Annotated in this window: 61 protein-coding genes (2 of these 61 running past the window's edge); 23 read left to right on the top strand and 38 right to left on the bottom strand. The window is 62.8% G+C overall.

Annotated elements, in window-relative coordinates; translation table 11 throughout:
* From FJ946_RS13035 to FJ946_RS13010, 6 genes are all read right to left on the bottom strand, one after another.
* Positions 1–397, bottom strand: the 5' portion of a protein-coding gene (locus FJ946_RS13035; RefSeq protein WP_140564004.1) for a hypothetical protein. The gene continues 5 nt to the left of window position 1, outside the view; only the first 397 of its 402 coding nucleotides appear in the window; it begins with the start codon at positions 395–397; its stop codon lies beyond the left edge, outside the window.
* Positions 397–684, bottom strand: a complete 288-nt coding sequence (locus FJ946_RS13030; RefSeq protein ID WP_140564003.1) for a hypothetical protein — start codon at positions 682–684, stop codon at positions 397–399. Before FJ946_RS13030 ends, FJ946_RS13035 begins: the two co-directional genes overlap by 1 nt.
* The gene (locus FJ946_RS13025; protein ID WP_140564002.1) at positions 681–1106 is read right to left on the bottom strand and encodes a DUF5681 domain-containing protein; all 426 of its coding nucleotides are present in this window, start codon (positions 1104–1106) and stop codon (positions 681–683) included. The genes FJ946_RS13030 and FJ946_RS13025 overlap by 4 nt, the downstream gene beginning before the upstream one ends.
* Positions 1107–1113: 7 nt before the next feature.
* Positions 1114–1569 (bottom strand): hypothetical protein, encoded by a 456-nt coding sequence (locus tag FJ946_RS13020; protein ID WP_140564001.1) that lies wholly within the window; start codon positions 1567–1569, stop codon positions 1114–1116.
* Between the two features lie 230 nt (positions 1570–1799).
* Positions 1800–2399: a hypothetical protein gene (locus FJ946_RS13015; RefSeq protein WP_140564000.1), complete on the bottom strand. Its 600-nt coding sequence runs from the start codon at positions 2397–2399 to the stop codon at positions 1800–1802.
* Positions 2396–2662 carry a hypothetical protein gene (locus FJ946_RS13010; protein WP_140563999.1) on the bottom strand — a complete coding sequence of 89 codons (267 nt, stop codon included), beginning with the start codon at positions 2660–2662 and terminating at the stop codon, positions 2396–2398. Before FJ946_RS13010 ends, FJ946_RS13015 begins: the two co-directional genes overlap by 4 nt.
* A gap of 110 nt (positions 2663–2772) precedes the next feature.
* Between FJ946_RS13010 and FJ946_RS13005 the strand changes: the two genes are divergently transcribed.
* Positions 2773–3441, top strand: a complete 669-nt coding sequence (locus tag FJ946_RS13005) for an SLATT domain-containing protein (RefSeq protein ID WP_140563998.1) — start codon at positions 2773–2775, stop codon at positions 3439–3441.
* Here FJ946_RS13005 and FJ946_RS13000 read toward each other — a convergent pair.
* From FJ946_RS13000 to FJ946_RS12975, 6 genes are all read right to left on the bottom strand, one after another.
* A complete protein-coding gene (locus FJ946_RS13000) occupies positions 3438–3776 on the bottom strand; it encodes a hypothetical protein (protein WP_140563997.1) in 339 nt (112 codons plus the stop codon). The genes FJ946_RS13005 and FJ946_RS13000 overlap by 4 nt on opposite strands.
* Before the next feature lie 358 nt (positions 3777–4134).
* The gene (locus FJ946_RS12995) at positions 4135–4335 is read right to left on the bottom strand and encodes a hypothetical protein (protein ID WP_140563996.1); all 201 of its coding nucleotides are present in this window, start codon (positions 4333–4335) and stop codon (positions 4135–4137) included.
* Between the two features lie 101 nt (positions 4336–4436).
* On the bottom strand, positions 4437–4727 hold the full coding sequence (locus FJ946_RS12990; RefSeq protein ID WP_140563995.1) for a DUF6074 family protein: 291 nt from the start codon (positions 4725–4727) through the stop codon (positions 4437–4439).
* Complete coding sequence (locus FJ946_RS12985) at positions 4717–5319, bottom strand: hypothetical protein (protein WP_140563994.1); 603 nt, start codon at positions 5317–5319, stop codon at positions 4717–4719. The genes FJ946_RS12990 and FJ946_RS12985 overlap by 11 nt, the downstream gene beginning before the upstream one ends.
* On the bottom strand, positions 5316–5513 hold the full coding sequence (locus tag FJ946_RS12980; protein ID WP_140563993.1) for a hypothetical protein: 198 nt from the start codon (positions 5511–5513) through the stop codon (positions 5316–5318). Before FJ946_RS12980 ends, FJ946_RS12985 begins: the two co-directional genes overlap by 4 nt.
* On the bottom strand, positions 5510–5710 hold the full coding sequence (locus FJ946_RS12975; RefSeq protein ID WP_140563992.1) for a DNA-binding protein: 201 nt from the start codon (positions 5708–5710) through the stop codon (positions 5510–5512). The genes FJ946_RS12980 and FJ946_RS12975 overlap by 4 nt, the downstream gene beginning before the upstream one ends.
* 111 nt (positions 5711–5821) lie before the next feature.
* Here FJ946_RS12975 and FJ946_RS12970 point away from each other — a divergent pair, with 111 nt between their 5' ends.
* Entirely contained in the window at positions 5822–6241 is a 420-nt protein-coding gene (locus FJ946_RS12970) for an Arc family DNA-binding protein (protein ID WP_140563991.1), read from the top strand.
* Positions 6238–7467, top strand: a complete 1230-nt coding sequence (locus tag FJ946_RS12965; protein WP_140563990.1) for a site-specific integrase — start codon at positions 6238–6240, stop codon at positions 7465–7467. The genes FJ946_RS12970 and FJ946_RS12965 overlap by 4 nt, the downstream gene beginning before the upstream one ends.
* Before the next feature lie 456 nt (positions 7468–7923).
* On the opposite strand, the gene FJ946_RS12960 is transcribed toward FJ946_RS12965, so the two are convergent.
* Positions 7924–8736, bottom strand: a complete 813-nt coding sequence (locus tag FJ946_RS12960) for a helix-turn-helix transcriptional regulator (protein WP_140496106.1) — start codon at positions 8734–8736, stop codon at positions 7924–7926.
* Between the two features lie 107 nt (positions 8737–8843).
* Between FJ946_RS12960 and FJ946_RS12955 the strand changes: the two genes are divergently transcribed.
* From FJ946_RS12955 to FJ946_RS12925, 7 genes are all read left to right on the top strand, one after another.
* Positions 8844–10868, top strand: a complete 2025-nt coding sequence (locus tag FJ946_RS12955) for a CocE/NonD family hydrolase (protein WP_140563989.1) — start codon at positions 8844–8846, stop codon at positions 10866–10868.
* A 188-nt stretch (positions 10869–11056) separates the two neighbouring features.
* Positions 11057–12631, top strand: coding sequence for an ABC transporter substrate-binding protein (locus tag FJ946_RS12950; protein ID WP_140496108.1), 1575 nt, complete (start codon positions 11057–11059; stop codon positions 12629–12631).
* Between the two features lie 131 nt (positions 12632–12762).
* Entirely contained in the window at positions 12763–13701 is a 939-nt protein-coding gene (locus FJ946_RS12945; RefSeq protein WP_140522202.1) for an ABC transporter permease, read from the top strand.
* Between the two features lies 1 nt (position 13702).
* On the top strand, positions 13703–14596 hold the full coding sequence (locus FJ946_RS12940; RefSeq protein WP_224655834.1) for an ABC transporter permease: 894 nt from the start codon (positions 13703–13705) through the stop codon (positions 14594–14596).
* Positions 14593–15612, top strand: a complete 1020-nt coding sequence (locus tag FJ946_RS12935; RefSeq protein ID WP_140522204.1) for an ABC transporter ATP-binding protein — start codon at positions 14593–14595, stop codon at positions 15610–15612. The genes FJ946_RS12940 and FJ946_RS12935 overlap by 4 nt, the downstream gene beginning before the upstream one ends.
* Positions 15609–16625: an ABC transporter ATP-binding protein gene (locus FJ946_RS12930; protein ID WP_140522206.1), complete on the top strand. Its 1017-nt coding sequence runs from the start codon at positions 15609–15611 to the stop codon at positions 16623–16625. The genes FJ946_RS12935 and FJ946_RS12930 overlap by 4 nt, the downstream gene beginning before the upstream one ends.
* On the top strand, positions 16615–17751 hold the full coding sequence (locus FJ946_RS12925; protein WP_181167743.1) for a succinylglutamate desuccinylase/aspartoacylase family protein: 1137 nt from the start codon (positions 16615–16617) through the stop codon (positions 17749–17751). Before FJ946_RS12930 ends, FJ946_RS12925 begins: the two co-directional genes overlap by 11 nt.
* A gap of 96 nt (positions 17752–17847) precedes the next feature.
* On the opposite strand, the gene FJ946_RS12920 is transcribed toward FJ946_RS12925, so the two are convergent.
* The 10 genes from FJ946_RS12920 to FJ946_RS12875 all read right to left on the bottom strand — a co-directional run bounded on the left by FJ946_RS12920 (position 17848) and on the right by FJ946_RS12875 (position 28303).
* Positions 17848–18597, bottom strand: coding sequence for an SDR family oxidoreductase (locus FJ946_RS12920; protein ID WP_140556170.1), 750 nt, complete (start codon positions 18595–18597; stop codon positions 17848–17850).
* A 16-nt stretch (positions 18598–18613) separates the two neighbouring features.
* The gene (locus FJ946_RS12915) at positions 18614–19555 is read right to left on the bottom strand and encodes a 3-hydroxyacyl-CoA dehydrogenase (protein ID WP_140563987.1); all 942 of its coding nucleotides are present in this window, start codon (positions 19553–19555) and stop codon (positions 18614–18616) included.
* Positions 19552–20427, bottom strand: a complete 876-nt coding sequence (locus FJ946_RS12910; protein ID WP_140518016.1) for an N-acyl homoserine lactonase family protein — start codon at positions 20425–20427, stop codon at positions 19552–19554. Before FJ946_RS12910 ends, FJ946_RS12915 begins: the two co-directional genes overlap by 4 nt.
* Positions 20399–21016 (bottom strand): hypothetical protein, encoded by a 618-nt coding sequence (locus tag FJ946_RS12905; RefSeq protein ID WP_140547228.1) that lies wholly within the window; start codon positions 21014–21016, stop codon positions 20399–20401. The genes FJ946_RS12910 and FJ946_RS12905 overlap by 29 nt, the downstream gene beginning before the upstream one ends.
* Entirely contained in the window at positions 21009–22052 is a 1044-nt protein-coding gene (locus tag FJ946_RS12900; RefSeq protein ID WP_140563986.1) for a LacI family DNA-binding transcriptional regulator, read from the bottom strand. Before FJ946_RS12900 ends, FJ946_RS12905 begins: the two co-directional genes overlap by 8 nt.
* A 23-nt stretch (positions 22053–22075) precedes the next feature.
* Complete coding sequence (gene hisD / locus FJ946_RS12895; protein WP_140563985.1) at positions 22076–23365, bottom strand: histidinol dehydrogenase; 1290 nt, start codon at positions 23363–23365, stop codon at positions 22076–22078.
* A 65-nt stretch (positions 23366–23430) separates the two neighbouring features.
* Positions 23431–24651: a sugar ABC transporter substrate-binding protein gene (locus FJ946_RS12890; RefSeq protein ID WP_246673106.1), complete on the bottom strand. Its 1221-nt coding sequence runs from the start codon at positions 24649–24651 to the stop codon at positions 23431–23433.
* A 102-nt stretch (positions 24652–24753) separates the two neighbouring features.
* On the bottom strand, positions 24754–25782 hold the full coding sequence (locus tag FJ946_RS12885) for an ABC transporter permease (protein WP_181167742.1): 1029 nt from the start codon (positions 25780–25782) through the stop codon (positions 24754–24756).
* The gene (locus FJ946_RS12880) at positions 25779–26771 is read right to left on the bottom strand and encodes an ABC transporter permease (protein WP_140563983.1); all 993 of its coding nucleotides are present in this window, start codon (positions 26769–26771) and stop codon (positions 25779–25781) included. Before FJ946_RS12880 ends, FJ946_RS12885 begins: the two co-directional genes overlap by 4 nt.
* Complete coding sequence (locus tag FJ946_RS12875; protein WP_140556178.1) at positions 26768–28303, bottom strand: sugar ABC transporter ATP-binding protein; 1536 nt, start codon at positions 28301–28303, stop codon at positions 26768–26770. Before FJ946_RS12875 ends, FJ946_RS12880 begins: the two co-directional genes overlap by 4 nt.
* 641 nt (positions 28304–28944) lie before the next feature.
* Here FJ946_RS12875 and FJ946_RS12865 point away from each other — a divergent pair.
* Positions 28945–29382, top strand: a complete 438-nt coding sequence (locus FJ946_RS12865; protein WP_140556180.1) for a GFA family protein — start codon at positions 28945–28947, stop codon at positions 29380–29382.
* 28 nt (positions 29383–29410) lie between these two features.
* On the opposite strand, the gene FJ946_RS12860 is transcribed toward FJ946_RS12865, so the two are convergent.
* The 12 genes from FJ946_RS12860 to FJ946_RS12805 are packed head-to-tail and all read right to left on the bottom strand — an operon-like array spanning position 29411 to position 41312.
* On the bottom strand, positions 29411–29665 hold the full coding sequence (locus tag FJ946_RS12860; protein WP_140522223.1) for a cytochrome C oxidase subunit IV family protein: 255 nt from the start codon (positions 29663–29665) through the stop codon (positions 29411–29413).
* 5 nt (positions 29666–29670) lie between these two features.
* Positions 29671–30312, bottom strand: coding sequence for a cytochrome c oxidase subunit 3 (locus tag FJ946_RS12855; RefSeq protein WP_140522225.1), 642 nt, complete (start codon positions 30310–30312; stop codon positions 29671–29673).
* Complete coding sequence (gene ctaD, locus FJ946_RS12850; RefSeq protein WP_140518010.1) at positions 30309–31952, bottom strand: cytochrome c oxidase subunit I; 1644 nt, start codon at positions 31950–31952, stop codon at positions 30309–30311. The genes FJ946_RS12855 and ctaD overlap by 4 nt, the downstream gene beginning before the upstream one ends.
* Positions 31949–32908 (bottom strand): cytochrome c oxidase subunit II, encoded by a 960-nt coding sequence (coxB, locus tag FJ946_RS12845; RefSeq protein WP_140563982.1) that lies wholly within the window; start codon positions 32906–32908, stop codon positions 31949–31951. Before coxB ends, ctaD begins: the two co-directional genes overlap by 4 nt.
* Positions 32905–33657, bottom strand: a complete 753-nt coding sequence (locus FJ946_RS12840; RefSeq protein WP_140563981.1) for an SCO family protein — start codon at positions 33655–33657, stop codon at positions 32905–32907. Before FJ946_RS12840 ends, coxB begins: the two co-directional genes overlap by 4 nt.
* On the bottom strand, positions 33654–34154 hold the full coding sequence (locus FJ946_RS12835) for a hypothetical protein (RefSeq protein ID WP_140496129.1): 501 nt from the start codon (positions 34152–34154) through the stop codon (positions 33654–33656). The genes FJ946_RS12840 and FJ946_RS12835 overlap by 4 nt, the downstream gene beginning before the upstream one ends.
* Positions 34147–35277, bottom strand: coding sequence for a hypothetical protein (locus tag FJ946_RS12830; RefSeq protein WP_140563980.1), 1131 nt, complete (start codon positions 35275–35277; stop codon positions 34147–34149). Before FJ946_RS12830 ends, FJ946_RS12835 begins: the two co-directional genes overlap by 8 nt.
* Positions 35274–35810, bottom strand: coding sequence for a cytochrome c (locus tag FJ946_RS12825; protein WP_140563979.1), 537 nt, complete (start codon positions 35808–35810; stop codon positions 35274–35276). Before FJ946_RS12825 ends, FJ946_RS12830 begins: the two co-directional genes overlap by 4 nt.
* Positions 35807–36334, bottom strand: coding sequence for a DUF3341 domain-containing protein (locus tag FJ946_RS12820; protein WP_140518005.1), 528 nt, complete (start codon positions 36332–36334; stop codon positions 35807–35809). Before FJ946_RS12820 ends, FJ946_RS12825 begins: the two co-directional genes overlap by 4 nt.
* Positions 36331–37704, bottom strand: coding sequence for an NrfD/PsrC family molybdoenzyme membrane anchor subunit (gene nrfD / locus FJ946_RS12815; protein ID WP_140563978.1), 1374 nt, complete (start codon positions 37702–37704; stop codon positions 36331–36333). The genes FJ946_RS12820 and nrfD overlap by 4 nt, the downstream gene beginning before the upstream one ends.
* A complete protein-coding gene (locus FJ946_RS12810) occupies positions 37697–40672 on the bottom strand; it encodes a TAT-variant-translocated molybdopterin oxidoreductase (protein WP_140563977.1) in 2976 nt (991 codons plus the stop codon). The genes nrfD and FJ946_RS12810 overlap by 8 nt, the downstream gene beginning before the upstream one ends.
* Positions 40656–41312 carry a cytochrome c3 family protein gene (locus FJ946_RS12805; RefSeq protein WP_140563976.1) on the bottom strand — a complete coding sequence of 219 codons (657 nt, stop codon included), beginning with the start codon at positions 41310–41312 and terminating at the stop codon, positions 40656–40658. Before FJ946_RS12805 ends, FJ946_RS12810 begins: the two co-directional genes overlap by 17 nt.
* Before the next feature lie 195 nt (positions 41313–41507).
* Between FJ946_RS12805 and FJ946_RS12800 the strand changes: the two genes are divergently transcribed.
* From FJ946_RS12800 to FJ946_RS12780, 5 genes are all read left to right on the top strand, one after another.
* Positions 41508–43976 carry a membrane-bound PQQ-dependent dehydrogenase, glucose/quinate/shikimate family gene (locus FJ946_RS12800; protein ID WP_140563975.1) on the top strand — a complete coding sequence of 823 codons (2469 nt, stop codon included), beginning with the start codon at positions 41508–41510 and terminating at the stop codon, positions 43974–43976.
* 420 nt (positions 43977–44396) lie between these two features.
* A complete protein-coding gene (locus FJ946_RS12790) occupies positions 44397–45563 on the top strand; it encodes an HlyD family secretion protein (protein WP_140556194.1) in 1167 nt (388 codons plus the stop codon).
* Positions 45560–47158, top strand: a complete 1599-nt coding sequence (locus FJ946_RS12785; protein WP_140732230.1) for a DHA2 family efflux MFS transporter permease subunit — start codon at positions 45560–45562, stop codon at positions 47156–47158. Before FJ946_RS12790 ends, FJ946_RS12785 begins: the two co-directional genes overlap by 4 nt.
* Positions 47159–47258: 100 nt before the next feature.
* Positions 47259–47423, top strand: a complete 165-nt coding sequence (locus tag FJ946_RS30755) for a hypothetical protein (protein ID WP_181165226.1) — start codon at positions 47259–47261, stop codon at positions 47421–47423.
* 145 nt (positions 47424–47568) lie between these two features.
* Positions 47569–48012: a PPC domain-containing DNA-binding protein gene (locus tag FJ946_RS12780; protein ID WP_140513575.1), complete on the top strand. Its 444-nt coding sequence runs from the start codon at positions 47569–47571 to the stop codon at positions 48010–48012.
* A 19-nt stretch (positions 48013–48031) separates the two neighbouring features.
* On the opposite strand, the gene FJ946_RS12775 is transcribed toward FJ946_RS12780, so the two are convergent.
* Positions 48032–48640, bottom strand: a complete 609-nt coding sequence (locus FJ946_RS12775; RefSeq protein ID WP_140566345.1) for an isochorismatase family cysteine hydrolase — start codon at positions 48638–48640, stop codon at positions 48032–48034.
* Between the two features lie 238 nt (positions 48641–48878).
* Between FJ946_RS12775 and FJ946_RS12770 the strand changes: the two genes are divergently transcribed.
* The 3 genes from FJ946_RS12770 to FJ946_RS12760 are packed head-to-tail and all read left to right on the top strand — an operon-like array spanning position 48879 to position 50733.
* Positions 48879–49295: a GFA family protein gene (locus FJ946_RS12770; protein WP_140566343.1), complete on the top strand. Its 417-nt coding sequence runs from the start codon at positions 48879–48881 to the stop codon at positions 49293–49295.
* Positions 49247–50302 carry an ATP-dependent DNA ligase gene (locus FJ946_RS12765; RefSeq protein WP_140566378.1) on the top strand — a complete coding sequence of 352 codons (1056 nt, stop codon included), beginning with the start codon at positions 49247–49249 and terminating at the stop codon, positions 50300–50302. Before FJ946_RS12770 ends, FJ946_RS12765 begins: the two co-directional genes overlap by 49 nt.
* Before the next feature lie 14 nt (positions 50303–50316).
* On the top strand, positions 50317–50733 hold the full coding sequence (locus tag FJ946_RS12760; protein ID WP_140566376.1) for an HD domain-containing protein: 417 nt from the start codon (positions 50317–50319) through the stop codon (positions 50731–50733).
* A 77-nt stretch (positions 50734–50810) separates the two neighbouring features.
* Here the strand turns inward: FJ946_RS12760 and FJ946_RS12755 are convergent, their stop codons facing one another.
* On the bottom strand, positions 50811–51149 hold the full coding sequence (locus tag FJ946_RS12755) for a DUF427 domain-containing protein (RefSeq protein WP_318012459.1): 339 nt from the start codon (positions 51147–51149) through the stop codon (positions 50811–50813).
* 364 nt (positions 51150–51513) lie between these two features.
* Between FJ946_RS12755 and FJ946_RS12750 the strand changes: the two genes are divergently transcribed.
* Positions 51514–51795, top strand: coding sequence for a hypothetical protein (locus tag FJ946_RS12750; protein ID WP_140496145.1), 282 nt, complete (start codon positions 51514–51516; stop codon positions 51793–51795).
* A 98-nt stretch (positions 51796–51893) separates the two neighbouring features.
* Here FJ946_RS12750 and FJ946_RS12745 read toward each other — a convergent pair whose 3' ends face one another.
* On the bottom strand, positions 51894–52511 hold the full coding sequence (locus FJ946_RS12745) for an NAD(P)H-dependent oxidoreductase (protein WP_140513580.1): 618 nt from the start codon (positions 52509–52511) through the stop codon (positions 51894–51896).
* 149 nt (positions 52512–52660) lie between these two features.
* Between FJ946_RS12745 and FJ946_RS12740 the strand changes: the two genes are divergently transcribed.
* From FJ946_RS12740 to FJ946_RS12730, 3 genes are all read left to right on the top strand, one after another.
* Positions 52661–53374: an MgtC/SapB family protein gene (locus tag FJ946_RS12740; protein WP_348640074.1), complete on the top strand. Its 714-nt coding sequence runs from the start codon at positions 52661–52663 to the stop codon at positions 53372–53374.
* Positions 53375–53536: 162 nt separating this feature from the next.
* Positions 53537–53923 (top strand): hypothetical protein, encoded by a 387-nt coding sequence (locus FJ946_RS12735; RefSeq protein ID WP_140513581.1) that lies wholly within the window; start codon positions 53537–53539, stop codon positions 53921–53923.
* A 77-nt stretch (positions 53924–54000) separates the two neighbouring features.
* Positions 54001–54178 carry the 5' portion of an NADH-quinone oxidoreductase subunit D gene (locus tag FJ946_RS12730; protein WP_140566340.1) on the top strand. The gene runs 1013 nt beyond the window's last position, so the window shows 178 of its 1191 coding nt (coding positions 1–178); it begins with the start codon at positions 54001–54003; its stop codon lies beyond the right edge, outside the window.

Genomic DNA, 54178 nt, shown 5'->3' with positions numbered 1-54178 from the left:
TCGCCCTCGCCGGTTCGTATTGATAATCACGCTTATCGCTCGCCATGCGGTCGGCGAGCACCTGCTCCCATGCGTCGCCATGGACGGCCCGGCAGCGCGCGGCGGCCACTTCCGCCACCTCGTCGACCTTCTCGCGCCAATCGTCGCCGTAGGCGTCCCTGGCAAGCCTGCTATGGGCTTCGTCGGTGAAGCGCGCGGCGCACCACTTCAAGAACTGCGAGGCGCTCGGTAGGCCGAACAGCAAAGCAGCCTGATCGGCATAGGAACCGGTGCCGCGATCGAGAGTTTCGGCGATGAAGCCAGTGAAGCCGGCGACAGCGTGCCCGTCATGCTCGGCCGAAATGACTGGGCGAAGGCGTTCAAGCATGGCTATGCGCCGGCGGAGGTCGGTCGACATCAGCGCAGATCCCTCGCCGCGGCAAAATATGCCTCCGGGTCTGCATCGACCAAGACGATGAGGTCGCGGATGTGGGTGTAGTCGTCGGGGATCAGCACGACGCTACGGCTTTCGTCCTCGTCGATGACGCCAAGATGCAGAAGGATTGCCTCCAGCCGATCAAGCTCGGCATCCGACAGATCCTCCAACTGCTTTGCCAAGATGGTCGAGCGCTCATGCTCGGTCATCGCGTCGGCGCGACCGATGGCCTCCTCGATCCGCTCTATCCTGGCCCGAAGCGCGTTCATCTCTTCCTCGCCTCCATGGCTCTTTCCAGGACGTCCAAACGGCCGCCAAGCTCGTCGGTCTCGATCGCGCGGCGGGCGGCCTCGATCAGCGGCACAACGGCCCCACCTTCCTCTGGAGACATCAGCCCCTCGGCAACGGCTTGCAGGACGGCCAGAGCCGCGCCGCGCACGTCGCCGCTGTTCGCCATCTCAGGCAGGGTAAACCGGATAGGTGAGCCCTTGCGGGGCGGGGCGATGCGATCCATGCACAAGCGCAGCGCCACCGTGTCACCGGTCTTGGCTAGTTCGATAGCCTTCGTGGTGATCGCCTTGGCATCAGCGTCGAGCAGTTTCTCGCAGGCCAGCGTTACGCGTGAACGCGATCCGCTTGGCCGCCCTTTCGGATTGCCGGACTTGCCTGGCTGGAACCGGGTGCTCGACATGAAACGATCAACGTGTCCGGTTATCGTTCACAGGAGCGCGCCACGCGTTCGAGAGTTCGTGGTCTCGCTGTCGCTGAGCTGCGATCGACTGAGCCGCGGCGTCGATGTTTGGGAAGCTTCGTTCGCGGCCGCCGAGGGCGTCATTGCAGGAGGCGCCGTCAACCAGGGCGTAATATTCCTCCGCCGGCCGTCCGCTGGCGATGCTGCCGCGCACTCCGTCATAAATCGGCAGGGCCGCTGCCTGGTGCAAAGGCATGCCTTTGACGCTGTCTTTCATGGTTCGCTTTTCAGCATCGGTCATCATGTCGAAGCTCTTTCTTTGAGGTTGCGAAGAGGCGCTATCCTTCATCATCAAGGGGATGTGGAACGTCCGGTTTCTCTGCATATTGTCATTGACGATCGCCCCGCAGTCGCAATGGCCGGCGAAGCAGGCGGATGTGCACTTTTCACTGATCAGGGTCATTGGCCGTCACCTCCTTGGAGCGGTTTGCGGGAGGGTCGAAAGGATCCAAACTCCCCTCCCGCACTCGCCGAGGGACAGGGAGACCTCGGTGAGGGTTCGCGCAACGCCGTAACTACCGGCGTCGCCATCAAACAGCTCGGAGATAATCTGCCGCGCCGCGAGGCCGCTCAGCTTCTCCGATGTACCGTTCGCGATTGCCTCACCGATCGCGTAAGCGACAGGGAAGGCGTTCATGGTCGAAGCCTCGGCCATACGTACCCACCGGAGCAGCCAACGAATGCCGGGAGGCGCAGATTGGTCAGCAGCCGCGGCATCGACAGAGAATGATTTACCGCGAAGTTATCGGGCGCCTTACGGGCGATTTGCTCGGCGGTCACCACCACGGCGCCGGCAGCCGCTCGGGTGAGGCGGTCACTGTTGGCAGAGAGGCGCGCCAGAAGATCGAGCATCTTGCGTTCAAGCTCGGGCCACTCCCTCGCGAGGTCAGCGGCGAGTGCGTCTCGCTCCACCAATGCCGCCTTCATTTCGGTTTGACGCAGCGCCTCTGCCTCGCTCTTCTGCGTCGTGGCTAGCAGATCATTGAGGCGCGTCGCTGCTGCGCTCATGCGCTCAGACGCGAACGCCGCATCCTCCATCGCCTTTCGTGCCTTGGCGACGTCGGCGGCTGGCGTGGCGGGATCGAGCGCACGTTCCTTGGCCACGGCGTGATCCGCCTTTGCCCTTTTATCGGCGGCACCCACCGCCTGGAGTAGCGTGGCGACATCGGCAGACGTCGGCGATCCGGTGAAGGCCGCGGCGATCCGATCGTCGAGGGAAATGTTCGCGTTCATGCGTGGCGCCTTGCGTCCTGTCCGTGGTTGTCGTTGTGGGCGTTGATGTCGCCGGGGTGGAACACGCCGGGAAACTCATAGCTGCCATCGGCCAGGAGCTTCTCGGCGGCCGCGAGGAGCGCGAAGTCGCTTGGCGTCATGCGAGCCTCGTCTGCGGCCTGGAAAAGGGCGTCGCGAAAAGCTTGAGTGACACGCGCCGAGGTCAGCATCACGTTGACGCGGCGGCCTGTTTCCTTGCCCTGATTGGTAGCGGTAACGGGCATTATCGTTGATCTCCTGCCCCTGTTTTCGGGGAGGAGATTCGCACGTGCGGCGCGGCCATGGTATTCCGCACGTCTAGGCATGTTTGGGCATGTTTTTGACTGGGGGGGCGATGACCAACGATACACAGGCGGATTTAATCCGTCAGGCGAAGGATCAACTTCTGAAGGAAATGAAGCGAGGCAAGGGATCACGCTTCAACGCCTCCAAACGTCTGGAAAAGAGAGACCAGACGCGGACAAACATCGTGGCCTATGCCTCTGTGAGCGTTATCGTACTCACCTTACTTCCAGTTTTCTTCAGTACGGCTCGATGGCTGGAGAGCTTGATCGCTCTTTTGACGGTTGGAATGTCGCTACTCATTCTTGCGTTCTCGTTGTTGCAGGCACAGGCACAAGACCCAGTGAAAGCCGACCAGTTCCACCGCTGCGCAACAGAGATCAATGAACTTAGACGTCGTCTCCGTGCGAAACCGGAAGTAGACTCGGCCGAGCTGGAGTTGTTCGGCCGAGATTATGACGCAATCCTACGTCGATACAGCATCAATCACGACGACGTTGATTACGACCGGTACCGCGTTGAGCATCCTGATGAATTCCCAGGCAGCAACGAAAAACAGCAGGCAGATGCCAAGCGGCATGTGACAAACGTGGATCGACTGATGTCCGGCATAGGCGCGGCAGTGATAACCGCCACTGTCGCCAGCGCGCTTGCTGCATCACTTGCCAGTCCCGAGTTCCTGGATTGGGTAAAGGAGATCGCCACAATCTTGCGTCACTAACCAAGTGGAATGCCTAGACGACGAAAATATCTAACCACATCTGGATGGCGGCGATCATCCTCTCTCAAAAGCTCCAGCGCATGACGATCGCCGTCGAGCACCATTGCCAGACCTGGTGCGCTGATGCGCAACGGTGCGCCGGTCATAGTCTGGTTTGCGAGATGGAACTGCCTCACCAGTCGCCGGAGCGTGTCCTCCGACAGGCGATAGTCCTTGAACACCTCCAGCGCCTGCTTGACCGTTATGGCCTCGGCGCCGGGGATCCAGAGCGGCCGCAGCCGTTCGCCTGTTTCTGGCGCTGTTTTGACAGGAAGGCGGACGACGGCCGATCTCATGCGGCTAACCGGGTGTTAACGCCGTTCGTCAGTGCCGGGCTGTGGTCGGCACCCCAATCCAGTAGAATGGCGTCCTGCAACTGCGGAGGCGCAAATGCTGCTTCGGATATTCCTCGCGTCGGTCCTGATCGGTGTATCCAGCATGCAGGCTCTCGCGGATGACAAGCCAGCGACGCCGAGCGACCAGCCGGTTGCACAGCCTGCCCCTGTGCCGCCGGTGCACTGCGATGGTCAAGATTGCCTTCCGCCTGCCGATAACTCCGTGAAGACGTGCGACGGTCAAGCTTGCACCCTCGCTCCACCGGTTCAGCCGGTGCCGGAGGTTGAGCACGTCGACTGATTGAGAGGAGGGTGGTGCTCATTCGGCACGTCCTTCCGGCCACCGGCGCCACCATTCGCGCTCCAGCACGGCGGCCACCATGTCGACGGCCAGCGAGCGCGGCTCATCATGCGCGGCCTGGTGCTCTACAAGGAAGCGGTCGTCGGACATTCGCTCGACTGCCTCGGCGACGTGCGCCAGCGACTGATCGATCCATGCCGCGGCAGAACGGAACGACATCGCACGCGCGGAGTTGGCGCCAACAGAAGGAAGACGTGGGGCCTGAGGCCCCACACCCCCATTCCGTTCCGCTTCGCGGACGGATATGTTCTCTCCCTCGATCATGCGGCACTATCCGGCGTCGAGCCGTACTGCTTTTGAGAATGAAGAATGCGGCTGATCGCCGTCGCGTAGCGGCTGATCTCGGCGTCGATCTGGCTTGTGGGAATGCCTCGGGCTTCGAGCTTCTTCCGCTCCTGTGCAACATGCAGCGACCAGTACCGCTGACCAGCCTGATATGTTCGTGCATTCAGCGCGGCCGCGATCTTGCGAACCATGTCGGCGCGGCGATGCAATGGGAACGCATAAACGATCGCCGGCGTCCTTTTCGACGCGAACAGATCAAGCTGCATCGGCGTTGCCCCCTCTTATGGTTTCAATGGTGTTGGGACCACTGATGTCCCGATCGCCGGGACCACTGTTGTCCAGATCGACCCCCGACCGATCGGGACCACTGTTGTCCAGATCGAAACCGCCGTCTGGGAGAACAATTCCGGGAGAAAGTTCCTGCGGAATAGAAGGGCGAATGTTCCTTGTTCGAAATATCTGGGTGCCATCTTTGCGCCAGCCCATCTCCACAATCACGATTCCAAGGGCCTCGGCCTGAGCGACGTCGCGAGTAATGGTCTTCTCTGCGCAGCGGCCTGCCCTGGCGGCGAGATCGGCGTTGCTCAGGCATATCGTACCGCTCTGCCAGTGGATCACTTTCTTGGTCACGGCAAGGAAGCGGAAGCTCCCGCCGACCGCGTGAACGATCTGCATCGCGACGTCATGCCAAGCATCAAAAAGCTCAAACCGTTCCTTGGCAGTGGTAGGCCATCGCAACGATGTACACGCCGCCTTTTCTGATGTGATCCGACGGATGCCCGTCGAGCGCGCCGGATGAACGTAGCCAGCAGCCGGATCAAACGCCGTGACCTCAGCCGGCATCGCCTTCGGGATCATGCGGCACGCGCCCTGCGCAGCGTCGTCTCGCGGATCACCACGATGGCCTGGTGCGCAGTCAAGCCGAACCGCTTCTGCAAAGCTGGCACGATCGGCCGCTCGCAGGTGCCGTAGTTCGACGAGTACCAGGCGACGGCCTCGTCGATAACCGCCGAGTGCTCGTGCTCGGGTGCGGTGAGAGCGGCGGCGTTCATGCGATATCCCCGATAGTCTCCAAGAAAAACTTACGAAGCTTTCCTCGATCAGCCACCCATCGGTTTCCAACCTTTCTGGCGGGGAGAAGGCCAGCCTCCAGCATATGGAAGGCCTGCCTCGGCTTCTGCTTGATTTCTTTGCCGATCGCGGCGGCTCCCCAAACGAGGTCGATCGCGTCGGAAGTTGCAACCTTCATTTGACGTCTCCAATCGGTAGCAAATCACAGTGATTTAAATTACCGTGATTTACTTGCTTGTCAATCGGAGAGAAATTACAGTGATGTCACTAATGGGGAATACCGGGGCAAATGGCAGCGAGCAGCAGACCTGGTCGGGGGTCCGATCAATTTCCCCTCAGACTTCCGGATGGTTTGAGAGACCGCATCAAGGCGGGAGCTGAAAGCCGTGGTCGATCGATGAACGCGGAAATCGTTCGCGTTCTTGAGAAGGAATTCCCAGAGCCATGGCCTTTGAACGCACGCATTCAACACCTGATCGATCTTCTCCAGGCAATTCGGAAGGTGAGAGGTTACGAGCAGGCTATTGACGTCTTGACAGATGAGATCCTGGAAACGGCAGAGGGGATCGCCACCGGCCGCGTGCCGGAGTTGGACGAAGAGGCCCGCAGCAAAGTGCGAGAGAGTTTGGAAGACTGGAAACAAGCTCGAGCCGAGGATGAAGAGGAACGCTCGCATTGGCACGAGCGCGACGACGAGGACGGGAAATGAGCATCCGCAAGCGCTCCTGGACCAATGCCAAAGGCGAGGAGAAAACTGCTTGGGTTGTCGACTATGTGGACGGCAAAGGCGTCCGCCGGCTGAAGACCTTCGCGAAGAAGAAGGATGCCGACCAGTTCGCCGCGACAGCCAAGGTCGAGGTAAGAGAGGGCTCGCACGTCGCCGACAGCGCCAGCGTGACGGTAAAGGCCGCGGCGGCATTCTGGATTGCCACCGGCGAGCAGGACGGGCTCGAGCGTTCCTCGATAGACCAGCGAAAGCGCCACCTGAAACTGCACATCGAGCCGTTTATCGGTGCCACGCTGCTATCGCAGCTCACCGTTCCGGCCGTGCGCGAATTCGCCGATAAACTGCGGGAAGGCGGTCGGTCGCAGGTTATGGTCCGAAAGGTGTTGGGCTCGCTCGGCGCCCTACTATCCGATGCACAAGAGCGCGGACTGGCAACGCGAAACCCTGTGAGGGATCTGCGGGGCGGGCGCCGCCGAGGGAAGGAACGCAAAGCGGACAAGCGGCAAAAGGGGAAGCTCAAAGTCGGTATCGACATTCCGACGCGCGAAGAGATTAAGGCAATCGTCGGCGCGGCCACAGGCCGCTGGCGGCCGCTCCTGATAACCGCGGTCTTTACCGGCATGCGATCATCAGAGCTGCGCGGCCTGCGCTGGAGCGACGTCGATCTCGACCGCGGCCAAATCAGAGTGCACCAGCGCGCCGACGACTACGGAGAGATCGGGAGGCCGAAGTCTGAGGCCGGCGAACGAACGATTCCGGTGCCGCCGGCCGTTATTAGCACCTTGAGAGAATGGAAAGTCGCCTGCCCTCGCCGCACGCAGGACGGCGATGGAAAAGACGTCAAGGAACTGCACTATGTGTTTCCGAACGGCAGCGGCAACATTGAGAGCCGGTCGAACATCACAAAGCGCGGCTTCCTTCCGACCCAGGTAACCGCCGGCGTGGCTGTCGCGACCGACGAGCGGGACGCAGACGGCAATGCCATCATGGTTGCCAAGTATGGTGGCATGCACGCCCTACGGCACTTCTACGCCTCGTGGTCGATCAATCGGCCGCAAGACGGCGGCCTTGGTCTTCCCCCGAAGGTCATCCAGGAACGGCTCGGCCATAGCTCTATCACCATGACGCTGGACACATACGGACACCTGTTCCCGCGCGGCGATGACGCCGAGGAATTGGCTGCGGCCGAGCGTTCGCTGCTTGCTTAAGATGGGCGCTGGAAGATGAATACTAAAGGGCCAGTGACAATCAAGGAACGACTGATCGCAATGATCGTATCGACTGTACTGGCTGCCGGAGTCGCATATCTCATTTTTCAAAACAACGCGGGGCACACGGCCTTCATGTCCGTGGCTGTCGGATGGGGCGGAGCTATGTTCTTGGCCATGATCATTCAGCGGCCCAATCCACCCAAATAGCGCACTCCACTCCTGCGCGAAACGCGACATCAGCGCGACATGGAGTCAACTTTCTCAATAAAATCAAAGTCGCGGCCAAGTATCATAATCCTGGGGTCGGGGGTTCAAGTCCCTCTCCCGCTACCACCTCTCACCTGTACGGCCCGGAGACATAGGTAACAGACTGTACCTAAGACATGGGTGACAACCTCGTGCTGAACGGGTTGGACAGGCCCGCGCTGATGCGGGTCGCGTTGGGAGGAACGTCTACACCTCTTCCGTCTCGAGCACGAACGTCCCGGTGGGGATGCGGTTGGTGATCATGGCGCGGATACCGACATCGATGGCGGGGTCAGTTTCGTCGAATAGGCCGCAGGCCTGCAGCGCCTTGCGCTGGTCGACGGAGCGGCCGAGATATTCCAGAAGCACGACCGAGGCTGCGGGTCTCCGCCCTCGTAAAAGGGGCATGCCCGTCTGGATGCCGACCAGATAGGCGACGCTCGTCTGGTAGCTCGGATAGAGGATCACCTGGGTGATGCTGGTCTTGAGCAGGGTTTCGGATTCGAGCGCGAATATGCGATCGCCGAGCAGCAGCAGGGCGGCCGAATATTTCGAGGTCTTTACGCCATATTTGCCGAAATGGACGAGCCTTTCCATGCATTTCCAGAAATAGCGGCCTTCCTTTTCATAGATTACGACCAGGCATTTGATGATCTTGCCGGCATAGCCGAACGAGTAGAAATAGCGGAAATAGTAGCCGACATAGCGCCCGAGATCGCCGGAACGCTGATAGAGCTGCTCCATATGCACCAGCATGTCCGATGGCGCATGGACGCCGAGCGGGCGGCGGCGCAGGCCGACGATCTCGGCAAAGCGCTGCTGGTCCATCAAAAGCTCGCCTTCGCTCACGCCGAAGAAATCGCAGATCTTGCGCATGTTGCGGCGGGACGGCCAGGTCTGGCCGCTCAGATACTTGTTGAACTGCTGGCGGTTGATCTGCAGGCGCCGGCACACGGCGGCAATCGACGGATAATAGCTGCACAGGAAGGCGAGGTTCTGGGGAAGCGGTTCGGTCTGCATGACCTAATGCATACTGACGCCAGAACAGTGTCAAGTCGCGAAGGGTCGCGAAATTGTGCGGCACCGCCGATTTGCCCAAGGTGGCGTTCTCCAACAGAGGCCTCGTCATGCGCACAGTGTCCAACTTCCCCCATCCGATCCGCTCGGTCGACCATTTCGAGATTCCGATGCCGGACGGCTGCCGGCTTGCGGCGCGCATGTGGCTTCCCGAGGGTGCCGAACAAAAGCCGGTGCCGGCGATCCTGGAATACATCCCCTATCGCAAGAACGATCTGACCGCCGCACGCGATGTCGTCATGCACCCCTACGTGGCCGGCCATGGTTACGCCGTTGTGCGCGTCGACCTGCGTGGAACCGGCGATTCCGAAGGGCTGATGCTCGACGAGTACCTTCAGCAGGAGCTGGACGATGGCTGCTCGGTCATCGAATGGCTGGCCGCCCAGCCCTGGTGCGACGGCAACGTCGGCATGATCGGCATCTCCTGGGGCGGCTTCAACGGATTGCAGATCGCCGCCATGCGGCCGCCAGCGCTGAAGGCGGTGATCAGTTGCGCCTCGACCGACGACCGCTACGCCGACGATGTCCACCACATGGGTGGCACGCTGCTCATCGACAATCTCTCCTGGGCCGCGATCATGTTCGGGCGCAACACGCTGCCCCCCGACCCACGCAACAAGCCGGACAATTGGCGCGCTTTGTGGCACAGCCGGCTAAAGGAAAGCGGGCTATGGTTGAAGAACTGGCTGGAGCACCAGCACCGCGACAAGTTCTGGAAACACGGTTCGGTCTGCGAGGATTTCGGCGCGATCACCTGCCCGGTCTACGCCGTCAGCGGTTGGGCCGATGGTTATTGCCGCTCGGTCTTCCGCCTGATGGAAAAGCTGCAGGGCCCGCGCAAGGGGCTGGTCGGGCCATGGGCGCACACTTATCCCCATATCGGCAAGCCTGGTCCTGCCATCGGCTTTCTGCAGGAATGCGTCCGCTGGTGGGATCAATGGCTGAAGGGCCGTGACACCGGCATCATGGACGAGCCGATGCTGCGCCTGTTCATGCAGGATAGCGCCCCGCCGCAAACTTCCTACGAGACGCGCGCCGGACGCTGGGTCACGGAGCCGGCATGGCCATCGCCGAATATCGAGCGGCAGTCCTTCTTCCTTTCCGGCAATGGGCGCCTGTCCCTACGCCGGGCAGACGATGCGGCCGGAACGCAGACGGTCCGCTCGCCCTTGTCGGTTGGCCTGCGCGGCGGCAAATGGTGCTCCTATGCCGTGCCCGGCGACCAGCCGGCTGACCAGCGCGGCGACGATGCCGGCAGTCTGGTCTATGAGACGCAAGAGCTGGCGCACGATGTTGAGATCGCCGGCGATGCAATGCTCGATCTTGTCTTCGAAAGCGACAGGCCCGTCGCCATGGTGGCCGTCCGTCTTTCGGATGTCGCCCCCGATGGCGCGACGACGCGCGTCAGCTACGGCCTTTTGAACCTGACGCATCGCGATAGCCATGAGAGGCCCGAACCGCTCGAACCGGCAAGGCGCTACCGCACCTCTGTCCCCTTCAAGCACGTAGCACAGCGCTTCAGCGCGGGGCATCGCATACGCCTTGCCATCTCGACAAATTACTTCCCGATCGCTTGGCCTTCGCCCGAGCCGGTCACGCTCACCGTCCATCCGGCGGATTGCCGCCTTGAACTTCCGGTCCGCGTCGGGGGCGCCGGAGATCCGGCACCGGCGCCTTTTGCCGAACCCGAAGGGGCGCCGCCCTTACGGGTGGAGACGATCTCAAAGCCGCAAAAGGATTGGACGATCACGGAGAATCTGGCAGTCGCTTCGACCGTCGTTGAGATCGGCGAAGGCGCCGGCACCTATCGCATCGTCGACAACGACCTAACCATTACCTCGCTCGGCCGCGAACGCTATTCCTTCCGCGGCGACGATTTCGGGTCGGCCAGGGCCGAGGCGAAATGGGAGTTCGAATTTTCGCGCGCTGATTGGCGCATGCGTTCTGTGACCGAAACGACCATGACCGCGACGCCATCGCACTTCCACGTCGAGGCGCATCTCGAGGCATGGGAAGGCGACGAGCTTGTCCACGAACAGAAATGGACCGAGGCGATAGAGCGTCGCCTGCTGTGACATTCGCGAACTGACGCTAATCTCGCTCACATCTGCGTCGGCAGCGAAATTGACCGGCTTGCCGGCTGAATTGAAGAATGCGCCGTCCGAACTCGCGGCCCCATCAGGCGGCGCGGTACCAAAAAGAGGGATCCCGGCAATCGCCGGGAAACCCGCTCAGTTGAAAGGGGAACGAAACCGTGAATGGAATGAAATTGAATCGCAGGCATTTCCTGCAGGCAGGCGCCGGCCTCGGCGCGGGGATCATCGCCTCCGGTCTGCCCTTGTCGCAGGCCGTATGGGCGGCCGAAGGCAAGGTACTCAAGGCCCGCGCCTATTCCGATATCGACAAGCTCGATCCTGGCTTCTACCAGAACGCGTACAATGTCGACGTCATGAACTGCATCTACACCAAGCTTACGCGCTATAAACCGGGTTCGGAGTGGGGCTGGGAACTCGAGGCCGCCGAATCCGTCGAGCAGATCGATCCGACGCACATCCGCTTCCGCCTGAAGAAGGGCATCAACTTCACTGGCGGATTTGGCGAAATGACCGCCGAGGACGTGAAGTTCTCGTTTGAGCGCGTCATCCAGCACAATTCTCCGGTCAAGGGCGACTGGGGTCCGCTTGACCGCATCGAGATCGAGGACGACCATACTGGCGTGATCGTGCTCAAGACGCCTTTCGTGCCGCTCTGGAACATCACTCTTCCCTATGGTTGCGGCCACATCGTCTCGAAAAAAGCGGTGACGAAGGCAGTTGCCGACGGCGGCGATTTCGGCATGAAGCCGCCCTGCTATTCAGGTCCCTACGTGTTGTCGGACTGGAAGCCGAACCAGCTCGTCCTGTTGACCCGAAATCCCGAATGGAAAGGCCCTAGGCCGGGCTTCGACGAAATTCATATCCTGCCGATGAGCGATATCAAGACCGCCGAGCGCGCCTATCAGGCAGGCGACATCGACTTCACCGATTTCAGCCTCGATTCGCTGGCCACGTTGAAGGACAGCCCGCCCGAAAACACCAAGATCGAAGAAAAGCCTTCGCTCTACTATGTCTATATCGGCATGAACTCGGACCATCCGAAGCTGAAGGACGTCAATGTCCGCAAGGCGATTCAATGGGCCATCAATGTGCCGCAGATCATGGACGCGGCCTATTCAGGCCAGGCCCAGGTCGCGACCGGCCTTATCGCTCCAGGCTTGGTGGGACACCGGGAAAAAGCGCTGATACCGCCGGAGGGCGATCTCGAAAAGGCGAAGCAGTATCTTGAGAAGGCCGGCATCACCGAACTCAGCCTCACCATCGACGCGCTCAACGTGACCACCTTCTCCACGATCGCGGAAATGGTCCAGGCGCAGCTGTCGCAGATCGGCATCACGGTCGAGGTCAATGTTCAGGATTCCGGTTCGTTCTGGACCATCGGCATGGAATCGGAAGGCGAACGTTGGAAGGACATGCAGCTGATCGTGCAGCGTTTCTCGATGGTGCCGGATCCCTATTACGCCACCACCTTTTTCGTGCGCGACCAGGTCGGTGTGTGGAACTGGGAGCGCTTCCGCAGCGAGCGCTTCGACGAGCTCAACGCCAAGGCGGTAACCGTCGAAGACCCGCAGGAACGGGCCAAGATGTATTATGAGATGCAGGACATCATGGAAGATTCCGGCTCCTACCGGTTCCTCACCCATGAAGGCTCGCCGATCATGTACCGAACGACGCAACTCGAGGCCGAGACGCGCCCAGACGGGCGGCCACTCTATCTCGGCTTTGAGCCGAAATCGGCCTAGGGCATTCTAGGAAAGGTGCGTAGCGGTTTTCCGTCCGGAATTGCGAAAAAACAAAGGGTTAGAGCGGGTCGGCGATTCTATCAAACGCTGAACCGCTCTGACGCGGTCGCTGGGACAGGCTGAGTCAAAACATGTGGTTATATCTTGGCAAGCGTATCGTGCTGGCGGCGGCAATTGTCGTCGTTGCCGTCACGCTGCTGTTCCTGATGATCCAGGCCGTTCCCGGCGATCCCGCCGCGGTCCTGCTCGGACCGCGTGCGACGCCGGAACTGAAGGCGCAATTGCACGAGGAAATGGGCCTCGACAAGCCGCTGCCCGTGCAGATCGTCTCATTCTTCGGGGGGCTGCTGCACGGTAATCTCGGCACCGATGTCTTTACCCAGCGCCCTGTCGCGGCCATCGTTTTCGAGCAATTGCCTTACACGATCGAACTCATCCTGGTTTCGATCGCCTGGGCCGTTATCGTCGGCGTGCCGCTCGGCTGCTATTCGGCGCTGCGCCGCAACTCCGTGATCGACAAGGTCGTGGGTGTATTCGCGGTCGGAACCATCGCCATCCCGTCCTTCGTCATGGCGATCTATGCGCTGTTGATCTTCTCGGTCGGCCTGCGCTGGCTGCCGGCCATCGGCGCCGGCTCAGGCTTCCGCGACGGGTTCGTCCATCTCATCCTTCCAGCCTTCGTCGTCGGTATCGGCTGGGTGGGCTACATCTCGCGCATCGTGCGCGCCTCCATGCTGGAGATTCTTGGCGAGAACCACATTCGCATGGCGCGCTCCTTCGGCCTTTCAGAGCGGCGCATCGTGGCGCGCTACGCGCTGCCGCTCGCGATCGTGCCGACAGTGACGATCATCGGCGTCGGCATGGCGCACCTGCTCTCGGCGGCGGTTTTCGTCGAGGTGGTCTTCGCCCGGCCCGGCATCGGCGCGCTGATCGTCAAGGCGGTGGACTCGCGCAACTATCCGATCGTCATGGGCACGGTCCTCGTCACCACCGTTCTGTTCGTCATCTCCACGACGCTCGCCGACCTCGTCAACGCGGCGCTCGATCCAAGAATCCGCGAGAATTTGTAGCGTGTCCGAAGTTCAACTCATTCGCGAGGCGGTCGATGAACGCCGCGGGCCGGGCGCGGCCACCATGTTCCTGCGGCAATTGCGCAAGTCTCCGCTCGGCATGATGGGCGCCGTGCTGGTGGTGCTGATGGTGGCGACTGCGGTCTTCGCCACCTGGATCGTGCCTCACGATCCGATCAAGATCATGGTTGGGCCCCGGCTGGCGCCGCCCTCTTTGCATTTTCTTCTCGGCACCGATCAGTTGGGACGCGATGTCTTCTCGCGGGTCGTCATGGGCGGAAGGATCGCGCTGCTCGTCGCCTTCGTCTCGTTGGGCGCCTCGCTCAGCGCAGGGCTTGTGCTCGGCCTCATCGCCGCCTTCGGTCCGCGCTGGCTGGACAATCTGCTGCTGCTGGTCTTCGACACGATCCGCTCCTTTCCGGTTATCATCTTCGCCTTGGCAGTGGTGACGCTGCTCGGGCCGAGCCTTGCCAGCGTCATCTTCGTCGTCGCGATCACGTCCGTGCCGATCTATGCGCGCGTGGTGCGCACGCAGGCCCACGCACTGCGCGAGAGCGAGTTCATCACTGCGGAGCGCGCCATGGGCGCCGGCATCGTGCGAATCCTTGCCGTGCACGTGCTGCCCAATGTGATCGGGCCGCTGCTGATCCTGGTCAGCATGGATGTTCCGCTGGTCATCACGCTGGAGGCCGGCATGAGCTTCCTAGGCATGGGTGTCCGTCCGCCGACGCCGGACTGGGGAACCATCCTCAGTGACGGCTATGGCTATATCCACAAGACGGTGTGGCTGGTGATCGCCGGCGGCATCCCGATCGTCATAACCACGCTGGGCTTCACTTTCCTCGGCGAGGCGCTGCGCGACATTTTCGACCCCAAGCTTCGGAAAGACCTATGAATCCCGGCGCTCAGGCAGGACATTCTCCAAACCGCGACCCGCTTCTGGCGATCCGTGGTCTGTCTCTCGATTTCGGCACGCCGCGCGGTCGCGCCCATGCACTGCGCGATATCCATATCGACGTGCCGGCGGGCGAAGTGGTCGGCATCGTCGGCGAAAGCGGTTCGGGCAAATCGACGCTCGCCTATGCCGTGATGGGGCTGCTGGCGGAAAATGCCGAGATGGTGAACGGCGCCATCCTGTTCGAGGGGCGCGACCTGCTCGGCATGGCTCCGGCGGAGCGGCGCGGCTTACTCGGCAACCGCATGTCGATGATCTTCCAGGATCCGATGACGGCGTTGAACCCTGTGCGCAGCATCGAAAGCCAGATGATCGATATCCAGCATCACGAGGGCGGCTCGCACCGGACCAAGCGCCAGCGCGCCCTGGGTATGCTTCATCGGGTCGGCATTCCGGACCCGGAGAGCCGCATCGGCGGCTATCCGCACGAGTTTTCCGGCGGAATGCGCCAGCGTATCTGCATCGCCATGGCGCTGCTGGTGAAGCCGGCGCTGCTCATCGCGGACGAACCGACCACAGCGCTCGACGCGACGCTGGAGGTGCAGATCATCCATCTGTTGAAAGAGCTGCAAAAGGAGATCGGCTGCTCGATCCTGTTCGTCTCTCACCACCTCGGCGCTGTCGCCGAGCTCTGCGACCGGGTGGCGGTCATGTATGCGGGCGAGGTGGTCGAATACGGCACCGTGCGCGACATCTTCCGCCGACCGGGGCATCCCTATACGCGCGCGCTGCTCGAATGTGATCCCGGACGCATCCGGCAACGCACCCGCCAGTTGCCGACGATCCCAGGCGAGGTGCCGAGCCTCCTCGGTACCCAGGCGGGTTGCATCTTCCGTCGGCGCTGCCCGCAAGCCTTTACCCGGTGCGTGGATGACAGTCCTGTCCCGTGCGCTATCGGCGCAACGCACACCGCACGTTGCCATCGTCTCGACGACACGCTGGTGGCGCCGGTATGAGCCCCCTGCTTTCTGTCGAGGATCTTCGCGTACGCTTCCGCACCATGGGCGCGCTGAAGGCGCTCGCCAGCGGCGTTAAGAACCCGTTCGTGGACGCCGTCTGCGGCGTTTCCTTCGAGATCCGCAAGGGCGAAACGCTCGGCCTCGTCGGTGAAAGCGGTTCGGGAAAATCCACCATCGCCCGCGCCATCATGGGCCTGCGGCCGCCAACGGGCGGCACGATACGCTTCGATGGTCAGGTGCTGAACGGCCTCGCCCCGACGGAGCGCAAGCCGCATCTTCGGCGCATGGCGATGATGTTCCAGGATCCGGTCGGATCGCTGTCGCCGCGACTCACTGTACGCTCACTGCTGATGGAGCCTTTCCGCATTCACGGCGTTACCGGCCGCGACCCCGCCGCCGAAGCGGAACGCCTGCTCAACATGGTCGGCCTGCCCGCCGATTTCGGGCGGCGATATCCACACCAGCTTTCCGGAGGCCAAGCGCGCCGCGTCGGCGTGGCGCGGGCCCTTGCATTGCAACCCGATCTTATCATCGCCGACGAGCCGACCGCGGGACTGGACGTGTCCGTTCAGGGTGAAGTCCTCAATCTGCTTGGACGTTTGCAGGGCGAACTCGGCATCGCCATTCTCATCATCACGCATAATCTCAATGTCGTGCGCCACATGACCGATCGCATGGCGATCATGTATCTCGGCCGCTTCATCGAGGTCGGCTCGACCGAGCGGATATTCGCGCAGCCGCGCCACCCCTATACGGAGGCGCTGCTGTCGGCCAATCCGGAACCCGACCCGGACGCCGTGCTCGACAGGGTCGAGCTCAGCGGCGAGGTGCCGAGCCTGATGACGCGCCCAACGGGCTGCGAGTTTCACACCCGCTGCCGCTATGCGCAGGGCATCTGCAAAAGCGTCTTCCCGTCCCGGGCAGCCGACCGGGAAGATCCCCGCCATGTCTTCAATTGCCACTTCCCGCTATCGGAACGTGCGCTCGCCGGAGCCACCAATGTCTCGTGAAATCCTCGATGTTCCTCTTGCCAACGGCACGCCGGGCAGCCAACACAGCGTGCGCATTATCCGGTATGGTGCCGCCGACGCGCGCCCGAAAGCCTACATACATGCCGCGCTGCATGCCGACGAAGCGCCCGGCCTGCTGGTGTTACACCATCTGGTCGAGCAGCTTGACGCCGCCGACTCGCGCGGCGAAATCCGGGGCCAGATCGTCGTCGTTCCCTACGCCAACCCGCTCGGCCTGGCGCAGTTCGTCAATGGCGATCATCTGGGGCGTTACGATCTGGCCAGCGGCCGGAATTTCAACCGCAAATGGCCTGATGTCGCCGGCGAATTGACCATCCGACTTGCCGATCGGCTCGGAAGCAGCGCCGACGACAACACGGTGCTCATCCGCAGCACGATTCGCGAAATTCTCGACGAACGCGGCGCAGGGCAGCCTGTCGATTCCCTTTACACCGCCTTGGCACGCGAGGCTTTCGATTCCGATCTTGTGCTGGATCTGCACTGCGACGACGAAGGGCTGATGCATCTGTTCGTGCGGCCCGAGATCTCGGCCGAATTGTCCGACCTTGCGCGGGAACTCGGTTGCCGGGCGGTGTTCTCACAGGGTTCGTCGGGCGGCTCAACCTTCGCCGAAGCGAGCGTCGAGCCCTGGATCAGGCTTGCGGCTGCCCTTCCCGATAAGGTGATCCCGATCGGCTGCCTCGCCGCGACGGTGGAACTGCGCGGCTTCATCGACATCAGTGATGAGATGGCGTCGGCTGACGCTTCCGCCTTGCTCAACGTGCTTCGCCGCCGCGGCTACGTCGCGGGGCAAGCGGGCCTGCCGCCCGCCGCGCTTTGCGAGATCACCGGCTTCGATGCGTGCGATGTGGTTCGCACGCCCGCTTTCGGTGTCATCGTCTACCGCGCCGAACTGGGTGAACGCGTCACTTGTGGACAGCCGATCGCGGACATCATCGTGCCTTCTTCGCTGGGCCGCGAGGCGCGCGTGACGGTACGGGCGCGCACCGACGGGCTCGTGGTGACGCGAAGGCTGAAGAAACTTGTCGCCGCCAATCAGGTCATTGCCAAGGTGGTGGGCCAAAAGCCCCTCGCCCACCGGACAGGCTATCTGCTGGAGGATTAGATCGATCAGCGGGCGCGGGCACTTCTTGACCGCAGATCGATGATTGGCGGCCACGCGTAGAAACGAGGTCCGTTCGACCTGATCCTGTCCCGGGCTCTAGGCCAGGGGCCGACCGCCGTCGACCGGAATGATAACGCCGGTCACGAAACGGAGATGGGTCGCAGCCGCCAAAACCGCCTCGGCGACATCGTCGGGCGTGCCCAGCCGCCCCAGCGGCGTCCGGCTTGCCTGTTCGTCCCGCCAGGATTCGTCACGGCCCTTGATGAAGTCGGTGTCGACGACGCCGGGCGAGACCGACACGACCCTGATTCTCGGGGCCAGGGCACGCGCCAGCGACTTGGTCAGATTATCGACAGCGGCTTTCGACGCACAATAGGCGACGTTGCTTCCCATGGCGGTGACCCCTGCGATCGACGAGATGTTGACAACAACCCCGCTGCCGGTGCGATCGAGCAGCGGCCGCATGGCCCGCGTCGCAGCAATCACACCGCGCACGTTGACGCTGAAGATGCGGTCGATCAATTCATCGTCCAGGCTGTCGAGATCCGGATGTGGCACGAAGCGGGTTGTCCCGGCGCAATTGACCAGGACATCCAGCCGGCCAAAGCTTTTCTCGATCTGACCAGCGAGGCGCGCGAGGCAATCGCTGTCCGTCACGGTTGCCTCGGCGACGAAGTGATCGCCGTACGCCAATGACGAAACCAGATCGTCGGCCGTCTGCCGCGAACGGTTGTAGCCGATGACAACCGAAGCCCCTTCCGCAGCAAGCCTGGATACGATCCGCGCGCCGATGCCGCCGGTTGCTCCAGTGACCAGGGCAACCTTGCCTGTGAGTGTGGCTGTCATGGCCGTCTCCTGAGTGTCAAACCCCGGTGCTTCGCTTATGGGCGGCCAGCGCCATTAGATTGCGGTCGCGCCAGGCGCTGCGTTCGGCGAGTTGGGATGCTGACAACTTTTCGCGGCGCGCTTCCTCGGCCTTGGCAACCAGCCCTTCCGACCAGGGGGCCGGATCGCGCCTGGCGAGGGCGATCGAATGGTAGAGCGGTCCCAGACGTCTCGCGTAGTCCGCGATCCCGCCGGGCGCATTCAGATCGATCGTCTCGAAAGGCCCCATGAAGGACCACCGGTAGCCGAGCCCATGCGACACCGTAAGGTCGATATCGGCGGCACTTGCCACGCCCTCCTCGAGCAGGGCCCAGGCTTCGTTCAGCAATGCCCCCTGAAGCCGGTTGAGGACGAACCCTTCGACTTCCTTGCGCACGATCACGGCAGCCTGCCCTACGGCCTCCATCTGCACCCGCAGCCACGCAACGGCCTCCGCGTCGGTCCAGGGCGCCGGGACCAGTTCCACCAACGGGATCAAATGCGGTGGATTGACGGGATGAGCGACGAGAAAACGCCGGCGGTTGGCACAGGACCCGGTGAAGGCCGAGGCCGGAATGCCGGAGCTGGAGCTGCCTACGACCGCGTCGGGCCGCATCGCCCGGTCAATCTCCAGACAGACCGCCTCCTTGATGTCGCGCACTTCCAGCACCGACTCCTGGATGTAGTCGGCATCCGCTACCGCACCCTCCAGCGTATCGACAACGTTCAGCCGCCGCATGACTGCATCGACGGCATCTACCAGCCCGGCCCCTTGCATATCGGCAAGGCTGGCCCGGATCTTGTCGAGCACCGCGGCGCGGATGTCGGCGCTGCCGTCATAGATGGTCACATCATGGCCGGCCCGGGCGAAGACGATCGCCCAGCCACGGCCGACCAGTCCGGCACCGACAATGGCGACTTTGCGGATTGCATCCATCATTGCACCCGCGACGTCTCGCCGTCCGCGAGGCAAATTTCGGTGATCCGCAGGCCATCCTGAGTGATGCGGGATGGGAACCGGTCCTTCAACCGCTCTTCGTGGATGGGAATAACCCGCCGTGCCTCGTGGCCCACCTGCTTCATCATCTCCTCGGTAGCGAGAACGAGATTGGTCTGGCTGCCGACCGCAAGCCCCACCGGAACGTAGAGCGTCTCGATATCGACGGCAGCTCCCGAGCCCTCGATGTTGTCGAAGACGTAGACCAGATCGCCAGCCAGCACCCAGGTGTCGTCCTTGCCGTTGCGCACGGTGACCCACATCGACCCGTAGGTATGGCTGTCAAAAGCGGCATGGAGATCGATGTCGGGCAGGACGTCCTGTTTCGATCCGTCGATCGTCACCAACCGCTTCTGACGGGCCAGATCGACGCCGCGCACGATGTCGCCGGGGTCGACGGCTACGTTCATCCAGCGCATGCGGTCCGGCAGCGACATCGCCCAGACCCACTTCGCGATCTCCCTCTCCTGGATGTAGAAGGTCGCATTCGGGAAGTCCTCGACATTGCCGAAATGGTCGAAATGCGCGTGCGTGACGAAAACTGTGTCGACGTTCTTGGGCGAGAGGCCGATTTCGCCAAGAACGGCGTCGGGCGAGTGCCAGTTCTCGACGCCAAATTTGTCGGCGAGATGCTTGCCGTAGTCCTTGTTGTTGTAGCCGACATCGACCATGGCAACGCGACCGTTGCCCTTGATCAGCGCGTAGCAGTAGGGAAGTTTCACGTAGCCCTGGTTGTGGGCGCCGTAGAGCACCCCGCTCTTGTGGTAGTTGCTGACATAGCTGTACTCAAGCACCCAGATCGAATATTGGCCCATTGCTTCCTCCCTGTTGTCGCCAACGCTGCGCACAGCTGCAGCAGGCGTGATTGAAATCGACCGGCGTCATACCGGCCCGCGGTTCCGACGCCGCCTGCAGCCCGGCGTAGGCGCGTTTGATCCTCTCCCCGGCCCGGTCGAGCTCCTGCTGCCAGTCGCGCCGCAGTCGGGCCGAACCGAAATCGTCCAGGACCTCGCCCAGCGTTGCATGAGCGGCCCCCAGACGCGCGCAATGGCTTTCGAGCCCATGCGGCGCGTGCAAGGCGCCCAGCCGCTGCTCCACCTCCGTCCACCGTTCGCGGGCCACCGGAATGTCAGGCAGATCGAGCACGTCGCGGCGTCCGCCGGCCTGAGCCAGGACCAGCAGGCCAGCGAGTTGGCCGATCAGCCGGCGCAGGCCTTCGTAGACGGGGCGGGTTGCCACGACGTAGCGGACGATGGCTTCGTCGGCCAACGCGGCATCGTTCACGGTGGCGACGGGTTCCTCGCTTCCGGTGACGGAGACATGGGGCGCCGCGACGACCTCGCAGTCATAGCGGTGGACGCTTACCGCCCGCTCGAAGAAGCGCTTTCCCGGGATATCAGCCATGGTGCCTTTTTCGCGTCGTCGCGCGCTCGATCACCGCGCCGGGCGGGATTAGTTGAACGATCGGCTCCCGGCCGGAATTCGTGCTCAATTCCTTCGCCAGGCTGACCGTGGCCTCGAGCATCTGGTCAATGGGCTGCCGGACGGTCGTCAGCCCGTGCGAAGGCCAGTGGGCCATCTCGATATCGTCGAAGCCGACGATCGAAATGTCGTCCGGCACGCCGAGCGCCAGCTCTCGCCGCACGCCGTCGAGAAAGCCAATGGCGAGAATGTCGTTGGCGCAGAAGACACCGTCGGGAACCTCTTTCAGGTCACGCAGCTTGCGCGCCGCTTCGTAGCCGGCGTGATAGCTGAACTGGCCTGCCTCGATAACTATCGGCGCGGCGAGGCCACGCTCGACGGCGCGTTCGCTGAAGCCCCTGTGGCGTGCGACATTGGTGGAGGCATCGGGCAAGGCGGCGATGTAGGCCAGGCGCTGGTGGCCGGTATCGACGAGATAGTCGGCGATGCTGCGGCCGCCGAGTATATTGTCGCAGGAAATGCCGAACGCGTGGTCGTCGGCCGAGAGTCGGTTGAAAAAGATCACCGGAGTGCCGGCCCTACGGCATTCCTGCGCGGCCGCCGAAGACAGGGTGGCCGCCAGGATGATGGCAAGATCTGGCTGGTAGTTGAGCAGCAGGCGTAGCGCCTGGTCGACGTCTCCCGACTGGTCGGCGGCGACGAGCATCACGTTCATGTCGATGGCACGAAGGGCGGTGGTCAGCCGCGTCAGCACTTCCGGATAGAACGGGTTCTTGATGTCCGCGACGACGATACCCACGATACGCGTCTTCTTGGTGATGAGGCTGCGCGCGAAAGGGTTCGGCGAATAGCCGATCTCCCTCGCACGGTTCAGCACCAGGTCCCGCGTATCCTTGGCGATCACGGCATCGGCGTGAAAGGCCCTGGATACGGTCGAAACAGACATGCCGAGATCGCGCGCCAGATCCTTCACGGTCAGGCGGGGCTTGCTGTTCTTGTTGCGGGCGATGATCGACATGAAAACTCCGTTGGCGCGCTGGCTTAGGCCTGGTTGCGACCTCCATAGCGGCGGACCCGGATGTTCGCCTGCTCGGCATGCCCATAGAATCCCTCGAGGACACACAGGCGCGAACAGTACTCGCCTATCATGGCGCTCGCTTCGTCGGTCAGGACGCGCTGATAGGTGCAGGTCTTGATGAACTTGCCAACCCACAAACCGCCTGTGTAACGGGCCGCCTTCTTGGTCGGCAGCGTATGGTTGGTGCCGATGACCTTGTCGCCATAGGCAACATTCGTACGCGCTCCCAGAAACAGAGCGCCGTAATTGTGCATGTTGTCGAGGAAGTAGTCCGGATCGCGCGTCATGACCTGGACGTGCTCGGATGCGATCCGGTCGGCCTCGGCGACCATCTCCTCATAGGAAGCGCAGACGATCACTTCGCCATAGTCCGCCCATGCCTTGGCGGCGATCTCGGCGGTCGGCAGGACCTTCAGCTGCCGCTCGATCTCGGTGAGGGTGTCGCGCGCGAGCTTCTCCGAATTTGTCAGAAGCACGGCGGGACTGGTCGGACCATGCTCGGCCTGGCCGAGCAGATCGGTCGCGCAGATCTCGCCGTCGACACTGTCGTCGGCAATGACCAGCGTCTCGGTCGGGCCGGCGAACAGGTCGATGCCGATACGGCCGTACAATTGCCGCTTGGCTTCAGCGACGAAGGCATTGCCAGGACCGACGAGCATGTCGACGCGCCCGATGGTTTCGGTTCCGAGCGCCATGGCGCCGACGGCCTGCACACCGCCCAGAACGTAGATCTCGTCCGCGCCGGCCATGTGCATCGCGGCCACGATAGCCGGATGCGGACCGCCCTGGAACGGCGGCGCGCAGGCGATGATCTTCTTCACCCCGGCGACCTTGGCCGTCACCACGCTCATATGCGCGGAGGCGACCATCGGGTATTTCCCGCCCGGCACGTAGCAGCCGACTGTTTCCACGGGAATGTTCTTGTGGCCGAGGACAACGCCGGGAAGCGTTTCCACTTCGAGGTCCTGGAGGCAGGCGCGCTGCTTCTCGGCGAAATTGCGAACCTGGGCCTGGGCGAAGCGAATATCCTCGATGTCGCTTGCCGACACCTTGGACATCGCCTGCTCGATCTCGCTGTCGCTGAGCCGGAAGCTTGGCGGCGACCATTTGTCGAAACGCTCCGACAACTCCCGGACAGCGGTATCGCCTCGCTTTTCTATGTCGGCAAGGATCGTCTCGACGGTCGTCCGGACGGCCGCATCGCTCTGGGCGACAGCTTCGGGATCCCTGCCCCGTTTCAGAAAAGTCGGCATATTCTCATCCTTATGTTGAGTCAGGTGGGCGGCAGGATGCCGTCCACCTGTTGCATTGCTGATCGTCAGGGTTTTACCGTCGGCTCGATCTTGGTGAGCTTGTATTCGTCGGCCGGAGCCTTGCACGACGAGCAGTTGATGCCGGGCGCATCGGGCGCCTGCTTCACGTCCGCGGGCAACGCCTGAATGGTCGCTCCTGGTGTCGGCTTGCCCTCGAGCGCCGACTGCAGCGACAGTTCCGGCAGCAAATCGGGATTGAAGACCTCGGTGACGAAGGAACTCGGGACCTTGTCGGACGGGAAAACATTGCACCCGTCGGCGAAGGTATCGCCTTTGCAGGGTTTTACTTGATCCGCTGGCACCCAAGGCAGCGGGTACTCGATGTTCATCGGCTTCAGGTCGCGCTTCTTGGTCAGGATCTCCATCATCAGCTTGAAGGCATAGCCTGACGTAGCAGGCGGCGAACCGGCGGACACACCCTTGAGACCCATGCCTTGCATCTTCGGGTCTGCCAGTCCGAGACGAAAACCGTCCGAGTTCTCGCCGGTCATCGGAACCAGTTTGTTGCCCTTGTCGAGCAGCGCTTGAACGGCGCCATATTCGCCTGCCTGAGCCCAGATGCCGTCAACATCGGGATGCGCAGCGAGAGCCTTGGCCGTCTCCTGCTGTGTGGTGCGGTCATCCCAGTAGGAGTAGTATTCCGCGACGACCTTGATGCCGGGATACTGGTTGAAAATGTGCATCGCGCCGTCGGCGTGGCGCTTATCCACCGAGTTGCCCGGGACGCCACGGCTCAGGAAGATCTTGCCCTTGCCTCCCAGGATGTTGACCAAGGCCTGGGCGGTATTCTCGCCGAAGCCTGCGGTGATATAGCTGACATTGTAGGCGCAAGGCTCGGTCACCGTGGCGTCGTACATGAAGAAGAGCACGCCCTTCTGGCAGCCGCGATGGACCGTGCGGTTCAGCGCCGTCGACGAGATCGGGAAGCTGATGATGCCGTCGGCGCCAGCCTGTATCATGCTTTCATAGGCCGAGATCTGAGCCTGGGGGTCGGTTCCCGAGATGACTTCCTTCAGCTCCACCGTCTTGTCGTAGGGCGGCGTCTGCGCCAACGCCTTGACGATGTTCGCGGCCTCCGACTGCCACGAATTGCCGCTGTAGCTCAGCGACAGATATATCTTGAACTTCTTGTCCTGCGCTTGGGCATGGTCGACAACCATTCCAACGCCCATGGCGGTGGCAAGCGTCAGCGACGCGGCCAGTCCCAGTCTTTTTAACAGCCTCATTTCGATCAACCTCCCGTTGGAATTTGGCCCTTGCAGGTGCCGGACCAGAGCTTGTGAGAACGTTCTCACAATTGGACAAACGCATTTCACGCACAGGCATGGTCACTTCCTCCGCGTCAGCATTCGATTTCCGAGATCGGCCAGGAATTCACCGCGCAGCACCAGCAGGGCGGCGACAATGATTGCGCCCTCTATGACGGTGCGCCATCCTTCGTTGAGGCCGATGGCGGAGATAACGGTGCCAAGCGTCGTCAGAAGAATTGCGCCGCCGACCGTCCCGATGAAAGTTCCGCTGCCGCCGAGGATCGAGGAGCCGCCGACCACGACGGCAGCGATGGAAGGCAGCATGTAGCTGTCACCCATCCTCAGCGTCGCCCCGTTCGAATAGCCCACCAGCATCATGCCGACGAACCCTGCGCAGGTGGCACTGATCGCATAGGGGACGAGCTCGAGCCGATTGACAGCGACGCCGGCGATAAGGGCGGCGTTCCTGTTGGTGCCAAGGGCGTAGAGCCGGCGGCCGAGCGCAGTGAAGTTCTGCAAGAACCAGCCGAACAGGATGAAAACGACGGTGAAGTAGATGACCAGCGGCACGCCGAGGAACCATTCCTTCATCAGCCATAGCAAGACGGACGGGGAACCGCCGCGCGGCGTCCCGCTGGTATAGCCCAGCGCCACCGAAGCCACGACGATCGAGGTCGCCATGGTCATGATGAAGGGAGGAACCTTCAGCCAGACAATTCCCAGTCCGCTGATCGTGCCGACCAGCGCGCAAATGACTAGGATGGCCGGCAGCATGTACCAGATGCCGGCGTTGCCGCTACCAATCCAAGTCGTCGTCAACACGCCGCCGAGCGTGATGAGGGCGGGGACCGATAGGTCGAGCCCGCCGATCAGGATGACGAGCCCTTGCCCGAACGACAAAACGATCAGGAAGGACGCGAGGATGAGAACCGTCAGCACCTGATCCCAGGAACCCAGCGCCGGACTGATGAAGCGCGAGCAAACCACAAGCACGACACTCAGCCCAAACACCACAAACGTATTCACCACCTCCCGGTCGAGCCTTTGCCTGCCGCGCCGGTCGGAATTGGCCTCGAAACGCGTTGCGACGTCCTTATGCGCGTTCACCGGATCTCTTCCTTCTTGAGCAGGCGCGCCACGGCGCTGCCGAACACGATCGCAAGCACCAGCACGAAACCTTGGAATATGCCGGTGTAGAAGGACGAGACCCCACCCGAGAAAAGCACCTTCTGCAAAAGCATCAGCGTACCGGCGCCGAGGATCGAGCCAACGAGGCTGCCTCGGCCGCCGCTCAACGACGTGCCGCCGAGCGCCACCGCGGCAAAGGTGAGCATCAGGAATGGCGTGCCGGCTGTCGGATTTCCTGTCGCCGTCTGGGCGCTCAGCATGAAGCCGGCGACGCCGTAGAGGATGCCGGCGCCGACAAAGGCCGTGATGCGTACCCCTGCGACGGGCACGCCGGAGAAGCGAGCCGACTGCTCGTCGGCGCCGATCGCATAGAGGCCGATCCCGGTATTGGTCCGCCGGAAGGCAAGCCAAAGCGCGATGGCGGCAACCAGAAACAGCCCGGCGATCGGGATGATACCGAACAGGGTGTCGGTCAGCGTGTAGGTGACGAAGTCGGCAACCATACCGCCAGGCGCGTCCAGGATAACCAGCGAAAGCCCCTGGCAGACGATCATCGTGCCGAGCGTCGCCGCGATGGTCTGCAGCCCAAGCCTGGCCACGAGAATGCCGTTGATTGCCCCGACGGCACCGCCGATCGCACAGCACATCAGGAGGCTGGCCAGCGCACCGCCAGGACCATCGAACGGATAGACCGCCATCAGCACATTGGTCAGCGAGACGACGCCCGCGACGGACAAGTCGAAGCCGCGGCTGATGACGACCAGCGTCTCGCCCGCTGCCGCGAGCGCCAATGGCGTCGAGTTGTTGACGAGGTCGGTGAAGGTGTAGACCGAAAGCGCATCCGGTTGCCAGAACGCGTAGAGCGCATAAAGCAGGACATAGATCATCGCCACGATGCCGGTGCCGCTGATGACAGCCCTCCATAACGCGGAGCGGCGGGGCGCGGGATTTGCCTGGACCGCGGTCATGCGGCCACTCCATTCACCGCGCCCGCAGCGTGGCCGATCAGCGCGCCGACGATGGTCGGCTCATCGATGGCATCGCCCTGATATTCGGCGAAGACGCGGCCGCCATAGAGCACCATGCAGCGATGCGCGAGATGGACGAGTTCCGGCAGTTCGGACGAGTAAAAGAGCACCGAGCCGCCATCGGCAGCGAACTTCCGGATCGCCTCGTAGATCGACTGCTTGGTTCCGACATCGACTCCACGCGTCGGATCGAAAAGCAGTAGAGTGCGCGCACCCGTCATCATGACGCGCGCCAGAAGCGCCTTCTGCTGGTTGCCACCGGAAAGCTCGTCGATCTTGAACTGCAGATAGCGCTCCTGCAGTTCGACCGCCTCAGCGGTTTTTTTCGCAATGCGACGCTCGCTGGCCGGCCAGACGACGCCACCCTGCGCGATACGCGAAATGATAGGCAACACCATGTTGCTGGCGGTGCTGAGGCCGGCGAAAATCCCTTCCGACTTGCGGTCCTCCGGCAGGTAGGCAAGGCCGTTGCCGAAATGGAGCGCGGCGCCCGGGCTGGCGATCTGGGCGGGCACGCCGTCGATCTCGATGCCGCCGCTTTTCGCCTTGGAGAGGCCGATCATCGTCCTGAACAGGTCGCGTTGGCCCTGCCCCTCGAGCGCGGCGATGCCGACGATCTCACCTCGCCTGACATCAAACGACACGTCGCGCAAAATGCCGCCGGAGAGGCCCCGAACGCTGAGCGCGACGGGCGCGGTGTCGGCGACCAAAGGCTGCGAGGCGGTCGTCTCACGCGCGCTTCGGCCGACCATCATCTCGAAAATGTTCTCGTCCGAAGCGCCGGACAACTCGACGGTGCCGATGCTGCGGCCATTGCGCAGGATGGTGGCGCGCGAACACAGGGTGCGCACCTCGCCGAGGCGGTGGGAAATGTAGAGGATGGCGGTCTGCAGGTTCTTCTGCCGGCGCACGAGCTCAAACAGCCATTCGACGTCCGCCAGCGCGGCCGTCGGCTCATCGAGGATCAAGAGCTTCGAGGCATGGGTGAAGGCGCGCACGATCTCAAGCCGCTGACGATCCGAAAGCGAAAGCACGCCGACGGGCGTGTCAGGATCAAAGTGGGAGAGAGCGTAGTCGTTAAGAACCTTGCCAGCTGATGCCGTGGCGGTGCGGCGCGAAACGAGACCTAGCTTGCCCTTCGGCATTTTCGGCAGCACGAGATTCTCGGCGATGCTGAGATTCGGCAGCAGGCTGAGTTCCTGAAAGGCCGTCGCCACGCCCTGCGCCCGCGCATCGATGATGCCATGCGGCGCATAAGGCTTGCCGAAGATCGACATGGATCCGCCGTCAGGCGTCACGACGCCGCTGAGGATTTTCACGAGCGTCGATTTGCCGGCGCCGTTCTCGCCCAACAGCGCATGGACTTCCCCTGGCCGCAGATCAATGGAGACGGAATCGAGTGCGACTGTGGGTCCGTAGGATTTTGCAATATTCGCGATGCGAACAGCCAGCCGAATCTCGTCGGTACCCATACCTCCTCCCAAAAGGTAAGTCCGCCGCAGCGGTGAGAACGTTCTCTGAGAACGTTCTCACTAATCCACAAGCGCCGCCGGCTTGTCAATTGTGAATCGTTCATTCCTTGTCGAACGCACCAGGCTCCCGGCCTCCGGGCGGCACTTGGCCGTCTTTTGAGTGCTCAGAAGTGGCTGAGCCGGCGCCTTTTCTGGGCGGCTGGTCGGGGGGCGCCCGCCGGGATGGATTCTGCCCCTCGGACTGATGCGTTTTCTCATTCACCTCGCCTGAAGGGCGCGTCAGGCCTTGCCCGGACGCCGGCGGCTTGTTGCCTGCGGCGTCCTGGGAGAATGAATCGGCGGGATCGCCGTCGCTCCTGGCCGGATATTTGGTGGCACCAGTCTCGCGGCGATTTTCGCTTCCAGTCATGGCCGGTCCTCCTTTGGCACAGTCATAACCTGGTTTCGACCGGCAGGTTCCAGCGGCTAGGCCGGAAGCGCAGATTTGAATCCGCCGCCGCTCCTATGGCCGGAAACCAATTTGGCGGCGCTGCGTTGACCCCGCAGGATCAGATCCCCCAACAGCTTCGGAGAAAATTCATGCTCGACCGCAGCGGAAGCGCCGTCCTGACGACCGACAGTCTCTGACAACGGGCAGCAACATGGCTCGCATCGAGCGCGGACATTGTTTCTGCGGTGCCGTCACGGCGGTGATGGAAGGAGAGCCCTTCTGGATCTGCTTCGACCATGACGACGATTGCCGGCGGGCGATCGGCGGACCGATGACCATCTGGATCGGCTATCGTCCGCACCAGGTCAAGCTGACCGCCGGGAAGCCTAAGACCTTTTCGAAGACGAAGGGAGTCGTCCGCTCCTTCTGCGCCGATTGCGGTACCTCGATCTTCTATGCCGACGAAGGCCTGCGTGACGAACTCTATGTCTCGATCGGCTTCATGGACGCGCCGGAGCGGTTTCCGCCACAGGCACAGGCCTATTGGGATATGCGCCTGCCATTCATCGACATGGCCGACGGCTTGCCCCGCGTCGACGGCTACACGAGGCGCCGCGATCCAGCCTTGGGCAATCCGCGTGACCGTTGATGACGCGCGCCACACTAGGCCCCGCAGGCTATTGCCCGATCAGGGTCAGGCCAAAGAGAATGGCCAGCCACAGGCCCACCGCCGCGACCGCGAGCCTGGGGAGGATGCCCTCGCCCGCCAGATGCATGAACAGCAGCGCGATCACCACTGTCTTGGCAGCCGCCGCGGCAAGGTTGATCGCGGAATTGAACCCACCGAGGTCGACAAACGAAGAGCCGACGGTAAGCGCCAGCAAGGCGAGCAGCGCGAGATAGGCGAATGTGAGCTTGGCGAGGTCGCTCATCGTCGTCAGGCCCGGTTGATCAGATAGAGGACCGGGAACAGGAACACCCAGACGATGTCGACGAAATGCCAGTAGAGTCCGATCGCCTGCACGCGGCGCGCCCGGCTCGCCTGCGCGGTCCTCGGCCAGAGCAACAGCATGCCGGCGATCACCGCGATGCCGCCTATCAGATGCAGCGCGTGCAGCGATGTCATGGCGAAATAGAGCGCGAAGAAGAATTCGGCATGGGCCGGATCTGGGCCTGCGAAGCGGAACGGCGCGCCGAGCACCGGCGCCAGGCCCTCGCTGAATTCCTTGCTGTATTCGACGGCCTTGATCACCAGAAAGATGCAGCCAAGCAGGCTCGTGGACATCAAGGCCCAGAAGGCGGGCCGCCAACGCCGGGCAGCCGTGAACATATGGGCAAGCGCCATCGCGAAGCTGCTGGTGATCAGAACCGCCGTATTCAGCGTGCCGAGCGGCAATGACAGATGTTGCGACGCCGCGGCGAATGCCGCGCCATAGCTCAATCGGGCGTAGAGGAACACCAGCACGATCGCGCCGAACAGCATCGCCTCGGAGCCGATGAAAATCCACATGCCGAACGCATCGGCCGCCTTCTCGCGGGCCCGTGTATCGAAGGCAATGCTTTCGGTCGGCCCGCTCATGAGGCTTCGTCCCTGTGCGGGCTGAACGTCTCGTGCCTCAAGCCTTTCATGGCATAGTCATAGGCCGGCCGCCTGACCACGGGCATGGTGTCGAAATTATGCGGGGGCGGCGGCGAAGCCGTCTGCCATTCAAGGCCGGTCGCGCCCCACGGGTTGGCCGGCGCCCGCGTCCCGCGAAACAGCGACCAGCCGAGATAGAGCAGCGGCATAAGATAGCCGACGGCCAGAACGACCGCGCCGGCCGAGGACAATACGTGCCAGAACTGAAACTCCGGCGGATAGGTGTGATAGCGCCGCGGCATGCCGAGAAAACCGAGCACGAATTGCGGGAAGAAAGTCAGGTTGAAGCCGAGGAAGGTCACGGTCGCGGCGATACGGCCCCAGGTTTCGGAATAGACGCGGCCGGTGATCTTCGGCCACCAGAAATGCAACCCCGCCATGTAGGCCGTCACCATGCCGCCGACCATGATGTAATGGAAATGCGCCACGACGAAATAGGTGTCATGGACGTGGACATCGACGGCGAGAGCGGCCAGGAACAGGCCGGCCAGCCCCCCGAAAGTGAACAGCGCCAGGAAAAACAGCGCATAAAGCATGGGCGTCTCGAAAGTGATTTCGCCCTTGCGCAGCGTCAGCGTCCAGTTGAACACCTTTATCGCCGAGGGGATCGCGACGCAGAACGACAGGAACGAGAACACGATGCCGGCATAGGCCGACTGGCCTGATACGAACATATGGTGACCCCAGACCAGGAAGCCGAACACGGCAATCGCCATCGAAGACATCGCCACCGCCTTGTAGCCGAACAGCGGGCGCTTGCTGAAGCAGGGCAGCACTTCGGAAACCACGCCCATGCCGGGCAGGATCATGATGTAGACCGCGGGATGTGAGTAGAACCAGAACAGATGCTGGAACAGCAGCGGGTCGCCGCCCAGCGCGGGATTGAAGATGCCGATACCGAAGGCACGCTCCAGCACGATCAGGATCAGCGAGGCGGCCAGCACCGGCGTCGCCAGCACCATGACCAGCGCGGTCGCATACATCGTCCAGACGAAGATCGGCAGTCTGAACCAGGTCAGCCCCGGCGCGCGTAACGTGTGGACGGTGACGATGAAGTTGATGCCGGTCATGATCGTCGAGAAGCCGACGATGAAGACACCCAGCGCGGCCATCGAAACGAAGCCGTTGGCATAGAGCGTCGAGAGCGGCGTGTAGAAGGTCCAACCCGTGTCGACACCGCCGGCGAGCACCGCGGCCAGGGCAAAGGCGCTGCCGAAGATGAACACGTACCAGCTGGCGAGATTGAGCCGCGGAAAAGCGAGATCGCGCGCGCCGATCATCAGCGGCAGCAGGAAATTGCCGAGCGTCGCGGGGATCGACGGCACCAGGAAGAACCACACCATGATGATGCCATGCAGGGAAAACAGCCTGTTATAGACATCGTCCGACACCAGATCGCCCGCAGGCGACGCGAGTTCGATCCGGATCATCACGGCAAAAGCACCGCCAAGAAAAAAGAACGCCGTCAGCGACATCAGGTAGAGCCAGGCGACGCGCTTGTGGTCGGTGGTCAAGAGCCAGGCGGCAGGTCCGGCCTCCCCATGCAGATAGCTCGAAGGCGCCAAGGCTTGCCTGCTCATTGGGTCGCCCCGCTTTCCCTGGTTGCTCGCGGCGACAGGGATTTGAGATACGCCAGCAGCATCTGTAGCTCCTGCTCGTCGACAAGGCCGTCAAAGCTCGGCATCACGGGTTCATACCCGGCGGCGATCTCCTTCTTCGGATTGAGGATGGAATCGCGCAAATAGCGGTCGTCGGCAATGACGGTCTGTTGATTGTCCAGGGCCACCGGCCGTCCGAAGACCCCAGCCAGATCCGGCGCCCTCACCTTGGTGGAATTGCCGTGGCAGCCGGAGCAGCCGAGCGCGCGGAAGAGTTTTTCGCCGTCGGCCGCAAGCGTTTCACCCTGGCCCTGGTTGCCCAGCCACGCCGCATATTCTTGCGGCGGCATCACGGTCACCCAGCCGCCCATCTCCGAATGCTGGGTGCCGCAATATTGCGCGCAGAACAAATGATACCGCCCGGGCTCGCTGGCGATGAACCAGACATGCGTGGTGCGCCCCGGCACCGCGTCCTGCTTGACCCGGAAGGCAGGTACGAAGAATGAGTGGATCACGTCCTGCGATGCCAGCGACACGATCACCGCCTCGCCGACCGGCACATGCAGTTCGTTGATTTCACGCTGGCCGCCAGGATGACGGAACTCCCACATCCATTGCTTACCAAGGCCGGCGATCTCGAGTGCGTCAAGGGGCGGGTGTTCGCGGCGCAGGAACAGCACGGCTCCCCATCCGAAGATGGTGAAAGCGATCAGCAGGCTGGCGACTGTCCAGGTCACCTCGAGCGGCGTGCTGCGCGCACGCTCCCCCGTTCGCTCCACCTTGGAGCCGGCGCGATATTTGATGGCGTAGAAAACGACCAGGCTGGTCAGGAAGACGCCCAGCGCGACGGTGAAGGCAAGCAGCACGTAGAACAGGGCGTCGACACTGCCGGCAATCGAGGAGGCCTGCGGCGGCGTAAAAGGGATGCCGAACGTCAAATCGGCCTCCTTCGCGACAGAACGAGGATGGTGGCGCCAAGGCCAAGCAGCGTCGCCATGCCAGTCACCTTCACGACTGCCCGGACCGCTGGCGTGTACTGGCCCTTTGATGCATCGAAGCCGGCACACAGCAGAAAGATGTGATCGGCGATAGAGCCAAGCCGCCCGGCCGACGCCTCGACCAGGGCAAGCCTGAGATCTCGCGGCTCGAAATTCAGCGCCGGAAGCACTTGCGCGATGCGGCCTTGCGGCGTCAGCGCGATGACCGCGATCGGGTGGACATATTGCGAGATCCGGTCGCGCCGGTCGAATGTGATGCCGGCCTCCGCGGCAAGGGCGGCGCCAGCGCCATCCTCGCTGGTCAGGAAGCGCCACGCGGACAACCCTGCCTGACCGGCGGACCGCCCGACTTCGGCTTGGATGGACGCCGCATCCGCGACGGTCTCGGAAGCATCTATCGAGACGAAGAGAGCGTGGTAGGTCGCGGGATCGAGGCCGGTCTTGTTCAGATCCGAGGCAACCGCCTGCTGGGTCACGCCGCAGAGGTTGGGGCATTTGTCGTAACCGAAGATGAGCAGCGCCGGCCGCCCGCCGAGAATGCCGGAAAGCGTCTGCCGTCCGCCCGAAGCCTCGCGGAAGACTGTGTCGAGGCTGAGCTGCGCGCCGATCTGCGGTTCGAAAACCGGCCGCGCGCGCACGCTGGCGGTCATTGCAGCCAGGAGCACGAGCGGCAGGACCAAACGCCTCATGGCCTCGCCCCCATGGCCGGTGCGGCCTGGCCCTGCTGCGGCGCCCTGGCGTTTGGCTGCGCCGCGTCCGCTCGGGCGCGGCAAATGCCGGCCTGCGGCGCGCGCGGAACCTGGCCTTCGAGCAAGGCGCAGTCCTCACCGGCCGCAGCGGGCGTTACCGCCTCCGGCAGTCCCTGCGCGGCGATCAGCTTCATGGCGTCGTCGATCGGAATGCGCGCGATGCCACCATTGCGGTCGACCCATGCAAGCATGCCGAGTTCACGATCTTCCTGCTGACGGAACGCGGCAAGATCGGCCCCGGGGAAATCCTGCAAGGCGGGACCTGCGGCGCTGCCGTTCATCTGCGTGCCCGCAAGTGGCCAGAACGGGGCCGTATCGAAAATCAGTCTCAGCCCAAGCGCGGCGAGCGCCAGGAAGACAAGCAGGCCGAGGCCAATGAGCACGAGCGCCCTCGGCCAGACATCGCGTGTTTCGGGATGACGCACGACCTTAGCCACGGGCCAGCCTCCCGCGCCAGACGACGATGCGATCAGGCCTGGTCCAGATATAGACGAAGCACCCGAACCAGATGCCGCCCGCGCCGACCATTGCCGCGAGGTCCGGCCACGACACTCCTGCACCGAGGGCGGACAAAGCCGGCCGGACGCGCCAGGCGACATCGGCGAAATGTCCGGCCAGCAGGAACGCGCCGAGCCCTATCAGGCCAACGCGGCTGCGCTTGACGGAGCGGTTCAGGAAACCGGCGAAGGGCAAGGCAAATTGCAGCGCGATCAGCAGCCAAAGCAGATACTGCCAGCCATTTCGACCACGGATGACATACCAATGGATTTCGTCGGGCAGGTCGCCGCCCCAGACGACCAGCCACTGCATGAATGCCAGATAGGCCCAGATGAGCATGAAGCCGAACATCATGTTGGCGAGGTCTTCGCCGAGCGCCACGTCCTCCTCGCCACCCGGCGCCGACTCGATCGCACGGCCGGCCGAGAGCACCGCCAGCGCCAGCCCGCACACGCCGACGACCTCGGCCGCCGCTTCGAGCATCGCATAGACGGTGGAGGAAAAATCCGGCTCTATCGACATCATCCAATCGATGGCAAACACCGTCACGGCAAAGCCGTGCGCGACGAGCCCGATGGCGTAGCCGCCGCCGGTCCTGCTTGCGGCCGAACCGGGCGCCGTCCAGCCAAGTACAAGCCAGGCCAGCGCCAGCCAGACGACAGCATAGACGATGAAACGAACGACGAAGAATGGCACGTTGAGATAGGTCATTTTCTGGCGCACCGCTTCCGTCAGCGCCGGGTCGGCTCCTGCCCAGGGAAAGACCAGATCGAGCCGCGCAAGCACCGGCAGCATCAACAGCAGCGCGACAGGCAAGGTCGCGACGGCGGCCCGCAGCGGCGGCCGCAACGCGTCGCCCCAGCGCCCCCCGGTCAGGCCGTGCACCATGAGCAGGGTCATTGCGCCAAGCGGCAATCCGAGCAGGAACACCGCCGTCATCAGCCAGCCGGCCAGTGTCGCGCGCGGGGCGACGAACAGCCCGGCCGCGCACAGAGAGAGCCCTGCGGCGGCGGCTGCGAGCAGCAGGACGAGGTGGTCGTCGGGCCGGGCGGCGCGCTTCATCGTGCCGCCTCGGCATCGAGTTTCGCGCGAAGGGAGTCGGGCAGCGTGCCGGCCGCAGCATGTCGCGAATATTGCAGCGCCCGGATATAGGCCACGATCGCCCAGCGGTCCCGCGGCTCGACACGCGCGGCATAGGGATACATCGCACCGTAACCGTCGGTGATGACGTCGTAGAAATGCCGGTCCGGCGCCTTGCGCAGCGCATCTTGATGGTAGGTCGGAGGCGGCGGGAAACCACGCCTGACCACCATCCCGTGCCCGTCGCCGGTGCGGCCATGGCAGGGAGAGCAGAATATATCGAAGCGTTGCTGCCCACGCTGAAGCAGCGCCATGGTGATCGGGTACGGGAATTTGTCCGGCGTCGCCGCCAGGTCGGCGTCGCGCGTCACCGTGCCTTCGACCGGTGTCCTTGCCGACATGCCGTCGGCGAACTCTCTGCTGGTTTCGAGCGGATCGTAGCGAGGCTGGTCGGCCATGTCCTGCTTGCAGGCGCCGAGGAGCAGGCAAACCGGCAAAAGCAGCCGCGGGTTCATATCGCCACCTCTTCGACCGTCTCGGCGCCAAGCCGTGTCAGCTGCCCCTTGGTGACGCCCTTGCGGTATTTCGGGTCGGTGGCCTCGATCAGCAGGTAGAACTTGCCGCCGCTCGCGTAGGTGAAGCTCTCGGCGTTGAAGACGGGGTGATAATATTGCGGCAGCCGGTTCTCGGCCAGCATGCCGAAGAAGCCGGCAAACACGCTGGCCAGGATCGCGGCTTCGAAGGCGATGACCGTGAACGGCGGCCAGGAATGCAGCGGCCGGCCGCCGACATTGACCGGATAGTCGATCTCGACGGAATAAAGGATCAATGCATAGACCAGCACGCCGCCGGCGACGCCACCCGCCAGCATGACCCATGGCAGCCGTGTCTTTCGCATGCCCAATATGTCTGTCAGGCCGTGCACCTCGAACGGCGAGAACGCATCCATATGCCGGTACCCCTTGTCGCGCATCGCTTGCGCCGCCCTGGTCAGCGCATCCGGATCGGCGAAAGCCGCGATGACGCCATGGACGCTCATGCCGCGCCGCCTTTCTGCTCGGCCAGTTCCTCGACCTCGAAGATGGTTATAGCCGGCAGGATGCGGATAAACAGGAAGACCAGCGCGAAGAAGGTGCCGATCGATCCGAGCAGGATGCCGAAATCGAGCCAGGTCAGCGACTGCTCGCCCCAGGACGACGGCAGGTAGTCGCGGCTGGGGCCGGTCACCACGATGATGTAGCGCTCCAGCCACATGCCGATGTTGATGATCAGAGCGATCGAAAACAGCAGCGGCATATTGGATCGCACACGGCGAAACCAAAGCAGTTGCAGCACCGCGCAATTGCAGAAGAGCATGGTCCAGAACAGCGGCGCATAAGGGCCGACGGCGCGCTGGACCATCATCGCGCTCTCGTAAGGCTCACCCGAATACCAGGAGAAGAACGCTTCCGATGTATAGCCGTAAATGACGACCATGCCGGCCGCGATCATCAGTTTGGCGGCGTTGTCCATGTGGCGCGGCGTGATCAGGTCTTCCACAGCGAATGCCCAGCGCAAGGGAATGGCTATGGTCAGCACCATGGCGAAGCCGGAGAGGAGCGCGCCGGCGACGAAATAGGGCGGAAAGATCGTCGAATGGAAGCCCGGCGTGATGGCGAAGGTGAAATCGAGAGCGACGATCGAATGAACCGAAACGACCAGCGGTGTTGCGAGTGCCGCCATCAGGAAATAGACCGTTCGGTATCGCGCCCAATGATAGGCCGAGCCGCGCCAGCCCAGCGCGAGGACGCCGTAGAAAAGTTGCCCGCCACGCGACTTCGCCCGGTCGCGCAGCACGCCGAGATCAGGCAGCAATCCCGTATACCAGAACAGCAGCGAGACGGTGGCGTAGGTGGAAATCGCGGCGAAGTCCCAGACCAGCGGGCTGCGCCATTGTGGCCAATGCATGTGGGTGTTGGGCAGGGGCAGGAGCCAATAGAAGAACCACGGCCGGCCAAGATGCAGGATAGGGTAGAGGCCGGCCATCGCCACGGCAAACAGCGTCATCGCCTCGGCGAAGCGGTTGATCGAGGCGCGCCAGGGCTGGCGCAGCAGCAGCAGCACCGCCGAGATCAGCGTACCGGCATGGCCAATGCCGATCCACCACACGAAACTCGAGATCATCGTGCCCCAGACCACGGGAATGTTGACCCCATAGGCGCCAACGCCGACCGAGACCAGGTAGGTGATGGAATAGAGGAACAGCAATACGAATGCGAAGCAGACGAAGAACGCCGACCAGAAGAACCGCGGCAACTTCCCTTGCAGGACCACCGCGCTGATACGGCCGCTGATCTCTGGAAAATCGTGACGCCCGCGCAGCACAGGTGTCATGCCTTTGCTCGTCCTGCGGGCGGCCACGTCAGCCATCGCCGCCCTCCGAGCCGGATGTCGCGGCGAGCCTGTCGTTAGGGTTGCTGACCTTGCCCAGATAGGTGGTGCGCGGTCTTGTGTTCAGTTCTTCGAGCAGCGCGTAATTGTGTGGCGAGGCCTTTTCCTGGACGACCTGCGAATCCTTCCTGTTGAGATCGCCGAAGGTGATGGCTTTTGTCGGGCACGCCTGCTGGCAGGCGGTGACGATCTCACCGTCCTCGATCTCCCGGTTCTCGATCTGGGCGCGGATCCGTTTTTGCGAAATGCGCTGTACGCAGTAGCTGCATTTTTCCATGACGCCGCGCGAACGCACGGTGACATCGGGATTGTGGACGGCCTGCTCCGGTCCCGCGCTGTCATTGTCGAACTCCTGGTACTCCAGGAAATTGAACCGCCGCACCTTGTAGGGACAGTTCTGCGAACAGTAGCGCGTGCCGATGCAGCGGTTGTAGACCTGCGCGTTCAGACCGTCATGCGTATGGATGGTCGCATTGACCGGACAGACGACCTCGCAGGGGGCCTTCTCGCAATGCATGCACGGCACTGGCTGGAAGAACATGTCCGGATCGTCGAGCCCGCCCGCATAGTAGCGGTCGACGCGCAGCCAGTGCATTTCGTGTCCGAGTGCCGCCTCGTCCGGCCCCACCGTTGCGATGTTGTTCTCAGCCTGACAGGCCGACACGCAGGCCATGCAGCCGATGCAAGCCGACAGGTCTATCGACATGCCCCAGGCTTCCTGGTCATAGCTCCAGTCGGGGTAGAGCGATTCCACGGGCGCTGGGGGCGCGTGGGCGCGCACGAAATGGGGATTTGCCCTGAACGCATCGAGCGAAGCATGGCGGATGATCGCCCTGCCCTCCATCGCTTGATGATGCTGGGTCGTGACTACACGCGCCGAACCGCCGCGCGGGCTCAGGACGACATCGTCGGCAAACCATGGCGCATCGCTGGTCCGGATCGCGAAGGCATCGTAGCCGCCTGCGAGTGCCGCCACCGAGCCGGCCTTGCGTCCAAAACCGAGCGACAGCGTCACTGTGTCGTCAGGCTGTCCCGGCGTGATCCAGACGGGTGCGTCCAGCGTCCTGCCGTCCCGCGCCAGGTTGACCACCTGCCCGTTTTCGAGCCCCAGGCGCTGCGCGGTGGCTGGCGAGACCAGCGCCGCATTGCCCCAGACGAGCTTGCTTAACGGCCGGGGCAATTCCTGAAGCCAGGATGAATTGGCGTGGCGGCCGTCGCGAAGCCAGGGATCGGCGACGAAGCGAACCTCCAACCCTTTGGTGGCGGCATTGGGTGCCGAGCCATCGCTATCCGGCGGTGCCGAAACGGCAGCGGGACCAGCAGCAGTGTTCGGCACGATGCCGTCGCGCAGCGCCTTGCGCCAGGCCACCTCGTCCATGGCGACCCACGTCCGGCGCACCGGTGCCTGCGCATTGGCGCCGAATTCACCGCCCAGCGCGGCAAGCAACTGATGCAGGCTCTTGCCACCGAACAGAGGCTCTATGAGCGGCTGCACGATCGAAACCGTACCGTCATAGGCCCGGATATCGCTCCAGCTCTCCAACTCGTGCGCGGCTGGGATATGCCAGCGAGCCAGAAACGCCGTCTCATCGCGGTAGAGTCCCCAGTGGACAAGAAGCTTCAGGCTCGAAAAAGCCTTCCGTGCATCGAGGTCCGATGGCGCCGTGTGCAAGGGATTGGCGCCGAGCACGACGGTCTTGTCGATCGAACCATCCGTGATGGCCCCGCAGAGCGTGGCAAGATCGCCATCCGCCGGCATGGCATCAGGCGGCTCGATCAATTGCAGCGTGTTGCCAAGGGCACCAAGCCTGGCGTTCATAGCAAAGGCCAAGGCATGCACGAACGGTGCCTGGTGCGCTCCGGGCACCACAAGCGCATTGCGGCCGGCGCTGCGCAGATCGTCGACAAGCGCGTTTATCCATTCCGGATCGAGCGGCGACAAGCCGACCGCGGCATTGTCGCCATCAAGGGCGGCCTTGATCGCCGCCGCAACGCTTGCGACGGCGCTTGGCCTGATAGCTCGGCGATGGTCGGCGGCAGCACCCGTGATGGTGGGAGTCGTCTCGACGACATAGAGGCGACTCATCGTGTCCGTCGATTTGCGCACCCGCCGCCGCTGCGCGAAATCACGAGCATAGGCCAGGCGCCCCGGACCATCGCCCAGGAAATCGGCATCCAGGCTGACGATCACATCGGCGCGGTCGAAACGGTAGATCGCCGTCAACGGCCTGCCGAACAATGTACCCGTTGCCTGTTCACCGGAATTGGCCGCAAGCGGATCGTGGCGGAAGACGCGAAGTCTGGGATAGCGCACCCTCAGCGCCGCGATCTGCGCCTTCGTCGTCGGCGATGTCGTCGCCTCGAGCAGCAATGCCAGCCCTTGCCCGCCTGAAGCGAGGAATCCACCAGCCAGTTCGGCGATATCTTTCAGGAACTCATCGTAACTTGCGGGCTCGCCCAGCTTGAGCGGCGTGCGAGATCGCTCGGGATCGAACAGCGACAACACCGCCGCCTGCATGACGGCATCGGTGGCGCCGCGCGATGCCGGATGATCCGGGTTGCCCTCGACCTTTGTCGGCCGGCCCTCATGGCTCTCGATCACGGCTCCGATGCCGTAGCCGTCGCTGGAGAGGGCTGTCGCGTAGTAGAGCGGCCGGCCGGGAATGATGTTCTCCGGCTGGCGGACATAAGGCACGATGCTCTCGGCCTCGCTGCAGGCGGCCAGTCCGGCCAGCGACAGCGATGCACCCATCAGTTTCAGGACGGTGCGCCGGTCGAAGCCAGGCTGAAGGGGATCGGCCATCGCGGGGAATTCCGCCTCCACAAAGCGCTGGAACTCCGCCGTGTCAGCCAGTTCGTCCATGCTTCGCCATGGCTCGCGCCCCGCCGCGGCGACCCGCAATGCCGCAAGATCGAAAGCCGGATTTCGGTCAACGGTGGCAGACATAGCAATCCGTCATGGTCTCGGGATGAATGTCGAGCACGCTGATCAGGGAACGCCGGATCTGCTCGATGTCGTTAGGCGGCTTCCAGTGCATCAGGAAAACGGCTTGCGGCGGGCGAAGGTTGGGACCGGGGTCGCGGTGGCAGCCAAGGCACCATTCCATCGACAATGAATGCGCCCGTCGCGTCAGCGGCATCTCGTCGACCGCGCCATGGCAGGTCTCGCAGGCGATGCCCTTGGCGATATGGATGGAGTGGTTGAAGTAAACGAAATCCGGCACCGAATTGACCCGCTGCCATTGCAGCGGCTGTCCCGAGGCGAGACTTGCGCGCACCGGCGCCAACATCTCGGCATTGGTGAAGAGCTGCGAATGACAGGTCATGCACACTTCTGTCGCCGGCAGCCCCGCCGAGGCTGATGTCTCGACCCCGTTGTGGCAATAACGACAGTCCAGTCCGATATCGCCGACATGATGCTTGTGGCTGAACGGAACGGCCTGGGCCACCGGTTGCCCCACGCCGGTAACGAACCCTGAACGCAAAAACGCCGTGCCGCCGACGGCCGCCAGAAGCGCGAAACAGTGAACACCCCACAGAAAGAAGCGGGCAATCCCATTGGCGTTGCTGGAAAAGACCTGCGGCATCCTCGCCGATTTTTCGCTTGGAACAAGCTTTTGGATCGAGCGCCTAACGGCGGCAAAGCGACAAAGGTTCCGTCGGCGCGGAATGCTCACAAAATGGTGAGTTGGGAGCACCCTCGAAAACCGCGGCCGATCGCAACCATGCGGGACGGCCAGCGTTCGAAACAATCATGAGCCTGTCGTAATGGAAATGCTGTCATGACTTCTGCCAATCCGAATCTCGCGGACAGGCGTCGCTCCGGCGTCGCCTTCTGGTGGACTATGTTCGTGGGTGTGCTGCTGGCAATACTTGGTCTGCTGATCGCCGCAGGCGGCGCCTGGCTCGTCGCGCTGGGCGGCTCCTGGTACTATTTGCCCACCGGAGTGGCTCTCCTGGCGGCGGGTGTTTTGCTTTTGAGCGGCAATGCCGCCGGAGTCTGGCTCTACGTCCTGACCTGGATCGCGACGCTCGCCTGGGCTTATTGGGAAGTCGGCATGGACGGCTGGGGGTTGATGCCCCGGGTGCTCGCGCCGACGGTCATCCTGATCTTCGTTCTTTTGACCTTGCCTGCCTTTCGCGCCGGGCACGCGAAACGGGTTCGCGATCGCGGCTGCGCGGCCGCATCCGCTGCCCTTTTCATTGTCGGCTGCGCGATCGGGCTTCAGCATTTCACGCCCTCGGCACAATCCCAGGAGGCATCCCCGGTTGCCCCGGTCACGCCACCCGCCGCAGGAAGCGCATCTGGTCAGTCTCCGGTCAGCCCTCAGCCCAATGTCGCGATACACCAGGCTGGACCGAATTGGCCCGTCTATGGCGGCTCGGAACTTGCCACCCGCTATTCTCCCCTCAAACAGATCACCGCCGACAACGTCGCGAAGCTGACCAAAGTTTGGGATTTCCACACGGGCGATATGCCAAGCAAGGCGGCGACCGACAAATACTCCCCGGAAAACACCCCCCTCGAAGTGGACGGGCACCTGTTTGCATGTTCGGCCAAGGGCATCGTCATCTCGGCCAACGCGGCAACCGGCAAGGAGGAGTGGCGCTATGATCCGAAGGTATCCGACGCCGCCATCCCATACGGCGCCAGTTGCCGGGGCGTCGCCTACTACGCCGTTCCAGGCGCAAGCGCCGATCGACCATGCGCAACACGCATCCTGTGGGGCACGCTCGATGCAAGGCTGATTGCCATCGACGCCAGGACCGGGAAGGCATGTGGCGATTTCGGCCAGCAGGGCGTTGTCGATCTCACCCAGGGGCTCGGCAAGACCGTGCCCGGCTGGTATTCGGTGACGGCGCCTCCGACCGTCGTGCGCGGCATTGCCGTGCTTGGCGCCCAGGTGCAGGACGGCCAGGCCGAGGATGCGCCGTCAGGCGTCGTGCGCGGCTATGACGTGATGTCGGGGAGACTGGTCTGGGCTTGGGACATGGGCCATCCGGACCGCACGGGCGCACCGCCCCAGGGGGATACCTACACGCGCGGCACGCCAAACATGTGGACCGTGGCCGCCGCCGATCCGCAGCTCGGCTATGTCTTCCTGCCGCTCGGCAACGCCGCCGTCGACTATTACGGCGTCGATCGCAAGGACTTCGAAAACCAATACAATTCCTCAATCGTCGCCATCGATGTCACGACGGGCAAGCCGGTCTGGCATTTTCAGACCGTTCATCATGACCTTTGGGACTATGACCTCGGTTCGCAGCCGACGCTCGTCGATTTTCCGTCAGTTAATGGAAAGGTTCCCGCAATTATCGTGCCCAGCAAGCAGGGCCAGATCTACGTGCTCGACCGCAAGACCGGAAAATCGCTGTTCCCGGTCGAAGAACGGCCGGTGCCGTCGGGCGGCGTCGAACCAGAGAAATTGTCCAGGACGCAGCCTTATTCCGGCTATGCCCATCTCGACCAGCCTGTGCTGACCGAGAAGGATATGTGGGGCATGAGTCCGCTCGACCAGCTCTACTGCCGCATCCAGTTCCGGCAGGCTTCCTACCAGGGCGAATATACGCCCCCCACGGTGGACAAGCCTTTCATCGAATATCCCGGCTACAATGGCGGCTCCGACTGGGGAAGCGTTGCCGTCGACACCGACGCCGGCATCCTGGTCGCCAATTACAACGACATGCCCAACTATGATCAGTTGATACCGCGCCAAAAGGCGGACCAGATAGGCTTCAGGTCGATCGAACAGGGCGGCGCTTCGAAAAGGGCCAAGGACATGGGTGACCCGCAGATGGGTTCGCCGTACGCCATTGCCGTCAACGCGGGCTGGCGCCTCTCGACGGGGCTGCTTTGTTCCGAGCCGCCTTACGGCCATATCCGTGCCATCGAGTTGAAGACAGGCAAGACGCTCTGGGACAAGCCGCTCGGCGAGGGGGTCGAGAATGGCCCCTGGCGCATCCCGTCCATGCTGCCGCTGGATATCGGCACGCCAAACAATGGCGGGCCGCTCGTGACCGCCGGCGGCCTGATCTTCATCGCAGCGGCGACGGACGACAAGCTGCGCGCCATCGACATCAAGACCGGGAAGGTGGTCTGGCAGACGGATCTGCCCGCTGGCGGCCAGACCACCCCAATGACCTATGAGGTCGGCGGCCGGCAATATGTCGTCATCGCGCCGGGCGGTCATCATTTCATGGAGACGAAGGTCGGCGACGACGTGATCGCCTATGCGTTGCCGGCCGACTGATGGCGCGCCCGGCGTGGCCCGGACTGGCTTGCGCTTGTCGGCTGGCAAAGCGTGACCCCGGCCGTCAGCCCCCGTGATTTCTGGGGAACCTTGCCGGGATGAGCAGGTTTAGCTGCCTGAGACACTCCAAATTCGTCGGAAGGAGCAGCTCATGAGCAACGATCCCGACAAGGAGGGGCCTGTTTTTCCGCAGAGGATGCGCGGCAAGGCGAGATTATCCTGCGAACGCGAACGCGCCGTATCATCTTCATTGCGGGACTTGTCGGCATCGTGCTGGTGATGATGCTGCTGCACTTCGCCTAGCGCGGCCGGCCACAAACCCTCAATCTGAAACAGGAACTTTTTCGGACGCGGGTCCGTTGATTTACGTCCTTCCAGTACGCGGCTTTTGCCGCACCAACCCTACCGCGGACCGCTAACGTGGACACGAACTCTCCAGACGTCGCACCGGTCGACGAAAGACCTCAAACAAAACGTCGCCCCGATGCACGACCGAAGCGCGCCTCGTCGCGCCCACAACCGAAACAGGACCTCGATGCTTCCGCCGGGAACAAAGAGGGCCTGTTCGGCTCGCTCAGGCGGCACCCCTACGTCACCGCGGCGGTCATCCTTGTTCTGCTGCTGGCATCGGCCGCAGCGATAATCTGGTGGCTCCAGGCGCGACAGTATGAATGGACCGACGATGCCTTCATCGACGCCCGTACCGTAACCATAGGTGCCGAAATCGCCGGCCGCATCACCGATGTGGCGGTGACCGACAATCAGAGCGTAAAGGCCGGCGATGTCCTGCTGCGCATCGATGACAGGGATTATCAGGCATCCCTCAAGCAGGTTCAGGCGCAGGTGGCGCAGGCCGACGCCGAAACCGCTGACATCGCAGCCCAGATCGAAGCGCAGCAGGCCAAGGTGGACCAAGCCCAGAAGCAGGTGTCGCAAGGCCGGGCAGCGCTTGATTTCGCGAAAGCCGAAAATCAGCGCAACAGCGAATTGCTTGCCAAGGGAACCGGAACGCTGCAGCAGGCGCAACAGGCTGCCTCGACGCTTCGCCAGGCCCAGGCGACGCTCGACAGCTCGCAGGCGAACGTCGTGGCGGCCCAGAGACAAGTCGCCGTCCTCGAGGCCCAGCGCAAAAGCGTGGCGGCAAAACTCGACCAGGCCCATGCCAGCGAAGAGCAGGCCCGCACCGCGCTTTCCCGCACCTCGATCACCGCTCCGGTGGCCGGACGGGCGACGAACATATCCGCCGCCGTGGGCGCATATGCCCAACCGGGGCAAGTGCTGATGATGTTCGTGCCCGAGGACGTGTGGGTGAAGGCCAACTTCAAGGAAACACAACTCGACCTTATGCGGCCTGGCCAGCCCGTCGAGATCGATATCGACGCCTACCCGGAGCAGACCTTCAGGGGCCACGTCGACAGCATCCAGGCCGGCAGCGGAACCGCTTTCAGCCTGCTGCCCGCAGAGAACGCGACCGGCAATTTCGTCAAGGTGGTGCAGCGCGTGCCCGTGAAGATCGTCTTCGACAAGAAGACCGGCCTGCTGCTCGGGCCCGGCATGTCCGTCGTGCCGACGGTCAAGGTGCGATGACCGGCCAGGCGACCGCGCAAGCCGGCGAAAGCCGGTCCGCCGCGGGCGGGCGCAATCCCTGGCTTATCGCCATCGTCGTCTCCATCGCCACCTTCATGCTGGTGCTCGATACGTCCATTGCCAATGTGGCGCTGCGCAACATAGCCGGCAGCCTCGCGGCCGGAATGGACGAAAGCACCTGGATCATCACCACCTATCTGGTCGCCAATTCCGTCATCATCCCGATCAGCGGCTGGCTCGCCGGCGTGATCGGCCGCAAACGCTACTACATGATCTGCGTCGCTACCTTCACGCTCGCGTCGCTGCTCTGCGGCCTCGCGCCGAACCTGGAAATGCTGATCCTGTTTCGCATCCTTCAGGGACTGGGCGGCGGTGGGATGGCACCCAGCGAGCAGTCGATCCTCGCCGATACTTTCCCGCCCGAAAAACGCTCGCAGGCCTTCGCGCTCTACGGCATCGCCGTCATCGTTGCACCGACGGTCGGGCCGACCATCGGCGGCTGGCTGACCGACCATTTCTCCTGGCACTGGATCTTCTTCATCAACGTGCCCTTCGGCATCATGTCGTTGGCCCTTGTGCAATGGCTGCTGGTCGAACCAGACGTGCTGGAGCGCGAGCGCCAAGAGAGGCTGAAGGATGGCCTCAAGATCGACTGGGTCGGCTTCATCTTCGTCGTGCTGGCGCTCGGATCCCTTGAGATCTTCCTTGACGAGGGCCAGCGCAACGACTGGTTTGCGTCGGGCTTCATCACGACGTTCGCCGTGATCTCGGCCGTCTCGTTCCTTTTCCTGATCCCCTGGGAGTTTCGCCATCGCGATCCGATCGTCGACATGCGGCTGGTTTTCACCCGCCAGTTCGGCACATCTTTCCTGGTGATGATGGCGGTCGGCGCGGTGCTGTTCAGCACCACGCAGATATTGCCGCAGCTCCAGCAGACCACCTTCGACTACACCGCGACGCTTTCGGGACTTTCGATGATGCCTGGCGGCATCGCCATGCTGATGCTGATGCCGATTTCCGGCTTCGCCTCCGGCTTCGTGCAGCCGAAATACCTGATCATGATCGGCATGTCGGCGGTTGCCGTGGGATTGTGGCACCTGACTTCACTGTCGCCGAATGCCGGTTTCAGCTATTTCACCTATGCCCGCATTTTCATCACGGTAGGGCTTCCCTTCCTGTTCATCCCCATTTCGACGGCCGCCTATGTCGGCCTACCGCCGCAAAAGACCAACCAGGCCTCGGCGCTGATCAATGTCGCCCGCAATATCGGCGGCAGCGTCGGCGTATCGCTCTCCAACACCGTCGTGGCGCAGAACGCACAACTGCATCAGACCCATCTGATCGGCAACACGGCGCAGTCCTCGCCTGTCTATCAGCAGATGCTTCGGCGCATGACTGACTATTTCGTCGCTCAGGGCTCGCCCGCGGTCGAGGCGAAAGTCCAGGCGGTCGGCTGGATTGGCCAGACGATAGGCCGGCAGGCGACGCTTCTGGCTTACGTGGACTTGTTTCGCTACTCCGCGATCGCGACCGCCCTGCTCGTGCCGCTCGCACTTTTGCTGCGCTCTCCCAAGTCGAGTTCCTCCGCGAAATAGCTTCTACCGAGGCAGGCGCTCCTTCGAGCAAGGCAGTTTCATGGAACCGGGCGGCGCTTGTCTGGTTACGTCCCATGACACGGAAAAAGGAGACAGACCGATGGCCAAGGAAAAGATCCGGCCACAAGACGAAGATCGCGAAGCCGTGCATCTGGCCGAAACGACCGACGTCTCGCCCAAGCAGGCGAAAGATCTCATCCGCAAGCACGACAACGACAGGAAAGAGGTGAAAAAGGAAGCCAAGAACTTCAAGGCTGAGGGGTAGGCGTTCGGGCGGATACTGCCGGTCGCTTCGACGCCGCGCGCCTGCCGCAATATGGAACCGGGACGCGAACGGTTCGTTCGAATAAGTGGGCCGGCCTGAAAATTCACCGCCAAGGTTTCTGCACCTTGGCCACAGGACAACGGCAATGAAATCGAAACTGGTTTCGAAAGTCGCGGGACAGAGGACCTTCGTGGTGGTGCTCGAGCCTGGCGAAGAGGCGATTGGCGTGCTCACTGCCTTTGCCAGCGAAGAACAGATCGACGGCGCATCGCTGACCGCGCTCGGCGCGTTCGAGCGAGCAGCGGTCGGTTGGTTCGATTTCGAGGCAAAGGACTATCGCAAGATACCGGTCAACGAGCAGTGCGAGGTTCTCAGCGCGATCGGCGACATTGCCCTGGGCGATGACGGCAAGCCCAGCCTCCACCTGCATGCCGTGCTCGGACTGAGCGACGGAGCGACGCGGGGCGGACATCTGCTGGGCGGCGTCGTGCGACCGACCCTGGAGGTCACACTGGTCGAGTCCCCCGCTCATCTGCGCCGCAGGAAACACGCCGATCTCGGCATCGCCTTGATCGACCTGAGCGCCTGACCTGGACATTGCTTCGAGATCAGGTCCAGTTGGAAAGAACCGTCTCCATCTCGACCGTTTCGACCTGCTGCGCGAACCGCTGATGATAGACGGTCATCAGCGCGTCGTGTGTTGCATCCGAAGAGCTGCACAGGGCATCCGTCACCAGAACCACGCGGTAGCCGATATCGATCGCGCCAAGCACTGTCGCCAGAACGCAGACGTCGGTCTCGCCGCCGGTGATGACCAGAGTGTCGATCCGGCGGGATGAAAGCAGCGTGTGCAGATGCCCTTCGGGCCACGGTGAATAGATATGCTTGTCGACAACGATCGCCGGCGGGCAGCATGCCGCCAGCGGCGGCAGGAGTTCGATCATCTCCTCGCCGATCCTGTCGATGGTCATCGATGCCCAGCGTTCATAGTACCGCTTCCAGGTGCCGGCGCCCTGCCCCGGGCTTCGCGCCGGAAGGAAGCGAGTGAAGATCGTTTGTGAAGGATATCTTTCGGCAAGGCTGACGATCCGGGGAAGGACACGGGTGATCCAGGGTGTCGCCCACTCCGACGGCTCGGCGAACAGCCGCTGCATGTCGACACACAGATGGGCGCAATGATCGCCCAGAGGTCCATATGCCAGACCCGGAACCGACATCAGCAGCGACCCGCTTTGTCGTCTTCGGCGTCGAGCCGGCACAAGGCGGCCAGGGACGGATACCTGAACGCACATGCCAGCCGCATAGGGGTTCCGTTCAAGTCGACATCCTTGCGCTAGTCCCCAGTTTCTCGAGTGCCGACCAAACGCGAGGCAGCGAAACTCGTTCCCCTTGGGCTTTCGGAAACCACATCATCGGTGGAACGTTGACCAGCATCGAGGTTCGAGAGATCGGCCAATGGTCGCGCAGCAAGAAATGAGAGAACGAACCGGGGGATGCCTGTGCGGCAACGTCCGCTATCGCACCATCTCCAGGCCGCGCGCTCACTATTGGCACTGCGACATGTGCCGACGCTCGACCGGCAGTGCGTTCGCAGTCCTGGCGTGGGTACCATCGGCCAGCTTGCAATGGCTTTCCAACAAGCCTTTCTGCCGCAGGTCATCACCCATCGCACAAAGAAGCTTCTGCCGCGACTGCGGATCGCCCATCGCGTTGGCCTACGATGCATCGCCGGATGAGATCGCCCTGCATGTCGGAACCTTCGACGATCCCGCCGATCTCGAGCCACGCTACAATTACGGATCCGCGCAACGGCTCGGATGGACATGCTGCGGTGTGGACCTGCCGCACCACGACGCCGAAGAGCGGTGGTAGAGGCCGTGGCCGCTGCTTTTCCGCTGCCTTTGGATACCCGCCCCATGGAGGCCAAGGCGGCCGACGCGCTGCCGGGCGACGACGGTCTCTGGCAGTATGAGCCGAAGTGGGACGGATTCCGCTGCCTGGCCTTCAAAGGCGGCGCAAGCGTCGATCTCAGGGCCAAGTCCGGCAAGCCGCTCGGCCGGTATTTTCCGGAAATAACGACACTGTTGCGCGATCTCGATACCCAGTCTTTCATTCTCGACGGCGAGATAGTCATCGAGGTGAATGGCGATCCCTCCTTCGAGGCCTTGCAGATGCGGCTTCACCCTGCCGAAAGCAGGATTCGCATGCTGAGCGCGCAAACCCCGGCCCATCTCGTCCTGTTCGATATTCTCGCCGATCCGGACGGCGGGATCATGCTCGACAAGAGCTTGACGGAACGACGGGCCGCGATCGAGCGCTTCGTCACGAGGTCGGGCGTTTCCTCGTTGCGGTTGTCGCCGCGCACCACCGACGTGACCACCGCCAGGCGCTGGCTGGGCGAGGCCGGCCACGGCTCCACCGATGGAGTTGTCGCCAAACTGCTGACGGACCCTTATCGGCCGGGCGAGCGCACCATGATCAAGGTGAAGCGGCTGCGCACCGCGGACTGTGTCGTCGGCGGGTTCCGCTACCTGACGGGCAGCAGCCAGGTCGGATCCCTGCTGCTCGGACTCTATGACGACCACGGCAAGCTCGACCATGTCGGGTTTACGTCGACGATCGGCAAGGACGACAGGGCAGAAATTACCGCGAAGCTCGAGAACCTGAGAGGCGGACCCGGCTTTACCGGCAAGGCTCCCGGCGGACCGAGCCGCTGGAGCACCGAACGCAGCGGGGAGTGGGAGCCCGTGCGGCCGGAGCTGGTGGTCGAAGTCCGTTTCGATCATGTCACCGGCAATCGGTTTCGCCATGGAACGAAACTGCTGCGATGGCGGCCGGACAAGGCGCCGCGGCAATGCCGCTTTGAACAGATCCAATGAAGAAAGGGCTGGCAATGAGCATGCTCTACCGGGCGGCCAAGATTGCCGAGGACGCGCATCGATCGCAGACCGACAAGACCGGGCAACCCTATATCGAACACTGCAGGCGCGTGGTCGACACGGTCGAAACCCTTGACCAGAAGATCGTGGCATATCTGCATGACGTCCTCGAAAAAGGGGAGGGCTGGACAAGGACGAGGCTGAAATCCGCAGGCTTTGGTCCCTCGATTGTCGCCGCAGTCAATGCACTGACGAAGAGGCCTGGCGAGAATGAAATCGCTTTCGTGCGCCGGGCTGCATCAAATCCCCTGGCGCGGCCGGTCAAGCGTGCCGATCTGGCCGACAACCTGTGGCAAGCGCGGCGGGCCGGGATTCCCCTCGCGAAATTTGAAGAGGGCCTGCGCATTCTCGACGAAGACCGCGCAGCGTGAAGGCGACCTGGGCCCGGTGTCATCGCACGACAATCCAATGGAATCGGTTCCCTTGGATAAATCCTGCCGCTGCCCTGCTATTCCACTATGTGAGGCGTGTGGCGCTCGTCTTCAGCGGGATCGGCGTCTATGCGAGCCTTGCCGGGATCGAAGGCGGCGTGGCGAGCAAGCACCCGGACAGGCGCCTCGGGCTCTTCATACGCCCACATGAAATCATCCGCCGATCCGCCAACGGCATGCACGCGCCAATAGCTCGCAGTGCCTTTTGGCGATATCGAGGTGGTATCGGTTTTCTCGAGCAGGTCGAAATAGATGTCCTGGAACGGGATGTAGAACACAGGATCCCTCCCCGTTTCCTGGACCTGCAGCGCATGTTCGGTGGAGGCGATGATGGCGTCGGAGAATCTGACAGTCACCGTTCCATGGAAAGGCTGAATATGGAGATTGTTTCCCGACGGTGATCGGGGCTCGGCTGAAGGGTTCATTTGAGTGTCTCTGAGATTTCCAATCGGTAAAGTTCAAGGGCCGGTCTCAAAGGCAAAACGAGGTAATGCGGGATTGGTTGCGCGAATGCGGCGGCTACCCCGCGATGCTGCATCCCAGGCCCAAGGCGGAACACCAACCGATCCCACTGAGAGGAACAACGGGCCGGGTCGGCGGTTATCCGTTAGCCTTTCCGATTCCACGATCCATCAGGATAGCCGAGTTCTGGCGGCGGAAAGCGACGCAACTGGCGACAAAGGGGCCACATGAGGCACCCGTTCATATCGGAGACATGAGATGGAACCGCGCAAGAAGCAACGATCCGAACAACGGGACGAAACTGAAGCCCCGGCAATCCAGCAGGCGGACTGGGATGCAATCAAGGGCGGCAGGGTTCTTCCAGACAAGGTGTCCGACAATGTCGACGCCGTCGTCGACGTCGAGAAGGAAGGCGACCTGCCGGAGGAGGACGATGACAACGCCTACCAGAACAGCGACGAGGCATTGCCCGATGACGAAGAGGAAGGTGCCATATCGCGCGATCTGGCCAGGCGAGCCGGGCCTTTTGACGAGCCCTGACCCCAAGGGCGCCGACACTGATCTTGCTGGCGCCCGGCAACCATCCAGTGGCCGAGGGTGTCAGGGCAACGGGCACTCCGTGCGTCACGAAAATCTCTTCACTTTCCGACGCCGGGATACTGCCTTTCCTTCAGCACGCTGGCCAGATGGGCCGCATTCGAAGCCGTCATTTCGATCATCTCGACCACGGCTTCCGGCGTTCCGGGCAGGTCGACATAGTTGACGTCGCCCATAGCCTGCCCAACCCAATACACGCCGCCATTGGCAGGAATCGTGAAGCCGACGTCGTTTAGCGCCTGAAAGCACGCCGCGTGACAGGCGTGAGCGCCGTCTTCATTGCCGACGATCGCCACGATCGCGACCTTGCCGGCGGCCGGCATCCGGCCTTGTTTGTCGGTCTCCGATAGAAACGCATCCATGCGCTCCAGGATGCGCTTGGCGACACTCGACGGCTGGCCGAGCCAGATGGGCAGGCCTAGCACGAAGATGTCGGCGTCGAGGATCTTCCTGCGGAGCTGCGGCCAACCGTCTCCCTCGCCCATGTCCGACAGCACGCCGGGTTTGACGTCATGGTCGAGGGCGCGAACAATCTCGCCGCGGACCCCATGCGGCACCATTGCCGCCAGCAGATCCGCCAGCAGGCGGTCCGTGGACGATTTCTCGGCGTCGTCGGAGGCCTTCAAGGTGCAATTGAGCGCAAAGGCGGTGAGCGGCATGGAAAGATCTCCCGAGTGCGTTCTGTGCCAAACGCAGCGGGACGTCGTGGGTTGCCTGAACCCGACAAGAAGCTTCACCTTCCACCTAGGGAACCATCGAACGCTCCGCGGTGTTGGAGAACGAGCCCATTGCGTGAGTCGTCCCCGCTATGACCATGCCGCTTCATCCAACCTTGACCGACCTAGCCCTGCGCCTGGCTCTTGCTTTTGTTGCCGGCGTGATCATCGGAATGAACAGGGAAGCCCGCGGCCACACCGCCGGGCTCAGAACAACCATCCTGGTCGGCCTGGCGGCCGCGATCGCGATGATGCAGGCCAATATCCTGCTCGAGGTGGGTGGCAAGGATGCGGATTCGTTCAGTGTGATGGACGTGCTCCGTTTTCCGCTGGGCGTGCTGACGGGTGTCGGTTTCATTGGCGGCGGAGCCATTCTCCGCCGCGGCGATTTCGTGACGGGTGTCACCACGGCCGCCACCTTGTGGGTCATGACCGCAATCGGCCTCGCCTTCGGCGGCGGGCAACTGGCACTTGGCACAGCGGGGACGGTTTTGACGTTGATAACGCTTCAGGTGCTGAAGCAGGTCGATCTGTGGGTCCCACGAACCCATCATGCGATCCTGGCGATCTCGTCGGCGAACGGCGTTCCGCCTGACCTCGACGCGCTGGTTCAACCGCTGGGCTATCGCTGGCGCTTTCTCGGAATGCAGCACGACATCGAGCGCGGCCGGTTCGTATTCTCCTTCGAGCTGAGCTGGAAACAGCCCGACGCGGCCAAACCCTCCGTCGAGATACTGGCGCGGATCAGTCCGCGCTACGACATCGAACGGTTTGACGCGATCAGCGATAAAGGTCCCCGACCATAGGCAGGGCAGCGATGCGTCCTCGTCCCTGCCTCGGATTCGACCGGAGCCGGAACAAATCCGGACTTCGCGCTTTGAACACGCAACACTGTTCGAGGCGATGGCTTGCTGTCCCTGTCGCGCTTCATCCCGATCGACCCTCCTCGAACAAGGAAGGAAGATATCATGAACAAGGCAATCATCATCCTGGCGGCACTCACTCTGGCTTTGCCTGCCCATGCTCAGTCCCAAAACGCACCCCTTCCCCCGGACGCACCGGCACCGGAAGCCGTGCCAGGTCAGACCGGCCCCGACCAGGGCATCACCGGACAGACATTCACCAACATAGCCATCGTCGCATTGGCGGACTTGCCACCCGACCTCAAGGCCAAGGTCGAGACCGTGGTTGCCCAGACCAGCCAGGAAGACCTTCACGTCCTGCAGCGTTCGGTCAGCGCATCGCCGGAAGCTTCCTCGGTCCTGGCCGCGAATGGACTTGATGCCTCCGAAGTGGTGGCGGCCAACATTGACGGCGACGGCACGCTGACGCTGATCATCCAGACCACGACCTGACGGCGTGGGGCAGAACCCGGTGCTTCGGCGGATGTCCCATTCCCGGTGCCAGGCGGCAACGGTCGAAGGAGGGCGTCATGGCTGACGCGACGGTCCGCAATTTCACGATAAACTTCGGGCCGCAGCACCCTGCGGCGCATGGCGTCCTGCGGCTGGTGCTCGAACTCGACGGCGAAGTCGTCGAACGCGTCGATCCGCATATCGGGCTGCTGCATCGAGGCACGGAGAAGTTGATCGAGTACAAGAACTACCTAC

The sequence above is a fragment of the Mesorhizobium sp. B2-4-7 genome (assembly GCF_006442685.1).
Classification (GTDB): Bacteria; Pseudomonadota; Alphaproteobacteria; order Rhizobiales; family Rhizobiaceae; genus Mesorhizobium.
This window is presented reverse-complemented; position numbering and strand designations above follow the sequence as displayed.

Excerpts from the sequence above, each read along its gene's own strand:
- FJ946_RS13030 (WP_140564003.1), bottom strand. The coding sequence starts at position 684 with ATGAACGCGCTTCGGGCCAGGATAGAGCGGATCGAGGAGGCCATCGGT.
- FJ946_RS13025 (WP_140564002.1), bottom strand. The coding sequence starts at position 1,106 with ATGTCGAGCACCCGGTTCCAGCCAGGCAAGTCCGGCAATCCGAAAGGG.
- FJ946_RS13020 (WP_140564001.1), bottom strand. The coding sequence starts at position 1,569 with ATGACCCTGATCAGTGAAAAGTGCACATCCGCCTGCTTCGCCGGCCAT.
- FJ946_RS13015 (WP_140564000.1), bottom strand. The coding sequence starts at position 2,399 with ATGAACGCGAACATTTCCCTCGACGATCGGATCGCCGCGGCCTTCACC.
- FJ946_RS13010 (WP_140563999.1), bottom strand. The coding sequence starts at position 2,662 with ATGCCCGTTACCGCTACCAATCAGGGCAAGGAAACAGGCCGCCGCGTC.
- FJ946_RS13005 (WP_140563998.1), top strand. The coding sequence starts at position 2,773 with ATGACCAACGATACACAGGCGGATTTAATCCGTCAGGCGAAGGATCAA.
- FJ946_RS13000 (WP_140563997.1), bottom strand. The coding sequence starts at position 3,776 with ATGAGATCGGCCGTCGTCCGCCTTCCTGTCAAAACAGCGCCAGAAACA.
- FJ946_RS12995 (WP_140563996.1), bottom strand. The coding sequence starts at position 4,335 with ATGTCGTTCCGTTCTGCCGCGGCATGGATCGATCAGTCGCTGGCGCAC.
- FJ946_RS12990 (WP_140563995.1), bottom strand. The coding sequence starts at position 4,727 with ATGCAGCTTGATCTGTTCGCGTCGAAAAGGACGCCGGCGATCGTTTAT.
- FJ946_RS12985 (WP_140563994.1), bottom strand. The coding sequence starts at position 5,319 with ATGATCCCGAAGGCGATGCCGGCTGAGGTCACGGCGTTTGATCCGGCT.
- FJ946_RS12980 (WP_140563993.1), bottom strand. The coding sequence starts at position 5,513 with ATGAACGCCGCCGCTCTCACCGCACCCGAGCACGAGCACTCGGCGGTT.
- FJ946_RS12975 (WP_140563992.1), bottom strand. The coding sequence starts at position 5,710 with ATGAAGGTTGCAACTTCCGACGCGATCGACCTCGTTTGGGGAGCCGCC.
- FJ946_RS12970 (WP_140563991.1), top strand. The coding sequence starts at position 5,822 with ATGGCAGCGAGCAGCAGACCTGGTCGGGGGTCCGATCAATTTCCCCTC.
- FJ946_RS12965 (WP_140563990.1), top strand. The coding sequence starts at position 6,238 with ATGAGCATCCGCAAGCGCTCCTGGACCAATGCCAAAGGCGAGGAGAAA.
- FJ946_RS12960 (WP_140496106.1), bottom strand. The coding sequence starts at position 8,736 with ATGCAGACCGAACCGCTTCCCCAGAACCTCGCCTTCCTGTGCAGCTAT.
- FJ946_RS12955 (WP_140563989.1), top strand. The coding sequence starts at position 8,844 with ATGCGCACAGTGTCCAACTTCCCCCATCCGATCCGCTCGGTCGACCAT.
- FJ946_RS12950 (WP_140496108.1), top strand. The coding sequence starts at position 11,057 with ATGAAATTGAATCGCAGGCATTTCCTGCAGGCAGGCGCCGGCCTCGGC.
- FJ946_RS12945 (WP_140522202.1), top strand. The coding sequence starts at position 12,763 with ATGTGGTTATATCTTGGCAAGCGTATCGTGCTGGCGGCGGCAATTGTC.
- FJ946_RS12935 (WP_140522204.1), top strand. The coding sequence starts at position 14,593 with ATGAATCCCGGCGCTCAGGCAGGACATTCTCCAAACCGCGACCCGCTT.
- FJ946_RS12930 (WP_140522206.1), top strand. The coding sequence starts at position 15,609 with ATGAGCCCCCTGCTTTCTGTCGAGGATCTTCGCGTACGCTTCCGCACC.
- FJ946_RS12925 (WP_181167743.1), top strand. The coding sequence starts at position 16,615 with ATGTCTCGTGAAATCCTCGATGTTCCTCTTGCCAACGGCACGCCGGGC.
- FJ946_RS12920 (WP_140556170.1), bottom strand. The coding sequence starts at position 18,597 with ATGACAGCCACACTCACAGGCAAGGTTGCCCTGGTCACTGGAGCAACC.
- FJ946_RS12915 (WP_140563987.1), bottom strand. The coding sequence starts at position 19,555 with ATGATGGATGCAATCCGCAAAGTCGCCATTGTCGGTGCCGGACTGGTC.
- FJ946_RS12910 (WP_140518016.1), bottom strand. The coding sequence starts at position 20,427 with ATGGGCCAATATTCGATCTGGGTGCTTGAGTACAGCTATGTCAGCAAC.
- FJ946_RS12905 (WP_140547228.1), bottom strand. The coding sequence starts at position 21,016 with ATGGCTGATATCCCGGGAAAGCGCTTCTTCGAGCGGGCGGTAAGCGTC.
- FJ946_RS12900 (WP_140563986.1), bottom strand. The coding sequence starts at position 22,052 with ATGTCGATCATCGCCCGCAACAAGAACAGCAAGCCCCGCCTGACCGTG.
- hisD (WP_140563985.1), bottom strand. The coding sequence starts at position 23,365 with ATGCCGACTTTTCTGAAACGGGGCAGGGATCCCGAAGCTGTCGCCCAG.
- FJ946_RS12890 (WP_246673106.1), bottom strand. The coding sequence starts at position 24,651 with ATGAGGCTGTTAAAAAGACTGGGACTGGCCGCGTCGCTGACGCTTGCC.
- FJ946_RS12880 (WP_140563983.1), bottom strand. The coding sequence starts at position 26,771 with ATGACCGCGGTCCAGGCAAATCCCGCGCCCCGCCGCTCCGCGTTATGG.
- FJ946_RS12875 (WP_140556178.1), bottom strand. The coding sequence starts at position 28,303 with ATGGGTACCGACGAGATTCGGCTGGCTGTTCGCATCGCGAATATTGCA.
- FJ946_RS12865 (WP_140556180.1), top strand. The coding sequence starts at position 28,945 with ATGGCTCGCATCGAGCGCGGACATTGTTTCTGCGGTGCCGTCACGGCG.
- FJ946_RS12860 (WP_140522223.1), bottom strand. The coding sequence starts at position 29,665 with ATGAGCGACCTCGCCAAGCTCACATTCGCCTATCTCGCGCTGCTCGCC.
- FJ946_RS12855 (WP_140522225.1), bottom strand. The coding sequence starts at position 30,312 with ATGAGCGGGCCGACCGAAAGCATTGCCTTCGATACACGGGCCCGCGAG.
- ctaD (WP_140518010.1), bottom strand. The coding sequence starts at position 31,952 with ATGAGCAGGCAAGCCTTGGCGCCTTCGAGCTATCTGCATGGGGAGGCC.
- FJ946_RS12840 (WP_140563981.1), bottom strand. The coding sequence starts at position 33,657 with ATGAGGCGTTTGGTCCTGCCGCTCGTGCTCCTGGCTGCAATGACCGCC.
- FJ946_RS12830 (WP_140563980.1), bottom strand. The coding sequence starts at position 35,277 with ATGAAGCGCGCCGCCCGGCCCGACGACCACCTCGTCCTGCTGCTCGCA.
- FJ946_RS12825 (WP_140563979.1), bottom strand. The coding sequence starts at position 35,810 with ATGAACCCGCGGCTGCTTTTGCCGGTTTGCCTGCTCCTCGGCGCCTGC.
- FJ946_RS12820 (WP_140518005.1), bottom strand. The coding sequence starts at position 36,334 with ATGAGCGTCCATGGCGTCATCGCGGCTTTCGCCGATCCGGATGCGCTG.
- nrfD (WP_140563978.1), bottom strand. The coding sequence starts at position 37,704 with ATGGCTGACGTGGCCGCCCGCAGGACGAGCAAAGGCATGACACCTGTG.
- FJ946_RS12810 (WP_140563977.1), bottom strand. The coding sequence starts at position 40,672 with ATGTCTGCCACCGTTGACCGAAATCCGGCTTTCGATCTTGCGGCATTG.
- FJ946_RS12805 (WP_140563976.1), bottom strand. The coding sequence starts at position 41,312 with ATGCCGCAGGTCTTTTCCAGCAACGCCAATGGGATTGCCCGCTTCTTT.
- FJ946_RS12800 (WP_140563975.1), top strand. The coding sequence starts at position 41,508 with ATGACTTCTGCCAATCCGAATCTCGCGGACAGGCGTCGCTCCGGCGTC.
- FJ946_RS12785 (WP_140732230.1), top strand. The coding sequence starts at position 45,560 with ATGACCGGCCAGGCGACCGCGCAAGCCGGCGAAAGCCGGTCCGCCGCG.
- FJ946_RS30755 (WP_181165226.1), top strand. The coding sequence starts at position 47,259 with ATGGCCAAGGAAAAGATCCGGCCACAAGACGAAGATCGCGAAGCCGTG.
- FJ946_RS12780 (WP_140513575.1), top strand. The coding sequence starts at position 47,569 with ATGAAATCGAAACTGGTTTCGAAAGTCGCGGGACAGAGGACCTTCGTG.
- FJ946_RS12775 (WP_140566345.1), bottom strand. The coding sequence starts at position 48,640 with ATGTCGGTTCCGGGTCTGGCATATGGACCTCTGGGCGATCATTGCGCC.
- FJ946_RS12770 (WP_140566343.1), top strand. The coding sequence starts at position 48,879 with ATGGTCGCGCAGCAAGAAATGAGAGAACGAACCGGGGGATGCCTGTGC.
- FJ946_RS12765 (WP_140566378.1), top strand. The coding sequence starts at position 49,247 with ATGCTGCGGTGTGGACCTGCCGCACCACGACGCCGAAGAGCGGTGGTA.
- FJ946_RS12760 (WP_140566376.1), top strand. The coding sequence starts at position 50,317 with ATGAGCATGCTCTACCGGGCGGCCAAGATTGCCGAGGACGCGCATCGA.
- FJ946_RS12750 (WP_140496145.1), top strand. The coding sequence starts at position 51,514 with ATGGAACCGCGCAAGAAGCAACGATCCGAACAACGGGACGAAACTGAA.
- FJ946_RS12745 (WP_140513580.1), bottom strand. The coding sequence starts at position 52,511 with ATGCCGCTCACCGCCTTTGCGCTCAATTGCACCTTGAAGGCCTCCGAC.
- FJ946_RS12740 (WP_348640074.1), top strand. The coding sequence starts at position 52,661 with ATGACCATGCCGCTTCATCCAACCTTGACCGACCTAGCCCTGCGCCTG.
- FJ946_RS12735 (WP_140513581.1), top strand. The coding sequence starts at position 53,537 with ATGAACAAGGCAATCATCATCCTGGCGGCACTCACTCTGGCTTTGCCT.